This is a genomic window from Mycobacterium sp. 4D054 (assembly GCF_052245755.1).
Classification (GTDB): Bacteria; Actinomycetota; Actinomycetes; order Mycobacteriales; family Mycobacteriaceae; genus Mycobacterium.
In genome coordinates this window covers 1-48,740 of the sequence record NZ_JBQQCF010000040.1, presented here as the reverse complement: position 1 = coordinate 48,740, position 48,740 = coordinate 1, and the positions used below count along the sequence as shown (strand labels likewise).

Annotated in this window: 43 protein-coding genes and 3 pseudogenes; 28 read left to right on the top strand and 18 right to left on the bottom strand. The window is 68.0% G+C overall.

The genetic code is table 11. The features are described from left to right. The 5 genes and pseudogenes from ACTWP6_RS23335 to iolC form a co-directional block, all read right to left on the bottom strand. A pseudogene (locus ACTWP6_RS23335) lies at window positions 1–136 on the bottom strand (2-keto-myo-inositol dehydratase); the annotation flags it as partial. Between the two features lie 13 nt (window positions 137–149). After that, complete coding sequence (iolD, locus tag ACTWP6_RS23330; RefSeq protein WP_443188911.1) at window positions 150–2,099, bottom strand: 3D-(3,5/4)-trihydroxycyclohexane-1,2-dione acylhydrolase (decyclizing); 1,950 nt, start codon at window positions 2,097–2,099, stop codon at window positions 150–152. 29 nt (window positions 2,100–2,128) lie between these two features. Continuing rightward, the gene (gene iolB / locus ACTWP6_RS23325) at window positions 2,129–2,992 is read right to left on the bottom strand and encodes a 5-deoxy-glucuronate isomerase (RefSeq protein WP_443188910.1); all 864 of its coding nucleotides are present in this window, start codon (window positions 2,990–2,992) and stop codon (window positions 2,129–2,131) included. Next, entirely contained in the window at window positions 2,989–3,873 is an 885-nt protein-coding gene (locus tag ACTWP6_RS23320) for a Cgl0159 family (beta/alpha)8-fold protein (protein ID WP_443188909.1), read from the bottom strand. Before ACTWP6_RS23320 ends, iolB begins: the two co-directional genes overlap by 4 nt. Continuing rightward, window positions 3,866–4,834: a 5-dehydro-2-deoxygluconokinase gene (gene iolC, locus ACTWP6_RS23315; RefSeq protein ID WP_443188908.1), complete on the bottom strand. Its 969-nt coding sequence runs from the start codon at window positions 4,832–4,834 to the stop codon at window positions 3,866–3,868. The genes ACTWP6_RS23320 and iolC overlap by 8 nt, the downstream gene beginning before the upstream one ends. Before the next feature lie 158 nt (window positions 4,835–4,992). Between iolC and ACTWP6_RS23310 the strand changes: the two genes are divergently transcribed. After that, window positions 4,993–5,724 (top strand): GntR family transcriptional regulator, encoded by a 732-nt coding sequence (locus tag ACTWP6_RS23310; RefSeq protein ID WP_443188907.1) that lies wholly within the window; start codon window positions 4,993–4,995, stop codon window positions 5,722–5,724. A gap of 93 nt (window positions 5,725–5,817) precedes the next feature. Here ACTWP6_RS23310 and ACTWP6_RS23305 read toward each other — a convergent pair whose 3' ends face one another. Then, window positions 5,818–6,600 carry a TIM barrel protein gene (locus tag ACTWP6_RS23305; protein ID WP_443188906.1) on the bottom strand — a complete coding sequence of 261 codons (783 nt, stop codon included), beginning with the start codon at window positions 6,598–6,600 and terminating at the stop codon, window positions 5,818–5,820. A 188-nt stretch (window positions 6,601–6,788) separates the two neighbouring features. Here ACTWP6_RS23305 and ACTWP6_RS23300 point away from each other — a divergent pair, with 188 nt between their 5' ends. The 5 genes from ACTWP6_RS23300 (at window position 6,789) to ACTWP6_RS23280 (ending at window position 11,257) form a co-directional block, all read left to right on the top strand. After that, entirely contained in the window at window positions 6,789–7,781 is a 993-nt protein-coding gene (locus ACTWP6_RS23300) for a LacI family DNA-binding transcriptional regulator (RefSeq protein ID WP_443188905.1), read from the top strand. A gap of 167 nt (window positions 7,782–7,948) precedes the next feature. Next, window positions 7,949–8,965 carry a substrate-binding domain-containing protein gene (locus ACTWP6_RS23295; protein WP_396884585.1) on the top strand — a complete coding sequence of 339 codons (1,017 nt, stop codon included), beginning with the start codon at window positions 7,949–7,951 and terminating at the stop codon, window positions 8,963–8,965. Next, complete coding sequence (locus tag ACTWP6_RS23290; RefSeq protein WP_260754270.1) at window positions 8,965–10,023, top strand: ABC transporter permease; 1,059 nt, start codon at window positions 8,965–8,967, stop codon at window positions 10,021–10,023. Before ACTWP6_RS23295 ends, ACTWP6_RS23290 begins: the two co-directional genes overlap by 1 nt. Before the next feature lie 4 nt (window positions 10,024–10,027). Further along, complete coding sequence (locus ACTWP6_RS23285) at window positions 10,028–10,852, top strand: ATP-binding cassette domain-containing protein (RefSeq protein WP_260754268.1); 825 nt, start codon at window positions 10,028–10,030, stop codon at window positions 10,850–10,852. A 264-nt stretch (window positions 10,853–11,116) separates the two neighbouring features. Next, window positions 11,117–11,257: a hypothetical protein gene (locus ACTWP6_RS23280; protein WP_260754266.1), complete on the top strand. Its 141-nt coding sequence runs from the start codon at window positions 11,117–11,119 to the stop codon at window positions 11,255–11,257. 19 nt (window positions 11,258–11,276) lie between these two features. On the opposite strand, the gene ACTWP6_RS23275 is transcribed toward ACTWP6_RS23280, so the two are convergent. The 4 genes from ACTWP6_RS23275 to ACTWP6_RS23260 are packed head-to-tail and all read right to left on the bottom strand — an operon-like array spanning window position 11,277 to window position 15,314. Next, complete coding sequence (locus ACTWP6_RS23275) at window positions 11,277–12,239, bottom strand: Gfo/Idh/MocA family protein (RefSeq protein ID WP_260754265.1); 963 nt, start codon at window positions 12,237–12,239, stop codon at window positions 11,277–11,279. Next, window positions 12,236–13,108: a sugar phosphate isomerase/epimerase family protein gene (locus tag ACTWP6_RS23270; RefSeq protein WP_260754262.1), complete on the bottom strand. Its 873-nt coding sequence runs from the start codon at window positions 13,106–13,108 to the stop codon at window positions 12,236–12,238. Before ACTWP6_RS23270 ends, ACTWP6_RS23275 begins: the two co-directional genes overlap by 4 nt. Further along, window positions 13,105–14,109 carry a Gfo/Idh/MocA family protein gene (locus tag ACTWP6_RS23265; RefSeq protein WP_260754260.1) on the bottom strand — a complete coding sequence of 335 codons (1,005 nt, stop codon included), beginning with the start codon at window positions 14,107–14,109 and terminating at the stop codon, window positions 13,105–13,107. The genes ACTWP6_RS23270 and ACTWP6_RS23265 overlap by 4 nt, the downstream gene beginning before the upstream one ends. After that, on the bottom strand, window positions 14,106–15,314 hold the full coding sequence (locus ACTWP6_RS23260) for a phytanoyl-CoA dioxygenase family protein (RefSeq protein ID WP_260754259.1): 1,209 nt from the start codon (window positions 15,312–15,314) through the stop codon (window positions 14,106–14,108). The genes ACTWP6_RS23265 and ACTWP6_RS23260 overlap by 4 nt, the downstream gene beginning before the upstream one ends. A 67-nt stretch (window positions 15,315–15,381) precedes the next feature. Between ACTWP6_RS23260 and ACTWP6_RS23255 the strand changes: the two genes are divergently transcribed. The 6 genes and pseudogenes from ACTWP6_RS23255 (at window position 15,382) to ACTWP6_RS23230 (ending at window position 22,530) form a co-directional block, all read left to right on the top strand. Further along, window positions 15,382–16,392: a LacI family DNA-binding transcriptional regulator gene (locus ACTWP6_RS23255; protein WP_260754257.1), complete on the top strand. Its 1,011-nt coding sequence runs from the start codon at window positions 15,382–15,384 to the stop codon at window positions 16,390–16,392. A 323-nt stretch (window positions 16,393–16,715) separates the two neighbouring features. Next, window positions 16,716–18,683 carry a 2-oxoacid:acceptor oxidoreductase subunit alpha gene (locus ACTWP6_RS23250; protein WP_260754254.1) on the top strand — a complete coding sequence of 656 codons (1,968 nt, stop codon included), beginning with the start codon at window positions 16,716–16,718 and terminating at the stop codon, window positions 18,681–18,683. Window positions 18,684–18,711: 28 nt separating this feature from the next. Then, window positions 18,712–19,794 (top strand): 2-oxoacid:ferredoxin oxidoreductase subunit beta, encoded by a 1,083-nt coding sequence (locus ACTWP6_RS23245; protein ID WP_260754253.1) that lies wholly within the window; start codon window positions 18,712–18,714, stop codon window positions 19,792–19,794. A gap of 46 nt (window positions 19,795–19,840) precedes the next feature. Next, complete coding sequence (gene mobA / locus ACTWP6_RS23240) at window positions 19,841–20,482, top strand: molybdenum cofactor guanylyltransferase (protein ID WP_443188904.1); 642 nt, start codon at window positions 19,841–19,843, stop codon at window positions 20,480–20,482. A gap of 1,066 nt (window positions 20,483–21,548) precedes the next feature. Beyond that, window positions 21,549–21,782, top strand: a pseudogene (locus ACTWP6_RS23235) (transglycosylase family protein); the annotation flags it as partial. A gap of 241 nt (window positions 21,783–22,023) precedes the next feature. After that, a complete protein-coding gene (locus ACTWP6_RS23230) occupies window positions 22,024–22,530 on the top strand; it encodes a transglycosylase family protein (protein WP_260754249.1) in 507 nt (168 codons plus the stop codon). Window positions 22,531–22,561: 31 nt separating this feature from the next. On the opposite strand, the gene ACTWP6_RS23225 is transcribed toward ACTWP6_RS23230, so the two are convergent. Further along, window positions 22,562–23,728 (bottom strand): FAD-dependent oxidoreductase, encoded by a 1,167-nt coding sequence (locus tag ACTWP6_RS23225; RefSeq protein ID WP_260754248.1) that lies wholly within the window; start codon window positions 23,726–23,728, stop codon window positions 22,562–22,564. A gap of 116 nt (window positions 23,729–23,844) precedes the next feature. Here ACTWP6_RS23225 and ACTWP6_RS23220 point away from each other — a divergent pair, with 116 nt between their 5' ends. The 3 genes from ACTWP6_RS23220 to ACTWP6_RS23210 are packed head-to-tail and all read left to right on the top strand — an operon-like array spanning window position 23,845 to window position 26,311. Continuing rightward, window positions 23,845–24,390: a dimethylamine monooxygenase subunit DmmA family protein gene (locus ACTWP6_RS23220; protein WP_443188903.1), complete on the top strand. Its 546-nt coding sequence runs from the start codon at window positions 23,845–23,847 to the stop codon at window positions 24,388–24,390. A gap of 2 nt (window positions 24,391–24,392) precedes the next feature. Next, on the top strand, window positions 24,393–25,337 hold the full coding sequence (locus tag ACTWP6_RS23215; RefSeq protein ID WP_443188912.1) for a PDR/VanB family oxidoreductase: 945 nt from the start codon (window positions 24,393–24,395) through the stop codon (window positions 25,335–25,337). Then, on the top strand, window positions 25,334–26,311 hold the full coding sequence (locus ACTWP6_RS23210) for a heme-dependent oxidative N-demethylase family protein (protein ID WP_260754243.1): 978 nt from the start codon (window positions 25,334–25,336) through the stop codon (window positions 26,309–26,311). The genes ACTWP6_RS23215 and ACTWP6_RS23210 overlap by 4 nt, the downstream gene beginning before the upstream one ends. 122 nt (window positions 26,312–26,433) lie before the next feature. Here ACTWP6_RS23210 and ACTWP6_RS23205 read toward each other — a convergent pair whose 3' ends face one another. Together ACTWP6_RS23205 and ACTWP6_RS23200 are read right to left on the bottom strand one after the other, a co-directional pair. Further along, window positions 26,434–26,652 carry a hypothetical protein gene (locus ACTWP6_RS23205; protein WP_260754241.1) on the bottom strand — a complete coding sequence of 73 codons (219 nt, stop codon included), beginning with the start codon at window positions 26,650–26,652 and terminating at the stop codon, window positions 26,434–26,436. Continuing rightward, window positions 26,653–27,987, bottom strand: coding sequence for an ammonium transporter (locus ACTWP6_RS23200; protein WP_443188902.1), 1,335 nt, complete (start codon window positions 27,985–27,987; stop codon window positions 26,653–26,655). It abuts the gene before it with no gap. Window positions 27,988–28,160: 173 nt separating this feature from the next. On the opposite strand from ACTWP6_RS23200, the gene ACTWP6_RS23195 reads away from it, so the two are divergent. The 12 genes from ACTWP6_RS23195 (at window position 28,161) to proB (ending at window position 43,794) form a co-directional block, all read left to right on the top strand. Then, window positions 28,161–30,173, top strand: coding sequence for an alpha/beta hydrolase family protein (locus ACTWP6_RS23195; protein WP_260754236.1), 2,013 nt, complete (start codon window positions 28,161–28,163; stop codon window positions 30,171–30,173). Window positions 30,174–30,184: 11 nt separating this feature from the next. Then, on the top strand, window positions 30,185–31,450 hold the full coding sequence (locus ACTWP6_RS23190) for a saccharopine dehydrogenase family protein (RefSeq protein WP_260754235.1): 1,266 nt from the start codon (window positions 30,185–30,187) through the stop codon (window positions 31,448–31,450). A gap of 44 nt (window positions 31,451–31,494) precedes the next feature. Next, on the top strand, window positions 31,495–32,082 hold the full coding sequence (locus tag ACTWP6_RS23185) for a DUF937 domain-containing protein (protein WP_260754234.1): 588 nt from the start codon (window positions 31,495–31,497) through the stop codon (window positions 32,080–32,082). A 61-nt stretch (window positions 32,083–32,143) separates the two neighbouring features. Beyond that, the gene (locus ACTWP6_RS23180) at window positions 32,144–34,834 is read left to right on the top strand and encodes a valine--tRNA ligase (protein ID WP_443188901.1); all 2,691 of its coding nucleotides are present in this window, start codon (window positions 32,144–32,146) and stop codon (window positions 34,832–34,834) included. A 15-nt stretch (window positions 34,835–34,849) separates the two neighbouring features. After that, complete coding sequence (folC, locus tag ACTWP6_RS23175; protein WP_260754228.1) at window positions 34,850–36,265, top strand: bifunctional tetrahydrofolate synthase/dihydrofolate synthase; 1,416 nt, start codon at window positions 34,850–34,852, stop codon at window positions 36,263–36,265. After that, on the top strand, window positions 36,262–36,645 hold the full coding sequence (locus tag ACTWP6_RS23170) for a DUF4233 domain-containing protein (RefSeq protein ID WP_260754226.1): 384 nt from the start codon (window positions 36,262–36,264) through the stop codon (window positions 36,643–36,645). Before folC ends, ACTWP6_RS23170 begins: the two co-directional genes overlap by 4 nt. A gap of 10 nt (window positions 36,646–36,655) precedes the next feature. Next, the gene (gene ndk, locus ACTWP6_RS23165) at window positions 36,656–37,066 is read left to right on the top strand and encodes a nucleoside-diphosphate kinase (RefSeq protein ID WP_260754224.1); all 411 of its coding nucleotides are present in this window, start codon (window positions 36,656–36,658) and stop codon (window positions 37,064–37,066) included. A gap of 309 nt (window positions 37,067–37,375) precedes the next feature. Then, a complete protein-coding gene (locus ACTWP6_RS23160; protein ID WP_443188900.1) occupies window positions 37,376–40,360 on the top strand; it encodes an Rne/Rng family ribonuclease in 2,985 nt (994 codons plus the stop codon). 156 nt (window positions 40,361–40,516) lie between these two features. Next, window positions 40,517–40,840, top strand: a complete 324-nt coding sequence (gene rplU, locus ACTWP6_RS23155; RefSeq protein WP_260754220.1) for a 50S ribosomal protein L21 — start codon at window positions 40,517–40,519, stop codon at window positions 40,838–40,840. Between the two features lie 18 nt (window positions 40,841–40,858). After that, window positions 40,859–41,155: a 50S ribosomal protein L27 gene (gene rpmA, locus ACTWP6_RS23150; RefSeq protein WP_443188899.1), complete on the top strand. Its 297-nt coding sequence runs from the start codon at window positions 40,859–40,861 to the stop codon at window positions 41,153–41,155. A gap of 81 nt (window positions 41,156–41,236) precedes the next feature. After that, complete coding sequence (gene obgE / locus ACTWP6_RS23145) at window positions 41,237–42,685, top strand: GTPase ObgE (protein ID WP_260754218.1); 1,449 nt, start codon at window positions 41,237–41,239, stop codon at window positions 42,683–42,685. Next, window positions 42,682–43,794, top strand: coding sequence for a glutamate 5-kinase (proB, locus tag ACTWP6_RS23140; RefSeq protein ID WP_260754217.1), 1,113 nt, complete (start codon window positions 42,682–42,684; stop codon window positions 43,792–43,794). The genes obgE and proB overlap by 4 nt, the downstream gene beginning before the upstream one ends. Here proB and ACTWP6_RS23135 read toward each other — a convergent pair. Beyond that, a complete protein-coding gene (locus tag ACTWP6_RS23135; protein WP_443188898.1) occupies window positions 43,738–44,616 on the bottom strand; it encodes an NAD-dependent protein deacetylase in 879 nt (292 codons plus the stop codon). The two genes, proB and ACTWP6_RS23135, sit on opposite strands and share 57 nt — an antisense overlap. Before the next feature lie 138 nt (window positions 44,617–44,754). Between ACTWP6_RS23135 and ACTWP6_RS23130 the strand changes: the two genes are divergently transcribed. After that, window positions 44,755–46,809: an NAD(+) synthase gene (locus tag ACTWP6_RS23130; RefSeq protein ID WP_443188897.1), complete on the top strand. Its 2,055-nt coding sequence runs from the start codon at window positions 44,755–44,757 to the stop codon at window positions 46,807–46,809. Here ACTWP6_RS23130 and ACTWP6_RS23125 read toward each other — a convergent pair. The 4 genes and pseudogenes from ACTWP6_RS23125 to ACTWP6_RS23110 all read right to left on the bottom strand — a co-directional run. Beyond that, window positions 46,799–47,401: a methyltransferase family protein gene (locus tag ACTWP6_RS23125; protein WP_443188896.1), complete on the bottom strand. Its 603-nt coding sequence runs from the start codon at window positions 47,399–47,401 to the stop codon at window positions 46,799–46,801. The genes ACTWP6_RS23130 and ACTWP6_RS23125 overlap by 11 nt on opposite strands. Further along, a pseudogene (locus tag ACTWP6_RS23120) lies at window positions 47,401–47,493 on the bottom strand (cobalt transporter); the annotation flags it as partial. The gene ACTWP6_RS23125 and the pseudogene ACTWP6_RS23120, both read right to left, overlap by 1 nt. A gap of 41 nt (window positions 47,494–47,534) precedes the next feature. Then, entirely contained in the window at window positions 47,535–47,864 is a 330-nt protein-coding gene (locus ACTWP6_RS23115; RefSeq protein ID WP_260754210.1) for an ArsR/SmtB family transcription factor, read from the bottom strand. Window positions 47,865–47,911: 47 nt separating this feature from the next. Further along, a partial coding sequence (locus tag ACTWP6_RS23110) for an enoyl-CoA hydratase/isomerase family protein (RefSeq protein WP_443188895.1) occupies window positions 47,912–48,740 on the bottom strand: 829 nt, incomplete at its 5' end.

Genomic DNA, 48,740 nt, shown 5'->3' with positions numbered 1-48,740 from the left:
AGGGGCCCAGCTCGATCCACTCATAGCCCGACTCGGCGACCTCGTCGAGGAAACGGGTGTAGGGCGTCTGCTGCGGATCGTCGGGAAACCACACCCCCCACGAATCCGGCGCGGAGCCGACACGAATTGAAGTCACGGTGCTCCCTGGCCTAGCGGTCGGACGGATTGATCAGTGGCCGCTGGACTTTCTTCCAGTCTGCGTACCGCTGATGGGCCTGCTGGGTGGACGCCAGTGTCGAGACCTGGCTGACCGGCACGTCCCACCAGGAATGGCTGTCCGGTGCAAAGACCATCGGGTCGGTCTCGACGTGGATGACCGTGGTGCGGTCACTGGCCTTGGCGACCTTGACGGCATCGGTGAACTCGGCGGCGGTCGTGACACGGATGACGTCGGCGCCCAGGCTGGCCGCGTTCGCGGCCAGATCGACAGGCAGTTTGCCGCCGTTGAGCCGGCCGTCCTCGCCGCGGTACCGGTAGCTGGTGCCGAAGCGTTGCGAGCCAACGGAATCCGACAGGCCGCCGATGGAGGCGAAGCCGTGGTTCTGCACCAGCACCGGGATGACCTTCACACCCTCCTGCACGGCGGTGACGAGTTCGGTGGCCATCATCAGGTAGGAGCCGTCGCCGACCATGATGAACACGTCGCGGTCGGGGGCTGCCATCCGCACTCCGATACCGCCGGCGATCTCATAGCCCATGCAGGAGAACCCGTACTCGACGTGGTAACCCTTGCGGTCGCGCATCCGCCACAATTTGTGCAGATCACCGGGCATCGACCCGGCGGCGCACACTACGACGTCGCGGGCGTCGGACAACGTGTTCACCAAGCCGATCACCTGGTTCTGGTTCAGCACGGCACCGTCCTCGGTGCGGTACGCCTCGGTGACGGTGTCGTTCCACTCGGACATCAGTTCGCGGACGCGCGAGGTGTATTCGTCGCTGACCGAGTAGTCGTCGAGCAGTCCGGTCAGCGCTTCGAGCGCTTCCCGGGCGTCGGAGACCACGCTGATCCCGCCCTGCTTGACCGAGTCCAGGGATGCCACGTTGATGTTGACGAACCGGACGTCGGGGTTGTTGAACGCGGTGCGCGACGCCGAGGTGAAATCGCTGTAGCGGGTGCCGATCCCGATGATGACGTCGGCCTCGGCGGCCAGCGCGTTGGCCGCCGTGGTCCCGGTGGACCCGACGGCGCCGACCGAGCGCGGATCGTCATGCAGCAGCGAGCCTTTCCCGGCCTGGCTCTCGCAGACCGGGATCCCGGTCTGGGCCACGAACTGAGCCAGCGCGTCGTTCGCGCCGGAATAGATGACACCGCCACCGGCGACGATCAGCGGTTTGGTCGCCGAGCGGATGACCTCGGCGGCCTTGGCGATGACGGCCCGCTCGGGCATCGGCCGGGCGATGTGCCAGGTGCGCTCGGCGAACAACGAGACCGGCCAGTCGAAGGCCTCGGCCTGCACGTCCTGCGGCAGGGCGATCGTCGCTGCGCCCGTCTCGACGGGATCGGTCAACACCCGCATCGCCCCCAGCAGCGCCGCGGGCAGCTGCTCGGGACGCCACACCCGGTCGAAATAGCGCGACAACGGTTTGAACGCGTCGTTGACGGTGACATCCCCGGACGAGGGCAGCTCCAGCTCCTGCAGCACCGGTGAGCTCACCCGGGTGGCGAAAGTGTCTGCGGGCAGCAGCAATACCGGCAGTCGGTTGATGGTGGCCAGCGCGGCGCCGGTCAGCATGTTCGTCGAGCCCGGTCCGACGCTGGCGGTCACCGCCCACGCCTGGGTGCGGTCGCGCTGCCGGGCGTACGCGACGGCGGTGTGCACCATGGCCTGTTCATTGCGGCCCAGCACATACCGCAGGCCCGGTTGTTCGCCGGCCTCGTGGGCCTCCACCTCGTCCTGCAGCAGTGCCTGGCCGATGCCCGCGACGTTGCCGTGGCCGAAGATGCCCAAGCACCCGGCGAAGAACTTGTGCCGCTCACCGTCGTGTTCGACGTACTGGTTGGCCAGAAAGCGCACGGTCGCCTGGGCGACGGTGAGTCGTACGGTCGGTTCGTTGTCGACGAACTTCTCGGTCGACTTCGGCGCGGTGGAAACCACGGGTCACGCTCCTTCGGTGGCGGAGTACATCACGATTGCGCGGTGAACGGCAGACGCGGGTCGATCTGCTGGTGCTCCCAGCTGCCGCGCAGCCAGGTGTGATTGGGATCGTCACAGATCAGCCAGGCGCGGGTCGGTCCCGAACCGGCCATCACGTTCAGGTAGTACATGTGGTGGCCCGGAGCCGCGATGGACGGGCCGTGGTAGCCGTGGGGGACCAGCACCACATCGCCGGTGCGGACCTCTTCGAGCACCTCGATCGGGCGCTCGGGGGTGCCATAGACCCGGTGATAGCCGAATCCCGGTGTGCCCGCCGGGCTGTCGTCGATCTCGAAGTAGTAGATCTCCTCGAGCTGGGTCTCGACGTCAGTGTTCTCGTCGTGCTTGTGCGCGGGATAGCTCGACCAGTTGCCACCGGGGGTGATCACCTCGCAGGCAATCAGCGAGTCCGCCTCGAATGCGGTGGCGGTGCCGAAGTTGTGCACCTGGCGGCTGCAATTGCCCGCCCCGCGCAGTTCGACGGCCACGTCGGCCGCGGCGACGCGGCGGTTCGGGAAGGACGTCTTCGCGCGGGCACCGCAGATCGCGATGCGGCCCCGGCCCGACAGGAAGTAGTCCTGGCCGATGCCGAGGTACACCATGTCCGCGGGCCCGTCGAACACCGAAGCGCGGGGCGACAACTCGAACGTCTCGCCGCCGCATTCGACGCGCCCGGCGCCGGCCAACGGCAGGATCATCACCTCGTTGTCGCCGGTGTTCAACGACACCGAACCGTCGTCTCCGAGATCGACTACGTGCAAGGAGGATTCGGCCCAGCCGGCGTCCTCCGGGGTAATCGCGACGGTAAACGGAGCCGAAGCGCTGTCGGCCGGAATGTACAGCTTCGACCTCATCGGACCATCGCCACCGCGGTCGCGACGGCCGAGCTGACATCGTCGTCGGGCGGGTAGAGCAGGGTGCGGCCGACGATCAGGCCGCGCACCGACGGAAGTGACAACGCCTTCTCCCAACTGGCGAACGCCTCTTCGGGATCGGTGGGATCCCCACCGAGCAGCAGGGTGGGCAGGGTCGTGGACTCCATGACGCGCTCCATCTCGTCCACTACGGGCAGCTTCATCCAGGTGTACGCCGAGGTGGAGCCGAGGCCCTGGCCGATGTGCACCGATTTGATCACCGCGTCGGGGGTCAGGTCGTTGCGGACCTTGCCGTCGACGCGCGAGGACATGAACGGCTCCAGCATCGCGATCAGGCCGTGGGCGGCGAGCTCGTCCACGGCCTGTGCGCAGGCCGCAAGCGTGGACACCGTGCCTGGATCGTCGAGATCGATGCGGCACAACATCTTTCCGCCATTCATCCGCGCCGCGGCGGTCGATGCGGCGGTGGCGCCCGTCATCCGGTCGTCGAGCTCGAACGACGAGCCGGCCAAACCGCCGCGGTTGAACGACGAGAACACCACCTTGTCCTCGAGCGCGCCCAGCAGCACCAGGTCATCGAGGATGTCCGCGGTGGCCAGCACTCCGTCCACGCCGGGATCAGCGAGCGCGGCCTGCAACCGGTCCAGCAGATCGGTGCGGCTGTTCATCGCGGTCGGCCGCCCGCCGACGGCGAGAGCGCCGCGCGCGGGGTGATCGGCGGCGACGATCATCAGGCGTCCGTTGCCGCGCAAGGTCGGCCGGGTGGTGCGCTGCGCCCAGGCGCGTGCGACAGCGCCCGGGTCGGTGGCACGCAGCTCGGTGATCGAGGCGTAGGTGGGGCGCACGGCGGTATCAGACATTGACGGCCTCCACAGCGGTCTGCTCGGCCAGTTCGGCGACCTCGGCGGCGGTCGGCATCGCGGTCGAGCACTCCAGCCGACCGGCGACGATCGCGCCGGCGGCGTTGGCGTAGCGCAGGGTCTTCTCCAGTGACCAGTTGTGGAGCAGTCCGTGGCACAGGCTGCCGCCGAACGCGTCACCGGCTCCCAGGCCGTTGACGACGTCGACTTGGTTGGGGGGCACGGTGACCGATGTGTGCCGGGTCTTGCCGAGCACCCCGCGCGGGCCCTGCTTGACGATGGCGAGTTCCACCCCGAGGTCGAGCAGCGCGTCGGCGGCTCGGTGCGGGTTGGACTCGCCGACGGCGATCTCGCACTCCTCGCGGTTGCCGACGGCGACCGTCACGTGTGCCAGCGCCTTCTGCACCTGCTCGGTGGCGGCTGCGGGCGTCTCCCAGAACATCGGGCGGTAATCCAGGTCCAGGACCGTGAGCGGCCGACGCTCGCGGGCCTCCCATGCAGCGAAATGCGCACTGCGACTGGGTTCCTCAGACAGACCTGTCACCGTCGACCAGTAGAGTCGCGCCGAGCGGACCGCGTCCGCATCGATCTCGTCGGCACGGATCTGCAGATCGGGGGCGCTGGGCTTGCGGTAGAAGTACAGCGGGAAATCGTCGGGCGGGAAGATCTCGCAGAACGTCACCGGCGTCGGGAACTCACTGTGGGTGATGACGTATGAGTTGTCCACTCCGAGGCGAGCCAGTTCGGCGCGCACGTAGCGGCCGAACGGGTCGTCGCCGACGCCGGAGATCAGCGCCGACCGGTTCCCGAGTCGCGCCGCGGCGACCGCGACGTTGGCGGCGCTGCCGCCGAGGAACTTCCCGAACGTCTGAACCTCTTCGAGGCCGACACCGGTCTGGAGCGGGTAGACGTCGACGCCGCTGCGCCCGATGGCGAGCACGTCGTATGGCTGATTGGTCATCACAAGTCACTCCGACGGGATAGGTGTGGGTGGCTGCCTGAAACTGTGCCCCTGGTCACGGCACCATGTCAAGACTTTGTCCTGACATTCTATCTTTATCTCAATCGATGTTAGTATTCAGCTACTCTTGACCCGCCCTATACGAGATCGGAGCGGACTTGCCCCTGACTGTGGAGCTCGACAGGTCAAGCCCGGTTCCGCTGTACTACCAGCTGGCCCAGGCGATCGAGGCTGCGATCAGAAATGGCGAACTCGCGCCCGGGGACCGGTTCGAAAACGAACTCGCGTTGGCGAAGCGTCTGACGCTGTCCCGCCCGACCACCCGCCGGGCGATCCAAGAGCTCGTCGACAAGGGGCTGCTGGTCCGCAAGCGCGGAGTCGGCACCCAGGTGGTGCAGAACCCGGTGCACCGCCGGGTGGAACTGACCAGTCTGTTCGACGACCTTGCCCGCGCCGGCCAGGAGCCGACCACGCGATTGCTCAAGTACGAGGTCGGCCCGCCCGACGAGGAGACCGCCCGCGAGCTGAATCTGGCCGAAGGCCGGGAGGTCGCGTCGATCCACCGGTTGCGGTGCGCGAACGGCGAGCCGCTGGCCCTGATGGTGAACCATCTGCCCGCCGACATCGCGCCCGACGCCGACGAGTTGGAGAGCAACGGTCTGTACCAGTCGCTGCGGACCCGCGGTGTGCACATCCGGCTGGCCCGCCAGCGGATCGGCGCCCGCAGCGCGACCCGCGCGGAGGCTCACCTGCTCGATGAGAAGCCCAACGCGCCGCTACTGACCATGACGCGTACCGCCTTCGACGACTCCGGTGCCGCCGTGGAGTTCGGCAACCACTGCTACCGCGCGTCGCGTTACTACTTCGACACCACGCTCGTCGACCGCTGACCCATCCCGGCGGACCCCTTCTGCGCCGAAATCGCATTCCACGCGGCGAAAACGCGGAAAGTTCCGCGTGGAATGCGATTTCGGCGGGGGAGGTCAGGTGAAGGCGGCGCGGAAGGCTTCCAGTGCGGCCTCGCTGCCCGCGACTCCGGCGCCCGACGCCCAGGCCTCCATGCCGACGGTGCCGGTGTAGCCGAGCGTCCGCAGCGCCGCCGCGACAGCGGCGTAGTTGATCTCGCCGGTGCCGGGCTCGCAGCGGCCGGGCACATCGGCGATCTGGATCTCGCCGATCGCGCCACCGCAGCGACGGAGCAGCTCGATCAGATTCCCCTCGCCGATCTGCGCGTGATACAGATCGAGCATCATCTTCACGTTCGGGTGGTTCACGCCTTCGACCAGCGCGAGCGTGTCCTTGGCGCGGGCCAGCGGCACACCGGGGTGGTCGACGATCGTGTTCAGGTTCTCGACGCAGAACGTGACGCCGGCCGCGGCGCCGAGTTCGCCCAACCGCTCCAGGGTGCGGGCCGCCGTCAGCCACATCTGCCCGGTGCTGCGCTGCCGGGGACGCGCCGCCTGCCCGTCGACGAGCTCGGCGGTGTGCAGGTTCAGCCGCGAGACCCCCAGCGTTTCAGCGGCTTTGATACTCAACTCCGCTGTCCGCACCACCTCGTGACAGCTGTCCGGATCGATCAGGTCGCCGTGCAGGTAACCCGTCATCGATGTGAACACCGCGCCGGTCGCCGCCAGCGCGGCCAGATCCTTGTCGTGCCAACTCCAGATCTCGACCGCGAAGCCGAGCTCGTGGATGCGTTTGACCCGATCCAGGATCGGCAGATCGCGGAACACCATCTCGGCGCACACCGCCAACTGAAAGCTCACTGCAGCAGTTCCTTTCGATGTCGCCGCCGCGGCGGCCGATGTCCGATGGCGCGGTCGGCGACCGAGCGAGGCGCGAGCACCGCATGCGAGCCATTGGCTACGCGCGTGGACTAGAACGTTCTAGGCCACGCTAGGCGGTGGGTCCGGATTTCGTCAACGGGGAAGCTGGAACGTTCTAGGCTGAGCGCATGCAACGGAGACCGACGCTCGCCGACGTGGCCGAGCGGGCCGGGGTGTCACGGGCGCTGGTGTCGATCGTGATGCGCGACGCCGCCGGCGCCAGCGAACTCACGCGCAAGCGGGTGAAGCGCGCGGCCGACGAGATCGGCTACCGCCCGGATCCGCAGGCCCGGCGTCTGCGTCAGCACCGGACCCGGCTTGTCGGCGTGAGCTTCTCGGCTCATCAGGAGTTCCATGCCGATCTCGTCGACGGCGTGTATGTCGCCGCCGAAGCCCTCGGCTACGACGTCGTGCTCAGTGCTGTGACGCCGCATCGCGACGAACGGCGAGCGCTGCGCACCCTTGTCGACGACCGTTGTGAGGGCCTGCTGCTCGTCGGGCCACAGTTGCCGACCCGCGCGCTCGATGAGTTGGCGGCGCAACTGCCGGTGGTGGTGATGGCGCGACGGGTGCGAAGCGTCGACGCGGTGCGCAGCGATGATGTGGCAGGTGCGGAGGCCGGGACGGCGCACCTGCTTGGGCTGGGACATCGCCGAATCCTCTATCTGGACGGCGGGACCGCGCCCGGCGCCGCCGAACGGCGGCGCGGCTACCGGCGCGCAGCCAGGGCTGCCGGAGTGTCCGAGCTCATCGCCACCGGCGGGCTCACCGAACAAGACGGCGCGGCTGCGGCGTGGGCGATGCTGGCGTCGGGAAAGCTGCCCGAGGCGGTCTTCGCGTTCAACGACCGGTGCGCAGTCGGTGTGATGGATGTGCTGATCCGATCGGGTGTCGCTGTGCCGCAGGACATTTCCATTCTCGGCTTCGACGACAGCCCCCTCGCCCGGCTGGCGCACATCCAGCTCACCACGATCCGCCAAGACAGCGGAGGTCTGGCGACGGCGGCGATGCAGCGCTTGGTGGCCCGGCTCGACGGTCAGGTCGATGACGGCGCGGTGGCCGACCTCGTGCGGGAGCCGACGCTGGTGGTGCGAGCATCGACCGCTGCGCCAACCTCCTGACCTGCATTGATTGGGACGGCTAAATGACATGCAGTCCTAATGTCAGGACAAAGTCTTGACTTTCCGGAGTGAGCCGTATTACATCACCTGTGAGGCGTGTCGCCCGGCACAGGCCTGTACTGGTCCGGCGGGCGTCGCGGCAGTCCCGAGGACAAGGAGAAACTGTGATGGGCGCTCGCGCGAAGAGCAACAAACCTGTGACGTTCAAGCGGCTCGCGGCGCTGGCGGGCGCGGGGGTCCTGGCATTCGGAATCGTGTCGTGTTCCTCCACCGGCGGAGCGCCCGAGGGGTCCGGCGAGGGTGGCGGCGGCGGCACGGTCGACACGCCGCGCATGACCATCGCAATGATCACCCATGAGGTGCCGGGTGACTCTTTCTGGGATCTGGTGCGCAAGGGCGCTGAGACGGCGGCGAAGAAAGACAACATCGAGCTGCGCTACTCCAACGATCCCGAGGCGCCCAATCAGGCCAACCTCGTGCAGTCGGCGATCGACAGCAACGTCGACGGCATCGCGGTCACGCTGGCCAAGCCGGACGCCATGCAGGCGGCAGTCAGAGCCGCTGAGGCGAAAGGGATTCCGGTCGTGGCGTTCAACGCGGGGATGGACGCCTGGAAGGGCATGGGCGTCAAGGAGTACTTCGGCCAGGACGGCCGCATCGCCGGTCAGGGAGTCGGTGACCGGCTCCGCAGCGAGAACGCCACCAAGGCCATTTGCGTGATCCAGGAGCAGGGACACGTCGACCTCGAGGCGCGCTGCGCCGGTGTCAAGGAGACGTTCCCGGCCACCGAGACCCTCAACGTCAACGGCAAGGACATGCCGTCGGTGGAGTCGACCATCACCGCCAAGTTGCAGCAGGATCCGAGCATCGACTACATCGTCACCCTCGGCGCTCCGTTCGCCCTGACCGCGGTGCAGTCGGCCCAGAACGCGGGCAGCACCGCCAAGATCGGCACCTTCGACACGAACGCCGCCCTGGTCGAGGCGATCCAGGCCGGTGACGTGCAGTGGGCCGTCGACCAGCAGCCCTACCTGCAGGGCTACCTCGCCGTCGACTCGCTGTGGCTGTACCTGACCAACGGCAATGTCATCGGCGGCGGCCAGCCGACCCTGACCGGGCCCGCCTTCATCGACAAGTCGAACATCGATGCGGTGGCTGAGTATGCGAAGGGCGGCACCCGATAATGTCCACCCAGCAGACTCTCGACGTCGCCGGCCACAAGGTGGTGCGCGACGAACGCGTCAAGGAACGAAACCGGCTGCAACGCATCCTGATCCGGCCCGAGATGGGCGCGGGCATCGGTGCCATCGGGATCTTCGTCTTCTTCCTGATCGTCGCGGAACCGTTCCGGGAGGCGTCGTCGCTGGCCACGGTTCTGTACGCCAGCTCCACGATCGGCATCATGGCTTGCGGTGTCGCGGTGCTCATGATCGGCGGTGAGTTCGACCTGTCGGCCGGCGTGGCCGTCACCTTCAGCTCGCTGGCCGCGTCGATGCTCGCCTACAACCTGCACCTGAATCTGTGGGTGGGCGCGCTGCTTTCGCTGATCCTGGCGCTGGCCGTCGGCTTCTTCAACGGCTTCCTGGTGATGAAGACCAAGATTCCGAGCTTCCTGATCACCTTGAGCACCTTCTTCATGCTCGCCGGCATCAACCTCGCGGTCACCAAGCTGGTGGCCGGGCAGGTCGCCACTCAGAGCGTCAGCGACATGCAGGGTTGGGACTCGGCGCAGAAGGTGTTCGCGTCGTCGTTCACGCTGTTCGGGGTCAGCATCCGGATCACCGTGGTGTGGTGGCTGGTGTTCACCGCGATCGCGACATGGGTGCTGTTCAAGACCAAGATCGGCAACTGGATCTTCGCGGTCGGCGGTGACAAGGACAGTGCCCGCGCCGTGGGTGTTCCGGTCACCAAGGTCAAGATCGGGCTGTTCATGTTCGTCGGGTTCTGCGCCTGGTTCGTCGGCATGCACCTACTGTTCGCGTTCAACACGGTGCAGTCGGGCCAGGGCATCGGCAACGAGTTCTTCTACATCATCGCCGCGGTCATCGGCGGATGCCTGCTGACCGGTGGGTACGGCACCGCGATCGGTGCGGCCATCGGTGCGTTCATCTTCGGCATGACCAACCAGGGCATCGTGTACGCGGGCTGGGACCCCGACTGGTTCAAGTTTTTCCTGGGCGCGATGCTGCTGTTCGCGGTGATCGCCAACAACGCCTTCCGCAACTACGCAGCAAAGAAGTGATTCGATGACTATCTCTGTCGAAAAGCCAAGCAGCGACGCGCAATCCGGTGGCAAGGCGCCTCTGGTCGAGCTGAAGAACGTCGGCAAGTCCTACGGCAACATCACCGCGCTCAAGGACATCTGCCTGCGGGTGCACGCCGGTGAGGTCACCGGCATCCTCGGCGACAACGGGGCCGGGAAGTCCACGCTGATCAAGATCATCGCCGGACTGCATCAGCAGACTGAAGGCGAGCTTCTCGTCGACGGCGCACCCACCAAGTTCGCCTCACCGGCCGAGGCGTTGGGCAAGGGCATCGCGACCGTCTACCAGAACCTGGCCGTCGTGCCGCTGATGCCGGTGTGGCGCAACTTCTTCCTCGGCCAGGAGCTGCGCAAGAAGTCGTTCCCGTTTTCGTTGGACGCCAACGCGATGCGCGCCACGACGTTGTCCGAGCTGTCGAAGATGGGCATCGACCTACCGGATGTCGACGTCCCGATAGGCTCCCTGTCGGGTGGTCAGAAGCAGTGTGTGGCAATCGCGCGGGCGGTGTTCTTCGGGGCACGGGTGCTGATCCTCGACGAGCCCACCGCCGCGTTGGGCGTCAAGCAGTCCGGGGTGGTGTTGAAATACATCACCGCTGCCAAGGAGGCCGGGTTCGGCGTGGTGTTCATCACGCACAACCCGCACCACGCGCACATGGTGGGTGACCACTTCGTCCTGCTCAACCGCGGCAGGCAGAAACTCGACTGCACCTACGACGACATCACCCTGGAGCACCTCACCCAGGAGATGGCCGGCGGCGACGAGCTCGAAGCGCTGTCCCACGAGCTGCGCGCCTCCAAAAACTGAGTCAGCGCCGGATCGCAGGCCCCGTGGACGGATTCGTCTGCGGGGCCTCCGGTCGTGCGTCAGCGCACGTCCAGGACGGCCTGCCGGCGACCCTGCCAGGGAGCAGCGACTCGGCGCCGGCCGATCTGCGGAGCGAGCCGGCAGTCGGCGAGCAGGTCCAGCGGGTGGCGCAGCCTGCCAGGACACCGAGGGTTCATGGTTTCGACATGATGTCGGTACCGCTGTCGACGAGCCCGATACGGATCCGGACGGCACAATGGCGTCATGACCAATGGCGAACCCCGGGCGCATGCCCCGGTTTGGCGTGACCCGCTGTCAGCGGGTTGGCGGGCGCACCGCGGTCTGATGCTGTTGCGCCTGCGCTGGCACGAGCGGCGCGGTGCAGGGGCTTCCCAGCAGGAGTGATCCGCCGGCGGGCTGCAGGTCAGCGCGGGTTCATGCCCGCGACGCGGTACGCCTCGTCGATGAGCGCCATGTTGGCCACCGCGTCGGCCGTGTCGAGCGGTAGCGGGGCGCCGTGGCGGACGTGATCGGCGAACGCCTCAAGCTGATATGTGTACGACGTGCGGATGCCGTGCCGTTCGACGGTGGTGCCGTCCTCGGTGCACAGCGTCAGCCTGTCGTCGCCGTGCGGCTTGATGAAGTCGTGCACGAATGCCTCTGCGCGCGTGCCGATCAGCCGCAGCGTGAACGAATACTCTTCGTCGACCATCGAATTGGCCGTCAATCCGGTCACCCCGGACGGGAACACCAGTTCCGCGTCGAACCGCTCGTCGACGCCGGGGCTGCGTTGCACCGCCGTCGCCGAAACCACCGACGGCGTGCCGAATCTGCGCAGGATGTGCAGCCCGTAGCAACCCAGGTCCATGAGTGCGCCACCGGCGAGCTCCAGCGACCAGCGCGGGTCGCCGGACGCCGGGGTCGGCATGCCCATCCGCACCTCGATGCGGCTCAGTTCGCCGAGGGTGCCGTCCCCGGCCAAGGCCAAGGCCCGCTGCGTGACGGGGTGGAACAGGTAGTGGAAGCCCTCCATCACCGTGACCCCCGCGGCCTCGGCCGCGGCGGCGACCCGGGCCGCTTCCTCCCGGTTCCGGGCGAACGGTTTCTCCGTCAGCACCGGTTTGCCGGCCGTGACCGCGGCCAGGTTCCAGGGCGCGTGCAACGCGTTGGCCAGCGGGTTGTAGATGACGTCGACCTCCGGGTCGGTCACCACATCCTGGTAGGAGGGTACTACCCGCTCGACGCCGTACTTGTCTGCGAAAGACTTGGCCCGCAACGGATCCCGGGCGGCCACCGCAACCAGACGGTGCCCCAGCTCCTGGGCGGGTTCGACAATCGCCGATTCGGCGATCCGCGACGCGCCGAGGATACCGATCCGCAGCGTCACGACGAGATGCCGGCAGCCGCGCCCTGCAGGTACTCGACACTTGCCAGCACGTCGGCCAGTGGTCCGGCCTTGTCCGGCTCGCGGTCGAGGATGTTGTCCTGCTCCATCACGTACCAGCCGTCGAAGCCGTGGTCCTCCAACGTCTTCACAATGCCGGCGATGTCCACGTCGCCGGCGCCCAGCGGGACGTACATGCCCGCGGCCACGGCCTGGGTGTAGGTCATCTCACCGGACTGCACCTTGGCCGCCAGGCCGGCGTCGACGTCCTTGAGGTGGGCGTGCCTGATCCGTTCAGGCACCTCTTTGGTCAGCGCCAGCGGGTCGGTGCCCCCGATCAGCAGGTGACCGGTGTCCAGACACAGCGGAATCCGCGACCCGGCGAGCACGCGGTCGACCTCCGCGCGCGACTCCACCATGGTGCCGACGTGCGGATGCAGCACGGCGGTCAAACCGCGCGCGGCGACGACGTCGGCCAGCCGATCCAGGTTGGACAGCAGAGTCGCCCACTGTGTCTCGTCGAGGACGGGGCGTTCGTCGTAGCCGTCCAGGCCGGTGGCGGCGGCGAGTACGACAACTCCCGCGCCCGCGGCGACCAGCGACTCCAGCGGTCCGGCCAGGTCCTCGACCGGGTCGTGGTCGTCCTTGTACAACACCACCGGCACGAATCCGCCCACGCACGCGAGCCCGTAACCGTCGAGCAGTTGCACCAGTTCGGCGGTGTCAGTGGGCAGGAAGCCCTCCGGCCCCAGTTCCGTTGCCGTCAAACCTGCCTGGCGCATCTCGGTCAGCACCCGATCGGAGCTGAGCTGATAGCCCCAGCCGGGAACCTCGCACACACCCCACGAAATCGGTGCACCCGCGATCTTCATTCCTTGACCTCCTCGATGCGCACCGGAACACCTCGGCGCAGTGACTCTGTGGCAGCTTCGGCGATCCATGCGACCTCCACCGCGTCGCTGACTGTGGCGCCCTGAATGGGGCCGCCTTCGACGACTTTCACAAAAGCGCCGAGCTCGGCGCGGAACGCCTCGGTGAACCGGTCCATGAAGAAATGGTGCGGCTGACCGGTAGGGAAGTCAGAGGACGGGTCGGCGTTGTGCACCGGGACACCCTGGTCCCAGCCCGCGACGACGGTGTCGTCGAAGCCATGCACCTCAAGGCGGCAGTCGTAGCCGCGGCCGTTGTACCGGGCCGCGGACACCACACCCAACGCGCCGCCGTCGAACCGCACCACCACGGCGGCGGTGTCGACGTCGCCGTACTCGGCGAACAGCGGGTCGCCCTGCACGCTGCCGGTGGCGTACACCTCCACGACGTTCTGCCCGGTGACCCAGCGGATCACGTCGAAATCGTGCACGGCGCAGTCGCGGAAGATGCCGCCGGAACCCTTGATGTAGTCCATCGGCGGGGGAGCGGGATCCATCGTGGTGCTGCGAACAGTGTGCAGCGCGCCCAGCGTGCCGTTGTCGACGGCCTGCTTCACCGCCGCGAAGGCGGCATCGAATCGGCGCTGATAGCCCACCTGGACGGCCACTCCCGAACGGGTGATCGCCTCGGCGACGCGGGCGCTCTCGGCGGCGGTGGACGCGATCGGCTTCTCGCAGAACGTCGGCAGCCCGCGCTCGACGGCGGCCAGAGTCAACTCCGCGTGCGCGGGAGTGGCCGCCGCGACGACCACGCCATCGATGCCCGAGGACAACAGCTTCTCGACCGATTCCACCGGCGTGGCACCGTATTTGGCGGCCACCTCGCTGACGACGTCGGGCCGTTCGTCGGTGATGACGAGGCCGGACACCTCCGGCAGATTGATCAGCGTCTCGGCGTGGAACGCCCCGATCCGGCCGAGGCCGATGAGTCCGAGGGTGGTCATGGGTTTCTCCGTTCGTTGTGATCGCGAAGCGCGATGTCGAGTTCGTCCGCGGTGAGGTTTGCGGCCAGTGCGTCGAGCACGGTGTCGACCTGGCTCAGTGGGGCCAGGCTGCCGATGGGTTGGTCGCTGTCCAGGTTGGTCGGGAACGCATAGCCCTCGGCGGTGGCCACCACGGCGTTCTCCACGTCGCGGTGCGGCCGGCCGGCGGCTTGCATGGCCAACAGGGCGGGATAGACGGCGCGCACCATCGCGGTGCGGTCCAGCGCCTCCATGGCCCGGCCGAACGGTGAGCTGATCTGCATCAGGTTCGCGATGCGGCGGATGTCGGCCGAGACGTTGGTGCCCGCACCGTGATACAGCGCCGGATTGAAGAACACCGCGTCGCCGGTGCGCAGCGGCAGCTGGACGTGATGCGCGGCGAAGTAGTCGATGAACGCGGGCCGGTTGAACGCGAGGTAGCCGCCGGTGAAGCGCTGCGAATGGGGCAGCAGCATGGTCGGCCCGCTCTCGACGGGCATGTCGCAGTGCGCGACGGCGCCCTGCAGCGTCAGCGTCGGGGACGTGCGGTGGATGTGCGCCGGATAGGCGGACAGGTGCTGCTCGGGAACGAAGCCGAGGTGGTAATCCCGGTGCGGCACCTGGGCTTTGCCGCCCGGATTGACGACGTTGACCTGTGAGGTGACCTGGTAGCGCGGCCCCAGCCAGGCCTGGCAGACGACCGCGAGGGCGTCGTTGGCGTAGTAGTCGGCGAACACCTGCGGGTCGTGCAGCGCCAGCTTCTGCGCGGCGTTCCAGATGCGGTCGTTCGCGCCGGGCGCACCGAAGTGGTCCCCAGCGGCGAGGCCAGCCGCGCGCTGGGCCTCGATGAGCGCGAAGAACGCGTCGTTGGTGCGGTCCACGACGTCGGTGTCGAAGGCCTCGGTGAACACCACGACGCCGGGGCCGTCGGCCAGCGCCCGGATCAGCTCGGCCTGCAACGCGCGTCGGTCGGTCGTGCGGGCCATCGCCGGCGCGGAGTAGACGAGCACGTTGTCGCGTACCTCGCGGGCGTGCGGGTAAACGCTGAGGTCGGTGTCGCGCTCGACCTGGCGGCGAAATTCGTCGAGGTCGAGGTCAGAGTCATCCAGCCACGGGCTGGGCGCGGTGTTGAGCGGTGCTGCCACGCCGCCTAGTCTTGCTGTGATCAGCACCGCAATCAACGGCATGAATCCATCAAAAACACCTCAGCGGTCGCGGCCGGCCGGCGGCCACTGCGCGGGAGAGGAGAGCCACGTGCCGCACAGGTACAAGGTGCGCGAGATCGCGCAGCAGGCCGGGCTCAGCGAGGCGACCGTGGACCGCGTGCTGCACAACCGGCCGGGGGTCCGCGAGAACACCGTGGCCGAGGTGAGGCAGGCGATCGCCGACCTGGACAAGCAGCGGGCCCAGCTGCGGCTCAACGGCCGGCGTTATCTGGTCGATGTGGTCATGCAGACCCCGCAGCGGTTCTCCGACGCATTTCGTGCGGCCGTGGAGGCCGAACTGCCCGCGTTCGCACCGGCGATGATGCGGGCCCGGTTTCATCTGTGGGAGTCCGGTTCCCCTGCGCAGACGGTGGAGGCGCTGGACAGGATCCGGGGCAGCCACGGGGTGGTGCTCAAGGCGCCCGACGATTCCGCGGTGGCCGAGGCCGTCGACCGGCTCGTCGAGTCCGGGGTCCCGGTGGTGACCTACACGACCGATGTGCCGTCGAGTGCGCGGTGCGGATATGTGGGCATCGACAACCACGGCGCCGGCGTCACGGCGGCCTACCTGATGCAGCAGTGGCTCGGGGACGCACCGTCCGATGTGCTGATCACCCTGAGTCGCACGGTGTTCCGCGGGGAAGGCGAGCGGGAGGTCGGGTTCCGTTCGGCGCTGCGCCCGTCGGGACGCGCGATCGTCGAGGTCAGTGACAGCGACGGCATCGACGCCACCAATGAGCGTCTGGTGCTCGAGGCGCTCAAGGCCAACCCCGGCGTGCGGGCGGTCTACTCGGTCGGTGGCGGCAACGTGGCGACGGTCGCGGCGTTCGAGAAACTCGAGCGGGAGTGCAGGGTGTTCATCGCGCACGACCTGGACGCCGACAATCGGCGGCTGCTGCGTGATGGCCGGATCTCGGCGGTGCTGCACAACGATCTGCGTGCCGACGCCCGCCTCGCGCTACGCCTGATCCTGCAGGAGCAGGGCGCTTTGCCGGCGGAGCCCGTGCGGCCGGTGCCGATCCAGGTGGTGACGCCCTACAACGTGCCCGTCCATCACTGACCCCAAGGTCGCAGGTGCTAGCTGGCAGCTACTGATGGGTAACCGTTTCTAAGAAAACGGCGTCGCGCCGAGGTGTCTTTTAAACGTGACGAACAACACAATTTTGTCTCATCGTGACTGCGGGCGACGCGCTGAACTGTGCGTTCGGTGAGGCGGCCCCGAAACGTCGCCGCGTCGGCTGGTATAGGACGGCCTAAGAGAAGTGCAATAATCGGTACTGCTAGTGACACCAAATTGTGGTGGACACCCATTCGCGGCGCGTTGCGTCGACTGCGACTCGGTGGGTATTCGCCAGATGTGGCCCTGACAGCACCGGGCAGCTCATGGAAGGCAGGCGAGTGGGAGAGAACGGCAACGCGGCCGCAACGCCTCGGCAGAAGCTGGAAAAAGTCGTCATCCGGTTCGCCGGCGACTCCGGTGACGGAATGCAGCTCACCGGCGACCGGTTCACCTCCGAGGCCGCGCTCTTCGGCAACGACCTGGCCACCCAGCCGAACTACCCGGCCGAGATCCGCGCCCCTCAGGGCACCCTGCCCGGCGTGTCGTCGTTCCAGATCCAGATCGCCGATTACGACATCCTCACCGCCGGTGACCGTCCCGATGTGCTGGTCGCGATGAACCCCGCCGCGCTCAAGGCCAACGTGTCGGACCTGCCCCGGGGCGGCCTGATCATCGCGAACTCCGACGAGTTCACCAAGCGCAACCTCGCCAAGGTCGGCTACGACGCCAACCCGCTGGAGAGCGACGAACTCTCGGACTATGTCGTGCAGGCGGTCCCGATGACGACCCTGACGCTCGGCGCGGTCGAATCCATCGGGGCCACCAAGAAGGACGGCCAGCGCGCCAAGAACATGTTCGCGCTCGGGCTGCTGTCGTGGATGTACGGCCGCGAACTGGAGCACAGCGAGGCCTTCATCCGGGAGAAGTTCGCCCGTAAGCCCGATGTCGCCGAGGCCAACGTGCTGGCGCTCAAGGCAGGGTGGAACTACGGCGAGACCACCGAGGCGTTCGGCACCACCTACGAGGTTTCCCCGGCCAAGCTCAAGACCGGCGAATACCGGCAGATCTCCGGCAACACCGCGCTGGCCTACGGCTTGATCTCCGCTGGGCACCTCGCCGACCTGCAGATCGTGCTCGGCACATACCCGATCACCCCGGCCTCGGACATCCTCCACGAGCTGTCCAAGCACAAGAACTTCAACGTGCTGACGTTCCAGGCCGAGGATGAGATCGCCGGTATCGGCGCGGCCATCGGCGCGTCATACGGGGGCGCGCTCGGTGTCACGAGCACGTCGGGGCCCGGCGTCTCGTTGAAGTCCGAGGCGATCGGCCTGGCCGTGATGACCGAGCTGCCGCTGATCGTCATCGACGTCCAGCGCGGCGGGCCTTCGACGGGTCTGCCCACCAAGACCGAACAGGCCGACCTGCTGCAGGCGATGTTCGGCCGCAACGGCGAGTCGCCGGTGGCCGTGCTGGCCCCGCGTTCGCCGTCGGACTGCTTCGACATTGCCGTGGAGGCCGCGCGGATCGCGATCGACTACCACACCCCGGTGATGATCCTGTCCGACGGTGCGATCGCCAACGGCTCGGAGCCGTGGCGGATCCCGGACGTGTCCTCCTACGACAAGATCGAGCACACCTTCGCCAAGGAAGGTGAGCCCTTCCAGCCGTACGCCCGCGATCCCGAGACGCTGGCCCGCCAGTTCGCGGTCCCTGGCACTCCCGGGCTGGCGCACCGGATCGGTGGCCTGGAATCGGCCAACGGCTCGGGCAACATCTCGTACGAGCCCAAGAACCACGACCTGATGGTCCGCCTGCGCAACGAGAAGATCGCCGGGATCGCGGTGCCCGACCTCGAGGTCGACGATCCGACCGGCGATGCCGAGCTGTTGATGCTGGGCTGGGGCAGCAGCTACGGCCCGATCGGTGAGGCCTGCCGGCGCGCACGCCGCAACGGCATCAGGGTCGCGCACGCGCAGCTGCGGCACCTCAACCCGTTCCCCGCGAACCTGGGCGAGGTGCTCAACCGCTACGCCAGGGTGGTCGTCCCAGAGATGAACCTCGGCCAGCTCGCGTTGCTGCTGCGTGGGAAGTATCTGGTCGACGTACAGTCGGTGACCAAGGTGGAAGGGATGGCGTTCCTCGCCGACGAGGTGGAGGGCATCATCGACGCCGCGCTGGAGGGAACGCTCGGCGACAAGGAAATCGAGAAGGCTAAGTTCGCGCGGCTGGCCGCGGCCACCATCGAGGCCCCGGCGACCGACGCGACTGGTGTGGGAGCGAACGCATGACCGACGAGCACTTGCGCGAGGAGCCGAAATGACCGACCTGATCGGCAGTGACCTGGGGCTGACTCCGTCCGGCCTGACCAAGACCAGCCTGGTCCCGACGACCGACCAGCCGCAGAAGGCCAAGGACTTCACCAGCGACCAGGAGGTCCGCTGGTGCCCCGGTTGCGGCGACTACGTCATCCTCAACACGATCCGCAACTTCTTGCCCGAGCTGGGTCTGCGTCGCGAGAACATCGCGTTCGTCAGCGGCATCGGCTGCTCCAGCCGGTTCCCGTACTACCTGGAGACCTACGGCTTCCACTCGATCCACGGTCGCGCCCCCACCATCGCCACCGGCCTCGCGCTCGCGCGCGAGGACCTCTCGGTGTGGGTGGTCACCGGTGACGGTGACGCGCTGTCGATCGGCGGCAACCACCTCATCCACGCGCTGCGCCGCAACATCAACATCACGATCCTGCTGTTCAACAACCGGATCTACGGTCTGACCAAGGGGCAGTACTCGCCGACCTCGGAGACGGGCAAGGTCACCAAGTCGACGCCGATGGGCTCGCTGGACTACCCGTTCAACCCGGTCTCCCTGGCGCTCGGCGCCGAGGCGACCTTCGTGGGCCGCGCACTGGACTCGGACCGCAAGGGACTGTCCGAGGTGCTTCGCGGCGCCGCCCAGCACCGCGGTGCGGCGCTGGTGGAGATCATGCAGGACTGCCCGATCTTCAACGACGGCTCGTTCGACGCGCTGCGCAAGGAAGGCGCCGAGGAGCGGCTGATCAACATCACCCACGGACAGCCGATCACCTTCGGTCCTGACAGTGAGTACTGCGTGGTCAAGTCCGGATACGGGCTGGAGGTCGCCAAGACCGCCGACGTGTCGGCCGACGAGATCGTGGTCCACGACGCGACGGTCGAGGATCCGGCGTACGCGTTCGCGCTGTCGCGGCTGTCCGAGCAGAACCTCGACCACATGGTCATGGGGATCTTCCGTCAGGTCAGCAAGCCGACCTACGACGACGCGGCCCGTCAGCAGCTGGCCACCGCGCGCGAGACCAGGGCGCACGACACCGCTGCCCTGCAGTCGCTGCTGCGCGGTAAAGACACCTGGACAGTCGACTGATCCGACTGGCTGACCCAGCCTAGGTAGCTGCGCTAACGTCACCGGTGTGACGTCACCGCTGCCGTTGGCTGCTGTCGTACTCGCCGGGGGAGCCTCCCGGCGGATGGGTCGGGACAAGGCCACGTTGACCGTCGACGGACCCTCGGGGCCCGTCACCCTTATCGAGCGCGTGGTCGCCGTGGTGCGTGAACGCTGCGATCCGGTCTTCGTGGTCGCCGCACCCGGTCAGGCGCTGCCCGACCTGGATGCCGTCGTGCTGCGCGACGAGATCCGCGGTGTGGGGCCGCTGCTGGCGACCGGCCGGGGTCTGCGTGCCGCCGCCGAAGCAGGCCGCGCGCACGCGTTCCTGTGTGCGGTCGACATGCCGGCGCTGACCTCCGAGGTGATCGATGTCCTCGCCGCCCCCGCGGGCCGGTTGGATGCGGACGTGGTGCTCCCGTGGGACGGGCGCGACCACTACCTCGCGGGTATCTACCGCACGGCCCTGCACACCGTGGTCTCGGAGCTGCTCGCGGCTGGGGAGCGCAGCATGCGGTCGCTGGTGGATGCGGTCGACACGCAGCGGATCGTCCTGCCGCCCCAGCCGTCCCTGGCCAACGTCAACACAGCAGACGAGCTGGCAGCAGTCGTACCGCCGCGATTGTCCCAGCAAATTCCCATTGATTCTTTTGACAATGACTATCGCTAATTCCTTGCCCGAAATCGGCCAATTCCTCGTATTTACTGTCGTAATGTTTGACAGCTGTCAGGATGGTCGGGTGTGACGGCATGGCCGGCCGTCGGCCCCTTTGTCATGTTGCGCTCCAACAAGTTTCAGTATCTGCGGGGCTGAAAAGCGGTCAATTCGAGCGCTTTTCACCCTGACAAGCGCGATTGAACTGGTTCGCCGAAATTGGAGACGGTTCCCGTATTCGTTCCCGGCGCCCCGATTTGGCGACCGGGCGGTGCTCCGGCCGTCCGTCGACCGCTGTCGTTTCGCGGCGAAAACGGCTGATTTGGAAGAGGATTCGTCTGGGACGGGTTGCGCGCCGGGTTGCGGTGGTTCACTGACGACCATCGAAATCAGTTGCAGGAAAAGGGAATTCGATGATGGCAAGGAAGCGGTGATCGCCCCGGGCCAGCGAACCGACTCGCCCGCGACGGGCGCATCGACAAGCCGATCAAGGCTTCTTGCGTGCGATGCGGCGACTCTGAGCGGTCTGCGGTCCGCGACGCAAGTGGTCCAGCTCACAAAAAGCCGGTGATTTGACTCACTTTCGCCGGACTGGCGGTCTGTCCTGACCCCTGCGTCAAACATCCATCTGACCTGCACGGACGGCGAACGCTCCCCGTCGTGATCATTCCGTGATCTGCGTGCGACACGTTCTCCGGCGATATGACTTTGGCCGGATCGCTTTGTACGGTCCCAAACAGCTTCTTACGGAGCAAATAACTCAAAACCACGAACCAGCGTGTGAGTGGGGCCGGGGCGGCCGAGTCGGTCGTCCGGGCCGTCGGGTTTTCCGATCCGGCGAGGTCTCCAGGTGACCTCCCCTGTTGTGCCTGACCGAGACGGCGCAACCCAAATCACCGCCTGCTGTGCAGGCATCACACCCGTGTGACACCGCGTGTCCATGGGCGTCCTTGGCGCGCGCTCGGCGAAAGGACAAATCTTGAAGAACATCCGCAAGACGTTTGGGCTGGCCGCTTTTGCCGGGGCGCTCGCCATCGCGCCGATGGCTGCCGTCACTGGCTTGGCGGCCGGCACCGCGAATGCGGACGGCGTCAACTGGGACGCTGTGGCTGCCTGCGAGTCCGGCGGCAACTGGTCGATCAACACCGGAAACGGTTACTACGGCGGCCTGCAGTTCACCATGAGCACGTGGCAGTCCAACGGCGGCTCGGGTGCCCCGCACCAGGCCAGCCGCGAGGAGCAGATCCGCGTCGCCAACAACGTCCTGCAGAGCCAGGGCATCGGTGCGTGGCCGACCTGCGGCGGGCGCGGCTGACCGCCGACGAACGCGACCAAGAAGCGGTGCCGACCCCGTCGGCACCGCTTCTCGTTTCTTCTGCCCCTCTGGCGCCGTCCTTCTCAGACGCCTCTTACGTCAGATAAGTAACTGTTAAAACTTTCGTCTCTTCGCTAACAGGTGATGCGCATCACTCGACAGTGCAGGTAACCGCGTCGTGAAAGCTCCACCACTTCACTGCGGGCCTTGAGTCACAAACGGTCGGGGAAGGACCGCAGAGATGAACGTGCGTACCGCAGTCAACAAGGGCCTGATGGCCGCCGCGATCTCCGGAGCCCTGGCCGTCGTGCCGATGGCACTGGACGGCACCACCGCCACCGCCCACGCCGACTCCGTCAACTGGGATGCGATCGCGAAGTGCGAGTCGGGCGGAAACTGGGCCATCAACACCGGCAACGGACACTTCGGCGGACTGCAGTTCAAGCAGGCCACCTGGTTGGCCAACGGCGGCGTGGGCAACCCGGCCAGCGCTTCCCGGCACGAGCAGATCCGCGTCGCCGAGAACGTGCTGCGCACCCAGGGCCTGAAGGCCTGGCCGAAGTGCGGCGCCAAGGGCATGGCCGCCCAGGTCTGGGGCAACCCGGCTCCGGCGGCACCGGCCACGGTCCCTTCGACCACCACGGGCAGGGCCAACGGCTGCGCCACGATGCCCACCTCGGTCTTCGGCGGCGTGCTGGACCTCCGCAAGATGTGCACCGCGCTGTTCACGCCGCGCTCGGCGCGCTGACCGGAGAGCCGCGCCGAGCACGACCCGGCGGTCAGCCGGCCGCGTCGCGGACAGTGGGCAGGACAAAGGCGGCACCGGCTGCGATCGAGGCCAGGTGGCGCGTCACCGCCCACTCCGGGATCAGCGTGCTCGCCCGGCTGGCGAGGCCGCTGAGCGCCGCCGGCCGCAGATTGACGATGCGGCCGATCGCGGCGGATTCACGCACCAGCGGGCGCACCCGCTTCTTGCGAAACACCGCGAATTTCGCGAACGCGGTCGGCAGGTCGGGGCACAACTCGACGAACCTCGCCAGGATCGCCGCGTCCTCCAGGCCCTGACAGCCGCCCTGTCCCAGGTGCGGTCGCATCGGATGGGCGGCGTCGCCGATGATCACGGTCGGGCCGCGAGACCAGTGGTCGGGTTGGGCGCGGTCGTAGAGGTCGTTGCGCAGAAGGTCGGCCGGATCCGTCGCCGCCAGCAGCGCCGGGATCGGATCAGCCCATCCGGACAGCTTCGCGCTCAGGTAGGCATGTTCGCCGCCCGGGGCTCTGCTGCCCTCGGGGGCGCGTTCGGTGGCGAACCAGTAAGTGTGGTCGGGGCCGAGCGGGACATGTCCGACCTCGGTGCCCGCCGCCATGGTCTCGCCGGCCAGCGCCGGATCCAGCCGGTATGCCGCGACGCCTCGCCATGCGGTGTACCCGACGTATCGGCTGCGCAGCGGGCCGTTGAGCGTGCGCGCCAGCGTCGAGTTCACCCCGTCGGCGCCAACCACCGCGTCGGCGTCGCGGACGCCGCCGTCTGACAAGGTGAGCTGCACCGAGGACTCGGCGATCGACACCCCCGTCACCGCCGTCCCGGTCCGCACGGTCCCCGGGGGCAAGCTGTTCACAAGAATGTCGGTCAGCGCCGACCGTCGCACGACGACCAGGGGCTCACCGAGCGCGGTGACGATCCGCTGCGCCGAGGGGCGGCGCAGCCACGAGCCGTCGCGCCAGCGGATCGCGCCGGCGGTCACGCGTCCGCCGGCGCGCCTGACGTCCTCCCCGAGGCCGATGCGGTCCAGTGCGGCCAGCGCGTTCGGCCAGATGCTGATGCCCGCGCCCGAACTCACGTCGGTGCGTTGTTCCAGCACCGTCACGTCGTGCCCGCAGTGCCGCAGCGCGACGGCCGCCGCGAGACCGGCGATTCCGGCGCCGATCACGATGGTGTGCCCCGACATGCACCGACCCTAGCGATATGCGTCAAGTGGACGAGACAGCGCGGTCACACGGCCGAAACGCACCGCTGGTTTCCTGAACGGCAACCCCGTCAACCGTCGGTATACCGGAGGGTGTCATGAGACCTGCGCTCGAGCTGACCAGTGTGCCCGAATGGGCGGTGCGGCCGACCCAACCGGCCGCCGACCTCTCCGGTCGGTGCTGGACGATCATCGCGATCGGCGCCGCCGGGATGCAGGTCGCTCAGCGCTGGAGCGCTGAGATCGCCGCTGTGCCAGCCCAATCCGAGGTCCGTCTGCATCCGACGCCTGACGGTGACGACGGCGAGTCGGCGTGTACGGCGCTGCGCCGGGATCTCGCCGACGCCCGGGTGGGGTGGCGCCTGATGATCGCCGGTCCGGCGAGTGCCTGTCTCAAGGTGCGGGCCGAGGCCCTCGCGGCCGGTGTCGCCGACGACGAGATGACCGTCGGCTCGACCGAGGTAGCCCGGCGCGCGGTGCGTTGCGTGCACTGCCGGACGGTCACCACCGCCTCCGTGGCTCTGGAGGACGTCCTGGTGTGCGCCGGGTGTGCGCGCAATATAGTTGTGCACTACCATGTTTCGAGGCTGCAGGGTGCCCACCTGGGGTACATGGCCGACGCCGAGCAGCAGGTGGCGTCGTGAACATGCGCAGGCTCGCCGTCGCCGCGGTCGACGACACCTTCGACGGTATCCGGACCCTGACACTGGTCGACCCCGACGGGGGTGCGCTGCCGTCGTTCACTCCCGGCAGTCACCTCGTCGTGGAGTGCGCAGGACCGGGGTCGCCGGTCAACGCCTACTCGCTGACCGGCGAGGCCACCGCACCTGCGGCCTATGTGATCTCGGTGTTGCGGGCAGGTCGCGACGGTGCTCCGAGCGGTTCACGCTGGATCCATGACGAGCTCACCCCGGGTGACACGGTGCTAGCCCGTCCGCCACGCAGCGCGTTCCCCCCGATCCTGCGGGCCCGCCGACATCTGTTGGTAGCGGCGGGGATCGGCATCACGCCTATGGTCTCGCATCTGCGCAGCGCTCGATTGTGGGGTCGCGATGCGCGACTGCTCTACATCCACCGTCGCGGCCGGGGCGTCTACGCCGATCTCGTCCGCGAGCTCACCGAGCACGTGTCGATCCACACCCGCCGTGCCGATCTCGTCGCCGAGTTGACCGCGAGCCTGGCCGATCAGCCGCTCGGAACGCACCTTTACGTGTGTGGCCCGGCCGGTTTCATCGACGTCGTCACGGCCTCCGCGGTCGAACTAGGGTGGCGGGCCAGCCGTATCCACGTCGAGCACTTCGGAATCGACGCACTCGATCCGGGCGAACCGTTCGCGGTGCGGCTGTCCTCCGACGCGGAGGAGTTCACCGTCGATGCCGGTGTTTCGTTGCTCGACGCGCTCGAAGGACGCGGGATCGAAGTGCCCAACCTCTGCCGCCGGGGCGTGTGCGGAGAGTGTCGAATTCCGGTGTCGGGCGGGGTCATCGAGCACCGCGACCTGTACCTGACCGACGACGAGAAGAATGCGGGGGATTCGATGATGGCCTGTGTGTCCCGGGCCCGGGGCCAGAGCCTGGAGTTGGCGCTGTGATCTCGGCGCCCGACCTTATCGCGACGTTCCCGTTCCCGTTCGCCACCGACCAGTATCGGTACAGCACCAATGTGGAGCCGGCAGGTGCGGTGGTGCCGACCCCGGCCGGAGGGTGGGGGGAGCGGGTGGTCGACATCGACAGCGAATACGAGCGCGAACTGGCTGAGCGCGCAACGATTCTGGCTGCCGATCCGAGCAGGTACGCGGTGCTGGCGCACATGCGGCCGGCGTGCTGGGATGCGATGCTGACATTGATGCGTGAGATGGCGGCGGCGTACCCGGATGTCATGTCCGTGCAACGGCACGGCGCCGGGTGGCGCTGGCGCAACGACCGGCTGGGCCTGGTGCAGGATTTCGTCGTCGGTGACGACGCGACCCTGCCCGCCGAGCCGCTGGCCTACATCGCCGCGCAGGTCCAGGAGGACATCGTGCTGCTCGACCAGCGCGACGGGGATCTGTTCGGCGATGCCGGCGTGGTGACCTTCGCCGCCGACTGGTCGTTCGGGTTCGACGTGGGCATGACGTTCCTGGAGATCCACGGACCTGTACCGCGGTTGCGTGCAACGGGCGTGATCACCCGCGCCCGGGAGTTCCTGATGCGGTTGCAGCCCGGGGAGACCTATCGGCGCACCAACTGGACGTTGACCGTCGGTCGCCGCCTCGACGTTTCGACCGAGCGCTACCACGAGTGGGGCCCGGACCGGACCACGATCCAGACCGTCCCTGACGAGCAGTTCGGACGTCTGGTGCACCTGCGCGTCGAGGTGCAGCATCTGATCCGCCTGCCGGAGTCGGGATCGGTCTGTTTCCTGATCCGTACCTATCTGCTCCCGCTGGCCGACCTGGTCGCATTCGACCCGTGGCGGCAGGCCACCGCGGCGGTGCTGGCCGACCTGCCCGCGGACATGGCCGAATACAAGGGCATCATCGCCTACCGCGACCGTGCGGTGCAGTGGCTGCGCAACGCCGGCTGAAGGTCGGCCGACGGCGGCACCCCGTGCGCCCTGCGGACGCAGAATCGCCCGAATCCACAACGGATTCGGGCGATTCTGTCTGTGCTCGCGAGCGGCCGGTGACCGCACGCGCATTGCGGCGCTCAGTAGGGGGTCGGTTCTCCTTCGGCCGCCGGTCCCGGCTCCACCGGTTGATGTTCGATGATCGCGTTGTACGCCTTGTTCTCGTGCTGGATCATCCGAACGAAGAACCCGACGAACAACATCACCGCCAGCAGGAAGCACAGCCAGACTCCCACGGAGTAGCCGCCGAACGTGAACACCACCCCGGCGTCCTCATAGCTGTCGATCGGGCTGAACATCTACTTCACCTCCACTGCACCGATGAGGGCCTTGCCGCCGTTGACGGGCATGACCGTCACCGGGATGCCCTCCGGGTACGGCGTCGCGGGCACCTCGCTCAGGTCCAGACCCTGTTCCTCGACCTCCTTCGGAATCCGCAGCAGGCCAACCTTCTTCAGCCCCAGCGAGACGAGGTAGGCGGGGATGAAGCCGAGCGCCGCGAACACCACCGCACCGACCGCCTGGCCCCACAGCGAGATCGACGGGTTGCCGTCGGTGTTCGGGTAGCCCGCCAGGAACACACCGGCCATCAGTACCGAATACAGTCCGACCCCGCCGTGCACCGCCACGGCGCCGACCACGTCGTCGATCTTGAACTTCTCCAACAGCTTTCCGATGTAGGGGATCAACGCACCGGCGCCCAGCGCGAGCACGAACGCCAGCGCGGGGTGATAGAGGTCCATGCCGGACGCGACCCCGATGATGCCGGCCAGCCCACCCGAGATGGTCCAGAACGGTTCACCGCGCGAGGTCATGTAGGCCCCGATGATGCCGCCGGCCAGACCCATCAGTGTGTTGAAGGCGAACGCGCTCAACGTGGTCGGGCTGGCATAGATCGTGCTGAACCCGTCGCCGGCGTAGATGACACAGCCCATCAGGAAGCCGAAGAAGCCGGTGAAGATCAACATCAGGCCCAGCATGGTCAGCGGCAGGTTGTGCGGGCGAATCGTCATGGCCTTGCCGTCCGGCAGGAACCGTCCGATGCGCGGGCCGAGGTTGATCAGGATGCCCAGGGTCGCGAAGCCGGCGATCATGTGCACGCAACCGGCGGCGCCGACGTCGTGAAAGCCCAGTTTGGTCAGCATCCAACCGGCGCCGTGCCAGCCCCACGCCGCCCCGATGATCCAGGTCACCGACCCCACGAGCACGGTCAGAACCAGGAACCCACTGGTCCGGATGCGTTCCAGCACAGCGCCGGACATGATCGAACCGGTGGTGGCGGCGAACAGCGCGAACGCCCCCCAGAAGATGCCGCTGGCCGGGTCCGCGACGTTCGGGCCCATGTTGTCGCCCCACGGCAGCGCGGCCTTGGCCGCGTCGTTGAACTCGATGAAGCCGCTGGGCATCGCGTTGTAGAGGAACCAGCCGACGAAGAAGAACGACGCGACGATCGTCGCCAGCGCCAGAAGGTTCTTCATCGCCGTGGCGAGCACGTTCTTCGACCGCGAGGCGCCGACCTCGTAGGCGAGGAAGCCGGCGTGGATGAGCATCATCAACGCGATCGACATCCAATAGAAGAACTCGTTGTTGACTGCGGCCATGGACGCCAAGGCGTCCTCGACTTCGGGTGTCAATGGGACCTCCGCCGGGTCTGTTGGGGTGGTTTCCCGGAACACGGTTTATTCGTAGTGTTCTCGAGGTACTGATGGTGTACGACGCTTGACGCTAACCGTGGGAATGTGTCCCACCGGTCAAGGTGTGTTAATTCCACGTGAAGTCCTGTACGGCAGTGTGTTACGAAATCCGTATGCCTTCTGCTCCGAATGTCCCCGCTGCGACCCCGTCCACTCCCTTTCACGACCTCGACCGATTCCTGGCGCTGCCGCGGGTGGCCGCTCTGGCGGTCTCGCCGGACGGTTCCCGCGTCGTGACGACGGTGGCCGAACTCGACGACAAGCGCACCGAATTCGTCACTGCGCTATGGGAACTCGACCCGACCGGCGGGCGGCCGGCGCGGCGCCTGACCTACGGCGCCAAGGGGGAGTCCGCGCCGGAGTTCACCGCCGACGGTGACCTGCTGTTCCTGGCGACCCGGCCCGGCGAGGGCGACGACAAGCCTGCCGGCAAGTCACTGTGGCGGCTGCCCGCCGTCGGCGGCGAGGCACACGAAGTGGCGACACTGCCCGGCGGCATCGACAGTGTGCGGGCGGCGGACGCAGCGGCCACCATGGTGGTCACCTCCACCATGCTCGCCTCCGCCGCCGACACCGACACCGACCAGCGGCTGCGGAACCTGCGCAAGGACAACAAGATCTCGGCGGTGCTGCACACCGGCTATCCGGTGCGGTACTGGGACCACGACCTCGGCCCCGAACAGACCCACGTCTTCGACCTCACCGGCGGCGCGGCACGCGACCTGACGCCCGCGCCGGACCGCGCGCTGCGTGACGCGCACGTCGACCTCAGCCGCGACGGCACGTTCCTCGTGACGACGTGGCAGGACCCGGCGCCGGGAGCGGCGCTGCGCACCGTGCTGGTCCGGGTCGACATCGCGACAGCGCAACGGACCACGGTGGTCGACGACCGGCGCGCCGACCTCGGAAACCCGGCCATTTCGCCGGATGGCCGATCGGTGGCCTACACGCGGGAAACGATCTCCACACCTCGACAGGCTCCACGAATCACGTTGTGTGTGTTGCGGTTCGGCGAAGAACCGGTCGAGCTCACCGTCGACTGGGACCGCTGGCCGACGTCGGTCACCTGGTCGGCGGACGGCTCGGCGGTGATCGTCACCGCCGACGACAACGGTCGTGGCCCCGTCTTCGCCGTCGACCCTGCCACCGGAGCGGTGCGCAGCTTGGTGGCCGACGACTTCACCTACACCGACGTGCGGACCGCGCCCGGCGGTGTGCTGTTCGCGCTGCGCAGTTCCTATACGACGCCGCCGCACCCGGTCCGCATCGATGCCGACGGGTCGGTCACCGTTCTCGACTGCGTTCCGTTTCCGGAACTGCCCGGCGCGCTGATGGAGGTGGCCGCCACGGCCGAGGACGGGCAGACCGTGCGGTCCTGGCTGGTCCTTCCCGATGATGACGAGCCCGCCCCGCTGCTGCTGTGGATTCACGGCGGACCACTGGCAAGCTGGAACGCCTGGCACTGGCGCTGGAACCCGTGGCTGATGGCGGCCCAGGGCTATGCCGTGCTGCTCCCGGACCCGGCCCTGTCCACCGGGTATGGCCAGCACTTCATCCAACGGGGCTGGGGGGCATGGGGATTCGCGCCGTATACGGACCTGATGGCCGCGACCGACGCGGCGTGCGCGCACCCGAGGGTGGACGCCACCCGCTCCGCGGCTATGGGCGGCTCGTTCGGCGGGTACATGGCCAACTGGATCGCCGGGCACACCGACCGGTTCTCGGCGATCGTCACCCACGCCAGTCTGTGGGCCCTCGACCAGTTCGGTGCGACCACCGACGGCGCCTATTGGTGGGCCAGGGAGATGACGCCGGAGATGACCAGGGCCAACTCACCGCACCTCTTCGTCTCCGAGATCGCCACCCCCATGCTGGTCATCCACGGGGACAAGGATTACCGGGTGCCGATCGGGGAGGCGCTGCGGCTCTGGTATGAGCTGCTGAGCAAGTCGGCGAGGCCCGCCGCCGACGACGGCAGCACGGTGCACCGGTTCCTGTACTTCCCGTCGGAGAACCATTGGGTGCTGAGCCCGCCGCACGCGAAAATCTGGTACCAGGTGGTGCTGGCGTTCCTGGCCCGCCACGTGCTCGGACAGGACACCGAGCTGCCGGAAACGCTCGGGTAGCGTCAGCGGACATGAGCGCAGACGCCGCACACGACCGTCAGCACGACATCGTGGTCTACGGGGCCACCGGCTTCGTCGGGAAGCTGACCGCGCAGTACCTCGCCACCGCCGGTACCGGTGCCCGCATCGCGCTGGCCGGCCGTTCGGCAGATCGCCTGCTGGCGGTCCGGGACTCGCTGGGCGAAGCGGCGCAGGACTGGCCGCTGATCGTCGCCGACGCGTCTTCGCCGTCGACACTGAACGAACTCGCGGCCAGCACCCGGGTGGTGGTCACCACCGTGGGCCCGTACCTGCGGCACGGCCTGCCGCTGGTCGCGGCGTGCGCGGCGGCGGGCACCGACTACGCCGACCTCACCGGTGAGACCCTGTTCGTGCGCCGGTGCATCGACCTGCACCACAAACAGGCCGCCGACACCGGCGCGCGGATCGTGCACGCGTGCGGCTTCGACTCGATCCCGTCGGATCTGACCGTGTTCGCGCTGCACCGGCAGGCCGGACGCGACGGCGCCGGCGCGCTCGGGGACACCAACTACGTCGTACGCACCTTCGCCGGCGGGGTGTCCGGCGGCACGGTGGCGTCGATGGCCGAGCTCGCCCGCGAGGCGTCGCTGGACCCCGAAGCCCGCCGCCTGCTCAACGACCCCTACACATTGACCCCTGACCGGGGCGCCGAACCCGAACTCGGCGCTCAGCCGGACGCGCGGTGGCGCCGCGGCCGGGAGATCGCCCCTGAACTCGACGGCTACTGGGTCGGCGCGTTCGCCATGGCGCTGCCCAACACCCGCATCGTGCGGCGCAGCAACGCGCTGCTGGACTACTCGTACGGCAGGCGGTTCGAGTATGCCGAGCAGATGAGCACCGGGCACTCGGTGGCCGCGCCGCTGCTGGCCGCCATGGCCACGGCCGGAAATGTCGCGACGATGGAACTCGGCAGCCGCTTCCTCAACCGAGTGCCGCGCCGGGCGCTGGAGCGCGTCCTGCCCAAACCCGGCACCGGGCCGAGCGAGCAGACCCGGGAACGCGGGCATTACACCGTCGAGACCTACACCACGACCTCGACCGGCGCCCGCTACGTTGCCCGGATGTCGCAGCAGGGTGACCCCGGCTACAAGGCGACCTCGGTGCTGCTCGGCGAAAGCGGACTGGCGCTCGCGCTGGATCGCGACAAGCTGCCCGACCTGCACGGAATCCTGACCCCGGCCGCGGCCATCGGCGACGCGCTGCTGGCCCGGTTCCCGGCCGCCGGGGTCAGCCTGGACGTGTCGCGGTTGAACTGATCGATCCGGTCCCCGGCGTCGATCCCGGGTCTACTGTCGCTTGCATGGCCGACCTCGACGAGCTCTACGGGGAGATTCCGACCCGGCAGATCGCTGCCCGACTGGGCGCCGACGAGGCCGAGGTCAGCGGCGCCATCAAGACGCTGCTGCCCGTGCTGGTCGGCGGACTACAGCACAACGCGCAAGACCCCGGCACCGCGGCGAACATCGCCTCCGCGGCCGACAACCACGCCGGTCTGCTCGACGGCGGTGTCGACGTCGACCAGGTCGACGAGGCGGACGGCTCCAAGGCGGTCGCGAAGATCTTCGGCGGCAACGACACCGGCCAGGTCGCCTCGGCGCTGTCGCGCGGCGGGGCCGGGAACAGCGACCTGATCAACAGACTGCTCCCGATCCTCGCGCCGATCGTGCTCGCCTACATCGGCCGGAAACTCACCGGCGGCCAGGCGCAACCCCAGGGCCAGGGCGGTGGCGGCCTCGGCGACATCCTGGGCGGGATCCTGGGCGGTGGCGGTCAGCGCTCCGCAGGTGAGGACAACCCGCTGGGCAGCATCCTCGGCAGCGTGCTCGGCGGCGACAAAGGCGGTCCGCTCGGCGACATTCTGGGCGGCCTGCTCGGCGGGAAGAGGTGACGCGGCTCTGTCGCCGTCGGGCGGAAAGAAGTGATCGGCACGCGCTTCCTAGAATGGCTCGGTGACCTCCCAGCCGAATGCCCCCGGCGACGCCCCGCGCGCCCCCGAGCTCGACGCCCTGCCCAAGTCCTGGGATCCGGGAGCGGTCGAGGCCGACCTGTACGACGGCTGGGTCCGGGCTGGCTACTTCACCGCCGACCCCGACAGCGACAAGCCCCCGTACTCCATCGTGCTGCCGCCGCCCAATGTGACCGGAAGTCTGCACATGGGCCACGCGCTGGACCACACGTTGATGGACGCGCTCACCCGGCGCAAGCGCATGCAGGGCTATGAGGTGCTGTGGCTGCCCGGCATGGATCACGCCGGCATCGCCACCCAGACCCTCGTCGAGAAGCAGCTCGCCTCCGACGGGACGACCAAAGAAGACCTCGGCCGCGAGCAGTTCATCGACAAGGTCTGGGAATGGAAGCGCGAATCCGGCGGAACCATCGGCGCCCAGATGCGCCGGCTCGGCGACGGGGTGGACTGGAGCCGCGATCGGTTCACGATGGACGAGGGTCTGTCACGCGCGGTCCGCACCATCTTCAAGCGGCTCTACGACGCCGGCCTGATCTATCAGGCCGAACGGCTGGTCAATTGGTCGCCGGTGCTGGAGACCGCGATCTCCGACCTCGAGGTGAAGTACGAGGACGTCGAGGGCGAGCTGGTGTCCTTTCGCTACGGCTCGATGAACGACGACGAACCGCACATCGTGGTGGCCACCACCCGGCTGGAGACGATGCTCGGTGACACCGCGATCGCGGTGCACCCCGACGACGAGCGATACCGAAACCTGGTGGGCAAGACGTTGCCCCACCCGTTCCTCGAACGTGACATCGTGATCGTGGCCGACACCCACGTCGACCCCGAATTCGGCACGGGCGCAGTGAAAGTCACACCCGCCCACGACCCCAATGACTTCGAGATCGGGCTGCGGCACCAGCTGCCGATGCCGACCATCCTCGACACCAAGGGCCGGATCAGCGACACCGGCACCCGGTTCGACGGAATGGACCGCTTCGAGGCGCGGGTGGCGGTGCGCGAGGCGCTGGCCGAAGAGGGCCGCATCGTCGCCGAGAAGCGTCCCTACCTGCACAGCGTGGGCCACTCCGAGCGCAGCGGCGAACCGATCGAGCCGCGCCTGAGCCTGCAGTGGTGGGTGCGGGTCGAGTCACTGGCCAAGGCTGCCGGTGACGCGGTCCGCAACGGCGACACCGCGATCCACCCGGCCAGTCTGGAACCCCGGTGGTTCGCCTGGGTCGACAACATGCACGACTGGTGCATCTCACGTCAGCTCTGGTGGGGGCACCGCATCCCGATCTGGCACGGACCGAACGGGGAGACCGTCTGCGTCGGACCGGATGAGACGCCGCCCGAAGGCTGGGAGCAGGACCCCGACGTGCTGGACACGTGGTTCAGTTCGGCGCTGTGGCCGTTCTCGACGATGGGCTGGCCGGACCGCACCCCCGAACTGGCGAAGTTCTATCCGACCACCGTGCTGGTCACCGGTTACGACATCCTGTTCTTCTGGGTGGCCCGGATGATGATGTTCGGTACCTTCGTCGGTGACGACCCGGCCATCACCGGCACGGCCACGAAGGGCGCACACCCGCAGGTGCCGTTCGAGAACGTGTTCCTGCACGGCCTGATCCGCGACGAGCACGGCCGCAAGATGAGCAAGTCGCGCGGCAACGGCATCGATCCGCTGGACTGGGTGGAGAAATACGGCGCCGACGCGCTGCGCTTCACGCTGGCCCGCGGCGCCAGCCCGGGCGGCGACCTCGCCATCGGTGAGGACCACGCCCGCGCGTCCCGCAACTTCGCCACCAAGTTGTTCAACGCGACCCGCTTCGCTTTGCTCAACGGCGCCAGCCCGGCGCCACTGCCGCCGGCGGCCGAACTCACCGACGCCGACCGGTGGATCCTCGGCCGGCTCGAAGAGGTGCGAGCCGAGGTGGATTCGGCGCTGGACGGCTACGAGTTCAGTCGCGCATGTGAGTCGCTCTACCACTTCGCCTGGGACGAGTTCTGCGACTGGTATGTCGAGCTCGCGAAAGTGCAACTGGGCGAAGGTGTTTCCCACACGACTGCGGTGCTGGCGTTCGTGCTCGACGTGCTGCTCAAGCTGTTGCATCCGGTGATGCCTTTCGTCACCGAGGTCCTGTGGAAGACGCTGACCGGCGGAGAGTCCCTGGTCATCGCCGACTGGCCGGCCCCGAGCGGTCACGCCGTCGATCATGGCGCCACGCAACGGATCTCCGACACCCAGAAACTGATCACCGAGGTGCGGCGATTCCGCAGCGACCAGGGTCTCGCCGACCGGCAGCGGGTGCCGGCCAGACTGTCCGACATCGGCGCGGCGGGTCTGGATGACCATGTCCCCGCGGTGCGAACCCTGGCCTGGCTGACCGATGCGGAGGACGGGTTCACCACGTCGGCGGCGGTCGAGGTGCGGCTGTCGGGCGGCACCGTGGTGGTCGAGGTCGACACCTCGGGCACGGTGGATGTCGAGGCCGAACGCCGCAGGCTGGAGAAGGACCTCGCGGCCGCCGAGAAGGAGCGCAAGGGCACGACCGCCAAGCTCGGCAACGACGCGTTCCTGGCCAAAGCTCCCGCGGAGGTGGTCGACAAGATCCGGAACCGGCAGCAGGTGGCCAACGAGGAAGTGGAGCGCCTCACCGCGCGGCTGGCCGCGCTGTCGGCGAGCCAGTAGCGAAGCAGATCGCCCATGGCATCACACGAGCCCACCCCCGACGAGGTCGCCGCACTGCTGCAGGTGGAGCACCTGCTCGACCAACGCTGGCCCGAGACCAAGATCGAGCCGAGCACCGCGCGGATCGCGGCGCTGATGGAGATGCTCGGGTCACCTCAGCTCGGGTTCCCGTCGATCCACATCGCGGGCACCAACGGCAAGACCTCGGTCGCCCGGATGGTCGACGCGCTGCTGACCGCGCTGCACCGGCGCACCGGCCGCACCACCAGCCCGCACCTGCAGTCGGCGGTCGAACGCATCTCGATCGACGGCAAGCCGATCAGCCCGGCGACCTACGTCGACACCTACCGGGAGATCGAGCCGTTCGTCGAGCTGGTCGACCGGCAATCCGAAGCCGCAGGCGGACCGAGATTGAGCAAGTTCGAAGTCGTCACCGCGATGGCGTTCAGCGCGTTCGCCGACGCACCCATCGACGTCGCCGTCGTCGAGGTGGGCCTGGGCGGCCGCTGGGACGCCACCAACGTGGTCAACGCGCCGGTGGCCGTGGTCACCCCGATCGGCATCGACCACGCGGACTACCTCGGTGACACGATCGCCGAGATCGCCGGCGAGAAGGCCGGGATCATCACCCGCCAGGCCGACGACCTGGTGCCGACCGACACCGTGGCCGTGCTGGCACGCCAGCTGCCCGAGGCGATGGAGGTGTTGCTGGCGCAAGCGGTACGCTCCGATGCCGCTGTGGCAAGGGAGGATTCGGAGTTCGCCGTGCTCGGCCGGCAGGTCGCCATCGGCGGCCAGCTTCTTCAGCTGCAGGGCCTGGGCGGGGTGTACTCCGACATCTTCCTGCCGCTGCACGGGGAGCATCAGGCGCACAACGCCGTGCTCGCGCTGGCCGCGGTGGAGGCGTTCTTCGGTGCCGGCGCGCAGCGCCAACTCGACGTCGACGCGGTGCGGGCCGGATTCGCCGCCGTGACCTCGCCGGGGCGGCTGGAGCGGATGCGCAGTGCGCCAACCGTTTTCATCGATGCCGCACACAACCCGGCCGGCGCCTTCGCGCTGGCCGAGGCGCTGCGCGACGAGTTCGATTTCCGCTTCCTCGTCGGCGTCGTCTCGGTGATGGGGGACAAGGACGTCGACGGAATCCTGGCCGCTCTGGAACCCGTACTGGATCAGATCGTGGTGACTCACAACGGATCACCGCGGGCGCTGGAGGTGGCGGCGCTGGCGGTCAAGGCTGAGGAGGTCTTCGGTCCAGAGCGGGTGATCACCGCCTCGACGCTGCCCGACGCGATCGAGACCGCCACCGCGCTGGTCGAGGAGTCCGGCGGCGACGGCGACGCCGCGGGGATGAGCGGTGCGGGCATCGTGATCACCGGTTCTGTCGTCACCGCGGGCGCCGCTCGAACACTGTTCGGAAAGGACCCCGCATGACCGCGCAGCCTCCGGATCCGTGGAAGAGCTTCCGGGGGGTGATGGCCGGCACCCTGATCCTCGAGGCCATCGTCGTGCTGCTGGCGCTGCCGGTGGTCGGCGCCGTCGGGCCCGGGCTCACGCCGCTATCGACCGCCTACGTCGTCGGGTTCGCCGTGCTGCTGGTGCTCATGGCGGGCGTGCAGGGCCGGCCGTGGGCCATCTGGGCCAACCTCGGCGTGCAACTGATCCTGGTCGCCGGATGGTTCATCTACCCGGCGGTGGGTTTCGTCGGGCTGTTGTTCGGCGTGGTGTGGCTGCTGATCGCCTACCTGCGTGCGGAGGTGCTCCGTCGGCAGAAGCGAGGCCTGCTTCCGGGGCAGCGGCCGGCCGACGACTAGTCTGTGCGTCGTGACTGAGCGAACTCTCGTCCTGATCAAGCCCGACGGCGTGCAGCGCCGCCTCATCGGAGAGGTCATCAGCCGGGTCGAAGCCAAAGGCCTGAGCATCGCGGCGCTGGAACTGAAGAACGTCAGCGACGACCTCGCCCGCGCGCACTACGCCGAACACGAGGGCAAGCCGTTCTTCGGGTCGCTGCTGGAGTTCATCACATCCGGGCCCGTGGTCGCGGCCGTCCTGGAGGGTCCGCGGGCCATCGCGGCGTTCCGGCAATTGGCCGGCGGCACCGATCCCGTCGAGAAGGCCACCCCCGGCACCATCCGCGGTGACCTGGGCCTGGAGACGCAGTACAACCTTGTTCACGGATCGGATTCGCCGGAGTCGGCGGCCCGCGAGATCGAGCTCTGGTTCCCCGGCCGGTAGCGACCGCCTCGCCCGAGCTAACCCCGCCTACGCGGGCCACTCTCTGACATGTGGGATACTGGTCGCGGGTGATCGGCCTTACAACCCGGGTTGATCATCCGAATGAAGACTTAGACAGCGCGACCACCGTGAACCGCGGTGCGGCGCGGACCGTCCAGCCATCATTCAGACCGGCACCGGGATCGTTCCTTCGGGATCACTCGGAGCAAGACCAGAGGACGTCCGGGAGTAGGTAGCCCGGGTACAACATCAAAAGCCCTCGCGTGGCCGCGTCAGAGCATGACGCGCCCGGGGGCTTGAGGAGAATACGTGGCCGACAATGAGATTTTTCAGGCACCGACCCACGACCCCGCGGACGAGCCCCGGCTCGCCGCAGATGCGTCCGGGGACACCAAGGGCGCCCCGACGCCGGAACGCCTGAGGGTCCACTCGCTGGCCCGCGTGCTCGGTACCACCAGCAAGCGGATCATCGACGCGCTGATCGAACTCGACGGCCGGGCACGCAGCGCACATTCCACGGTCGGCCGTGAGGAGGCCGACCGCGTCCGCGAGGTGCTGGCCGCCCCCGAACCCGAGGTTGCGCAGGCCGAGCCGGCGGCAGAGGCCGCCCAGGCGGAAGCCGTCGAGCCCGAAGCCGCCCAGCCGGAAGCCGTCGAGCCCGAAGCCTCACAGCCGGAGGCCGCCGCGCCTGTCGCCGAGGTCGCTCGGCTCAGCGAGGTCGTCGAGGTGACGGAGGTCGCCCAGTTCACCGCGGTCACCGAGGAGGAGCCCGAGTCGAGGCTGATCCTGGAAACCCCGCCCGCCCCGGCCGCCGAACCCGCCGACTATCTGCCGCTGTTCGTCGCGCCCCAACCCGTGCGCTTTGACGACCACTTCGACGACAGCGACGACGACGAGTCCGACGACGACACCGACGAGTCCGAATCGGACACCGACGGTGACGACGACCAGACCGACCGCCCCGCCGCCAAACGCCGCAGGCGGGGTCGGCGCGGGCGCGGACGCGGTCGCGGCGAGCAGAACGGCGACGAGTCAGCCGGCGACACCGAATCCGACACCGACGCCGATGCCGAGAAGGCCGACAGCGGCGAAGACTCCGACGACGACAGCAGCGAGGACGACGGGCCCAGCGGGGACGGCTCCAGCCGTCGCCGTCGCCGCCGTCGCCGTCGCAAGTCCGGCTCCGACGACGACAGCGACACCAACGGCTCGCCCGACGACCCGCCCAACACCGTTGTCCACGAGCGTGAGCCGCGGAAGGCGTCGAACCGCAACGACAAGACGTCGTCGGATTCGGAGATCCAGGGCATCAGCGGCTCCACCCGACTGGAGGCCAAGCGTCAGCGCCGCCGGGACGGTCGCGACGCCGGCCGGCGCCGGCCGCCGATCCTGAGCGAAGCGGAGTTCCTGGCCCGCCGCGAGGCCGTCGAACGGATGATGGTGGTCCGCGACAAGGTCCGCACCGAACCGCCGCACGAGGGTGCTCGCTACACCCAGATCGCGGTGCTCGAAGACGGCGTCGTGGTCGAGCACTTCGTGACATCAGCCGCGTCGGCATCTCTCGTCGGCAACATCTACCTGGGCATCGTGCAGAACGTGCTGCCGTCGATGGAGGCGGCGTTCGTCGACATCGGCCGCGGCCGCAACGGTGTGCTCTACGCCGGTGAGGTCAACTGGGAAGCCGCCGGTCTGGGCGGTGCGCAGCGCAAGATCGAACAGGCTCTCAAACCCGGCGACTACGTCGTCGTCCAGGTCAGCAAGGATCCGGTCGGACACAAGGGTGCGCGACTGACCACCCAGGTGTCGCTGGCCGGCCGCTACCTGGTCTACGTCCCGGGTGCGTCCTCGACCGGGATCAGCCGCAAGTTGCCCGACACCGAGCGGCAGCGCCTCAAGGAGATCCTGCGCGAGGTGGTCCCGTCCGACGCGGGTGTGATCATCCGGACCGCATCGGAGGGCGTGAAGGAAGAGGACATCCGCTCCGACGTGGAGCGGCTGCAGAAGCGCTGGACCGAGATCGAGGCCAAGGCCGCCGAGATCACCGGGAAGAAGGCCGGTGCGGCGGTCGCGCTCTACGAAGAGCCCGACGTGCTGGTCAAGGTGATCCGTGACCTGTTCAACGAAGACTTCACCGGGCTGACCGTCGCCGGCGACGAGGCGTGGAAGACCATCACCGACTACGTCAACGCGGTCGCTCCGGAGTTGCTCCCGCGGATGACGAAGTACGAGCCGGCGTCTCCCGACGCCCCCGATGTGTTCGCCGTGCACCGCATCGACGAACAACTGGCCAAGGCGATGGACCGGAAGGTGTGGCTGCCGTCGGGCGGCACCCTGGTCATCGACCGCACCGAGGCCATGACCGTGGTGGACGTCAATACCGGCAAGTTCACCGGATCGGGCGGCAATCTCGAGCAGACCGTGACCCGCAACAACCTCGAAGCCGCCGAGGAGATCGTGCGCCAGCTGCGGCTGCGCGACATCGGCGGCATCGTGGTCATCGACTTCATCGACATGGTGCTGGAGTCCAACCGCGATCTGGTGCTGCGCCGGCTCACCGAGGCCCTGGCCCGTGACCGCACCCGCCACCAGGTGTCGGAGGTGACATCTCTGGGTCTGGTCCAGCTCACCCGCAAGAAGCTCGGTACCGGCCTGATCGAGGCGTTCTCGACCACCTGCAGTCACTGCGCCGGCCGTGGCATCGTGCTGCACGGCGATCCCGTGGACTCGGCCGCCACCAACGGCAGCCGCAAGGCCGAGTCCGGCGGCGGACGCCGAAGCAAGCGCGGCAAGCGCGGCGGTCGTGCCGAGCAGGAGGTCCAGGTCGCCAAGGTGCCGGCGCACTCCCCGGGTGAACACCCGATGTTCAAGGCGATGGCCGCCGCCAACGGCAAGCACGAGGACGACGAGGACGACGACACCGCCGTGGCGCCCGAAGAGGTCGCCGAGATCGACACCGAGGCCACGGTGGCGGTGACGCGCGACGGCAACGACGACGAACTCGATGACGACTTCGACGAGGATGACACCGACGAAGACGACGACACCAACGAGGACGACACCGACGAGGACGACACCGACGAGATCGACCTCGACGACGACGATGACGAAGAGGACGACGACATCGACGACCTCGACGACGACTCGGACGAGGACGACTCCGACGAAGACGACTCCGACGAGGACGACTCCGACTCGGGTGAGGACGAGCCTGCAGCGGTCGTCGTCGCCCGCCCGGCAGGTCGACACCGTCGCCGCGCGGCGGCCCGACCCGCTGGTCCGCCCAGTCGCGACTGAGCGGTTTGATTCTCTACCCGCTGGTCACGTACCCTTGACCAGTTGTCTCCAGGGCTTGCCGACGGCCGGCCGGAGACGGGACGAGATCCCACCCCAGACCCGCACGCACACCCCGGGTGATGCGCGCCCGCACGCGAAGCAGGAGAAGACCCAGCGATGGCAGCCAAAACAGCCACGTACGCGATCGTCAAGACCGGTGGCAAGCAGTACAAAGTCGCGGCCGGTGACGTGGTCAAGGTGGAGAAGCTCGACGTCGAGCCGGGCGCCACGGTGTCGCTGCCCGTCGCCCTGGTCGTCGACGGTGCGAACGTGACCACCGACGCCGCGGCCCTGGAGAAGGTCGCGGTCACCGGTGAAGTCCTCGAGCACACCAAGGGTCCGAAGATCCGCATCCACAAGTTCAAGAACAAGACCGGCTATCACAAGCGCCAGGGTCACCGTCAGCAGCTGACGGTGCTCAAGGTCACCGGCATCAAGTAACGACGGGAGCGAGAAGACATGGCACACAAGAAGGGCGCTTCCAGCTCACGCAACGGTCGCGACTCAGCCGCCCAGCGGCTCGGCGTGAAGCGGTTCGGCGGGCAGGTCGTCAAGGCCGGGGAAATCCTGGTGCGGCAGCGGGGCACTCATTTCCACCCCGGCGTGAACGTCGGCCGTGGCGGCGACGACACGCTGTTCGCGACCGCTCCCGGCGCTGTCGAGTTCGGCAGCAAGCGCGGCCGCAAGACCGTCAACGTCATTCGCGTCACCCGCACGTCGTCCGATGTCGCCGCCGGAGCGGCTCCCGAGGCCTGACTTTCACGCGAGATCGACGTTTCGCCGCAGGCTTCGCGTCGGGCCGGCAGAACGTAGATTTCGTCACCGAAAGGATGTCCGATGCCCCGGTTCATCGACCGCGTCGTCATTCACGCGCGGGCGGGTAACGGCGGCAACGGCTGCGCCTCGGTCCATCGCGAGAAGTTCAAACCTCTCGGCGGTCCGGACGGCGGCAACGGCGGTCGCGGCGGCAGCATCGTGTTCGTCGTCGACCCGCAGGTGCACACCCTGCTCGACTTCCATTTCCATCCCCACGTGGCCGCACCCAACGGCAAACAGGGCGCGGGCAGTAACCGCGACGGTGCCGCGGGCGCCGACCTCGAGGTGAAGGTCCCCGACGGGACCGTCGTGCTCGACGAGCACGGCCAGATCCTGGCTGACCTGGTCGGCGCCGGCACCCGCTTCGAGGCCGCCGCCGGTGGTCGCGGGGGCCTCGGCAATGCCGCACTCGCCTCGCGTGCCCGCAAGGCGCCCGGTTTCGCGTTGCTCGGCGAGAAGGGCGAGGCCCGTGACCTCACCCTGGAGCTCAAGACCGTCGCCGATGTGGGCCTGGTCGGCTTTCCGTCGGCGGGCAAGTCCTCGCTGGTGTCGGCGATCTCAGCTGCCAAACCCAAGATCGCCGACTACCCGTTCACCACGCTGGCGCCCAATCTCGGGGTGGTGTCGGCGGGTGAGCACACCTACACCGTCGCCGACGTGCCGGGGCTGATCCCGGGCGCCTCGGAGGGGCGCGGCCTCGGGCTGGATTTCCTGCGCCACATCGAACGCTGCGCTGTGCTGGTGCATGTCGTCGACTGCGCGACCCTGGAGCCGGGCCGTGATCCGGTGTCCGACATCGAGGCGCTGGAGGCCGAGATCGCGGCGTATACGCCTACGCTGCAGGGCGATTCGACGCTCGGTGACCTCGCCCAACGCCCACGGGCGGTGGTGCTGAACAAGATCGATGTTCCCGACGCCCGGGAGCTGGCCGACTTCGTCCGCCAGGACATCACCGAGAAGTTCGGCTGGCCGGTGTTCGAAATCTCGACAGTCAGCCGGGAAGGGTTGCGACCCTTGACCTTCGCGTTGTGGGACATGGTGTCCTCGTATCGGGCCAGCCAGCCGGCCGTGGTGCCGCGCCGCCCGGTGATCCGACCGATCCCGGTCGACGAGACGGCGTTCTCGGTCGAACCCGACGGTCAGGGCGGCTTCGTGGTCAAGGGCACCCGGCCGCAACGCTGGGTCGCGCAGACCAATTTCGACAACGACGAGGCCGTCGGCTATCTCGGCGACCGGTTGGCGCGGCTCGGCGTCGAGGACGAGCTGCTCAAGCTCGGCGCCCGGCCCGGCTGCGCGGTGACCATCGGCGACATGACCTTCGACTGGGAGCCGCAGACCCCGGCCGGTGTCGACGTGCCGCTGACCGGCCGCGGCACCGATGTACGACTGGAACAGAGCGACCGGGTCTCGGCCGACGAACGCAAGGCGGCACGGAAGGCGCGCCGCCAGAGTGGCGATGTAGACGAATGAGCGCGCACCGGGAAGCGATCCGGACGGCACGCTCAGTGGTGGTCAAGATCGGCACCACCGCGTTGACGACGTCTTCGGGGGTGTTCGACACCAACCGGCTGCAGAACCTGGCCGACGCCATCGAAGCGCGGATGAAGGCCGGCTCGGACGTGGTGATCGTGTCTTCGGGCGCCATCGCAGCCGGCATCGAGCCGCTCGGACTCACCAAGCGGCCCACCGATCTGGCGACGAAGCAAGCCGCAGCCAGCGTGGGTCAGGTGGCGCTGATCAACTGCTGGAGCGCGGCGTTCGGGCATTACGGCCGCACCGTGGGCCAGGTACTGCTGACCGCCCACGACATCTCGATGCGGGTGCAGCACACCAACGCCCAGCGCACCCTGGACCGGTTGCGGGCGTTGCACGCGGTGGCGATCGTCAACGAGAACGACACCGTGGCCACCAACGAGATCCGGTTCGGCGACAACGACCGGCTGTCGGCCCTGGTCGCCCACCTGGTGGGCGCTGATGCGTTGATCCTGCTGTCCGACATCGACGGCCTTTATGACGGCGATCCCCGCAAGGCGCCCGCAGACAATCCGGCACGGTTCATCCCGGAAGTGGCCGGACCCGACGACCTGGAAGGGGTGACCGCCGGCCGCGGCAGCCACCTCGGCACCGGCGGTATGGTCTCGAAGCTGTCCTCGGCGCTGCTGGCGGCCGACGCCGGCGTCCCGGTGCTGCTGGCCGCCGCCTCGGATGCCGACGCCGCGCTGCAGGACGCGTCGGTGGGCACAGTGTTCGCCCCGCGCTCAGAACGCATGTCCGCGCGTAGGTTCTGGGTGCGCTACGCCGCCGAAGCCTCTGGGACACTGACCCTGGACGAGGGCGCCGTCAATGCCGTGGTGCGGCAGCGGCGCTCACTTCTTCCCGCCGGGATCACCGCGGTGTCGGGCCGGTTCTACGGCGGTGACGTCGTCGAGCTGCGCGACAAGGACGCCGCGATGGTCGCTCGCGGTGTGGTCGCCTATGACGCCGCGGAACTGGCGACGATGCTCGGCCGGTCCACGTCGGACCTACCCGCCGAGATGCGCAGACCCGCCGTGCACGCCGATGACCTGGTGGCCGTCTGAGCGTCCGGTCAGCTCGTCGACGAGCAGCGCCAGCATCGGCGAACACCCGTTGTCGATCTTGACGTCGGCGAGGTCGTCGCCGCGGGTTGGTCCCCGGTTGACGATCGCGATCGGCGTCCCGGAGGCAGCGGCATGCCGGACGAACCGGTAGCCGGAGTACACCGTCAGCGACGACCCGGCGACCAGCAGCGCCTCGGCTCCGTCGACAATCGAGAATGCTTGCACAACACGCTCTTTCGGAACGCTTTCACCGAAGTAGACAATGTCCGGCTTGAGCATGCCGGTGCAGCGCGGGCAGTCCACCACCTGGAAGGAGGCGGTGTCGGCGACCACGGCGTCGGCGTCGGGGGCCACCGCGATTCCGCCGAGAGCCGCGGCCCTCTCGGCGAAACCCGGGTTGGCGTCGTCGAGAAGGTCGGCCAGCGCCGCGCGCGTCATGGTGTGCCTGCAGTCCAGACAGATCACCCGAGCGTAGAAACCGTGCAGATCGATGACGTTCTCGCTGCCCGCCTTGGAGTGCAGCAGGTCGACATTCTGGGTGATCACGCCGGTCACCACCCCGGCACGTTCCAGCGCGGCCAGCGCACGGTGCCCGGCGTTGGGCAGCGTCTGGTCCATATGCCGCCATCCGAGGTGGTTGCGCGCCCAGTACCGCTGCCGGAACTCAGGATCGGAGGTGAACTGCCGGATGGTCATCGGATTGCTCGGCGGCGAGTCCGGGCCGCGGTAGTCGGGGATCCCCGAATCGGTCGACATGCCCGCACCGGTGAGCACCGCGACACGCCGGTCCTGCAGTAACGCGACGAGTTCGGGGGCCTCCACGTCACCGAATGTAGGCGATCACCGCCGGTGATCGCGTATGTACTGGTCAGCCGGTCAGCTTTGGGGTGACGTCACCTCGCTCGGCCGACGGCGTGGGGTGTTGGCATATCCCGTTCGCTTTTCGGGCAACAATGAGGCATGGATTTCTACTCCGCGTACCGGCACGGCTTCGTCCGGGTCGCCGCCTGCACGCATCACACGGCGCTCGCCGACCCTCGGGGCAATGCCGAATCCGTGCTGCGACTGGCCCAGGCCTGCCACGACGACAGTGTTGCGCTCGCGGTCTTCCCGGAGCTGACGCTGTCGGGATACTCGATCGAGGACATCGTGATGCAGGATGCCCTGCTCGAGGCCGTCGAGGACGCGCTGTTCGAGATCGTCACCGCGTCGGCCGACCTGTTGCCCGTGTTGGTGATCGGTGCACCGCTGCGCTTTCGGCACCGGATCTACAACACCGCGGTGGTGATCCACCGCGGCCGGGTCCTCGGTGTGGTCCCGAAGTCCTACCTGCCCAACTACCGCGAGTTCTACGAGCGACGGCAGATGGCTCCGGGTGACGACGTGCGCGGGCCGATCAGGCTGGGCAGGGGGGATGACGCTGTCGACGTGCCCTTCGGCCCCGACCTGCTGTTCGCCGCATCCGATCTGCCCGGGTTCGTGCTGCACGTCGAGGTCTGCGAGGACATGTTCGTGCCGATCCCGCCGAGTGCGTCGGCCGCGCTGGCAGGGGCGACGGTGTTGGCCAACCTGTCCGGTAGCCCTATCACCATCGGCCGGTCTGAGGACCGCTGCCTGCTGGCCCGATCCGCCTCGGCCCGGTGCCTGGCCGCCTATGTGTACGCCGCGGCCGGCGAAGGTGAGTCCACAACCGATCTCGCGTGGGACGGGCAGACGATGATCTGGGAGAACGGCGAATGCCTGGCCCAGTCGGAACGCTTCCCGAAAGGTGAGCGACGGTCGGTGGCTGACGTCGATCTCGAACTTCTTCGCTCCGAACGCCTTCGGATGGGCACTTTCGACGACAACCGCAGGCACCACAGCGCGAGCACCGATTCGTTCCGGCGTGTGGAGTTCGTCCTGGACCCGCCCAGCGGCGACGTCGGGCTTCTGCGGCACATCGAGCGGTTCCCGTTCGTGCCGTCGGATCCGCAACGGCTGGAACAGGACTGCTACGAGGCCTACAGCATCCAGGTGTCCGGTCTGGAGCAGCGCTTGCGGGCGCTGAACTATCCCAAGATCGTGCTCGGTCTGTCCGGCGGTCTGGACTCGACCCATGCGCTCATCGTCGCGGCGCGGGCGATGGACCGGGAACAGCGGCCGCGCAGCGACATTCTGGCTTACACGATGCCCGGGTTCGCCACCGGAGATCGGACCAAGGGCAACGCGCTGCGGTTGGCCGAGGCGCTGGGCGTGACGTTCGCCGAACTGGACATCAAGGCGACCGCGGAGTTGATGCTCAAGAACATGGACCATCCGTTCGGCCGCGGTGAGAAGGTCTACGACGTCACGTTCGAGAACGTGCAGGCCGGCCTGCGCACCGACTACCTGTTCCGGTTGGCCAACCAGCAGGGCGGTATCGTGCTGGGCACCGGGGATCTGTCCGAACTGGCACTGGGCTGGTCGACGTACGGTGTCGGCGATCAGATGTCGCATTACAACGTCAACGGCGGGGTCCCGAAAACATTGATCCAGCATCTGATTCGGTGGGTGATCTCGTCGAAGCAGTTCGATGACACCGTCAACGAGGTGCTGCAGTCGGTGCTTGACACCGAGATCTCCCCGGAGCTGGTGCCCGCGGGTGAGGACGAGGAAATCCAGAGCAGCGAGTCCAAGGTCGGACCCTATGTGCTGCAAGACTTCTCGTTGTTCCAGGTGCTGCGGTTCGGGTTCCGGCCGTCAAAGGTCGCGTTCCTGGCCTGGCATGCGTGGAGCGATGCCACCCGCGGTGACTGGCCGCCGGGATATCCCGAGGAAAAGCGTCCGACATACTCGCTGAAGGAGATCCGGCACTGGCTGCAGGTATTCGCCCAGCGGTACTACTCGTTCGCGCAGTTCAAGCGCTCCGCGCTGCCCAACGGGCCCAAGGTCTCCCACGGCGGGTCGCTGTCGCCGCGCGGGGACTGGCGTGCCCCGTCGGACATGTCGGCCCGCACCTGGCTCGACGAGATCGACCGCGAAGTCCCTACCGACTGACGGTGCCCACCCCGGGCACGAAACGTCCGACGGCGGCGAGATAGTCGCGGTAGGGCGCACCGTGTGCGGCGCGCAGATAGGGCTCTTCGACGGTGCGCACCTGGAGCTCGATCGTCACCACCAGGATCACGAAGCCGGCGATCGCCACCACGTTGGGTGTGACCAGCGTGACGCCGAACGCGAAGACGATCATCGCGGCGAAGATCGGGTTGCGCACCCGCGCGAACACGCCGGTGCGGACCAGTGTCGTCGTCTCCGACGCGTCGACGCCGATGCGCCAGGCGTCACCCATGTCGCGCTGGGCGTACACCGTCGCGGCGATGCCCGCGGCCGCGACACCGGCACCGGTCAGGTGAATCCAGGGCGCGGCCAGCAGCGGGTCGACCAGCCCGGCCCATTGCAGTGCCGGCGCGGTGACGGCGACCGCGATGGCGACCACGAAACCCACCCCGGCGAACCATTCCGGTGACCCGAGTCTTCCGGTGACACCCTTGAAGCCGGTGGAACCGGTGTGACGGCGCTGAACCCAACTGCGCCAACCGAATCCGAGCGCGGCGAACACGGCGAACAGACACAGCGCGACTGCAGGCATCAGATGCAGCATGGGTCACCCTTCCAGGCTTGGATTTCTTCACGCACAGCCAGCGCCGCGATCCCCAGCGCCGCAACGGGATCGGCCCAGGTCAGGACCCGGCGGCGGTGCGCGTTGAGCCCCGCCTTTGCCATCAACAGCAGGCCTGCTCGTCGGCCGCCGGGCAGCACGCCGGGTCGACCTCCACAACCAGGCCGACCAGGTCGGTGAGCGCGTGGGCGATCCGCGGATCGGCCAGCTCGTACCGGCTGCGCCTGCCTTCGCGGCTGACGGTGACCAGACCACAGCCCCGCAGGCAGGCGAGGTGGTTGGACAGAATCTGCCGCGACACCGCGATCCGCTCGGCGAGCTCGGACGGGTACCCAGGGCCGTCGCGCAGGATCAGCAGGATCTGGGCGCGGGTCGGATCCGAGATGGCGCAACCGAAACGGGACAGCGCGTCACTACCGAGGGCGGTCTGCACAGCGCAGACATTACATCCAATCCTGAATTCAGGGAAGTCTGAACTGTCTAGAGTCTGCCGTCGATGCGCAGTGCGGGGTGCACCCATTCCGGGGATCGGCGTTCCTTGAACGCCATGAAGCCCTCGATGGACTCGGGTGCGCCGAGGCTGGCCGCCATCCCGATGCGGTCGTAGAGGCCCAGATAGTTGTCCAGGCTGGATTTGACGACGGTTCGGGCTCCCGGGGCGGTCCGGCAGCATTGGGCGAGGACCTCGCGGGCCGCATGCGCCAGGTCGTCGTGGGGGACCACCCGGGCCACCATGCCCCAGTCGTGTGCCTCTTCGGCGGTCAGCGTGCGGCCGGTGAACATCAGGTCGCGGGTGCGGACCGGCCCGATCAGCCGGGCCAGCATGTGGCTGTAGTACGTGTCGGCGATCCCGCGGTACAGCTCGGGCACCCGGAACGTGGCCCGGTCGCTGACTACGGCCATGTCGGCGCACAGTGCGATCTGCAGGCCGCCGCCCTGGCAGAGGCCGTTCACCGCCGCCACGACCGGTTTGGCCGACTGGCGCAGAGTGTCGAACGGCAAGGCGTCCATCCCGAGTGCGGGCCCGAACGTCATCCAGTTGTCGGCGCCGCCGCCACCCATGTCGCCCCCCGGAGCGAAGACGTCGCCGGTGCCGGTGATCAGCAGTCCGGCCAGGTCGGGATCGCTTTCGACGTGCTTGACCGCGTACTTGATGCCGAAGTACATCGCCGGCGTCATCGCGTTGCGTGCCTCCGGACGGTCGAGCCGGCAGACGCCGAATGCGCCTTCCCGGGTGAAGCGCAGGTAGGGCGTACCGAGCCAGTCACCTTCTGGGGGGCGGGCGGGAGCTGGCTCGGGGGGGCGGGCG

What these genes read in the sequence shown, in the direction of transcription:
- ACTWP6_RS23205 (WP_260754241.1), bottom strand. Translation starts at nt 26,652, where the DNA reads ATGTTCAGCCCGATCGACAGCTATGAGGACGCCGGGGTGGTGTTCACG.
- ACTWP6_RS23290 (WP_260754270.1), top strand. Translation starts at nt 8,965, where the DNA reads ATGTCCACCCAGCAGACTCTCGACGTCGCCGGCCACAAGGTGGTGCGC.
- iolC (WP_443188908.1), bottom strand. Translation starts at nt 4,834, where the DNA reads ATGACCAATCAGCCATACGACGTGCTCGCCATCGGGCGCAGCGGCGTC.
- ACTWP6_RS23195 (WP_260754236.1), top strand. Translation starts at nt 28,161, where the DNA reads ATGCCTTCTGCTCCGAATGTCCCCGCTGCGACCCCGTCCACTCCCTTT.
- ACTWP6_RS23215 (WP_443188912.1), top strand. Translation starts at nt 24,393, where the DNA reads ATGCGCAGGCTCGCCGTCGCCGCGGTCGACGACACCTTCGACGGTATC.
- ACTWP6_RS23170 (WP_260754226.1), top strand. Translation starts at nt 36,262, where the DNA reads ATGACCGCGCAGCCTCCGGATCCGTGGAAGAGCTTCCGGGGGGTGATG.
- ACTWP6_RS23225 (WP_260754248.1), bottom strand. Translation starts at nt 23,728, where the DNA reads ATGTCGGGGCACACCATCGTGATCGGCGCCGGAATCGCCGGTCTCGCG.
- rpmA (WP_443188899.1), top strand. Translation starts at nt 40,859, where the DNA reads ATGGCACACAAGAAGGGCGCTTCCAGCTCACGCAACGGTCGCGACTCA.
- ACTWP6_RS23230 (WP_260754249.1), top strand. Translation starts at nt 22,024, where the DNA reads ATGAACGTGCGTACCGCAGTCAACAAGGGCCTGATGGCCGCCGCGATC.
- ACTWP6_RS23245 (WP_260754253.1), top strand. Translation starts at nt 18,712, where the DNA reads ATGACCGACCTGATCGGCAGTGACCTGGGGCTGACTCCGTCCGGCCTG.
- iolB (WP_443188910.1), bottom strand. Translation starts at nt 2,992, where the DNA reads ATGAGGTCGAAGCTGTACATTCCGGCCGACAGCGCTTCGGCTCCGTTT.
- ACTWP6_RS23220 (WP_443188903.1), top strand. Translation starts at nt 23,845, where the DNA reads ATGAGACCTGCGCTCGAGCTGACCAGTGTGCCCGAATGGGCGGTGCGG.
- ACTWP6_RS23285 (WP_260754268.1), top strand. Translation starts at nt 10,028, where the DNA reads ATGACTATCTCTGTCGAAAAGCCAAGCAGCGACGCGCAATCCGGTGGC.
- obgE (WP_260754218.1), top strand. Translation starts at nt 41,237, where the DNA reads ATGCCCCGGTTCATCGACCGCGTCGTCATTCACGCGCGGGCGGGTAAC.
- proB (WP_260754217.1), top strand. Translation starts at nt 42,682, where the DNA reads ATGAGCGCGCACCGGGAAGCGATCCGGACGGCACGCTCAGTGGTGGTC.
- ACTWP6_RS23130 (WP_443188897.1), top strand. Translation starts at nt 44,755, where the DNA reads ATGGATTTCTACTCCGCGTACCGGCACGGCTTCGTCCGGGTCGCCGCC.
- ACTWP6_RS23185 (WP_260754234.1), top strand. Translation starts at nt 31,495, where the DNA reads ATGGCCGACCTCGACGAGCTCTACGGGGAGATTCCGACCCGGCAGATC.
- ACTWP6_RS23250 (WP_260754254.1), top strand. Translation starts at nt 16,716, where the DNA reads ATGGAAGGCAGGCGAGTGGGAGAGAACGGCAACGCGGCCGCAACGCCT.
- ACTWP6_RS23260 (WP_260754259.1), bottom strand. Translation starts at nt 15,314, where the DNA reads ATGCCGTTGATTGCGGTGCTGATCACAGCAAGACTAGGCGGCGTGGCA.
- ACTWP6_RS23320 (WP_443188909.1), bottom strand. Translation starts at nt 3,873, where the DNA reads ATGTCTGATACCGCCGTGCGCCCCACCTACGCCTCGATCACCGAGCTG.
- ACTWP6_RS23300 (WP_443188905.1), top strand. Translation starts at nt 6,789, where the DNA reads ATGCAACGGAGACCGACGCTCGCCGACGTGGCCGAGCGGGCCGGGGTG.
- ACTWP6_RS23280 (WP_260754266.1), top strand. Translation starts at nt 11,117, where the DNA reads ATGACCAATGGCGAACCCCGGGCGCATGCCCCGGTTTGGCGTGACCCG.
- folC (WP_260754228.1), top strand. Translation starts at nt 34,850, where the DNA reads ATGGCATCACACGAGCCCACCCCCGACGAGGTCGCCGCACTGCTGCAG.
- ACTWP6_RS23190 (WP_260754235.1), top strand. Translation starts at nt 30,185, where the DNA reads ATGAGCGCAGACGCCGCACACGACCGTCAGCACGACATCGTGGTCTAC.
- ACTWP6_RS23125 (WP_443188896.1), bottom strand. Translation starts at nt 47,401, where the DNA reads ATGCCTGCAGTCGCGCTGTGTCTGTTCGCCGTGTTCGCCGCGCTCGGA.
- ACTWP6_RS23295 (WP_396884585.1), top strand. Translation starts at nt 7,949, where the DNA reads ATGGGCGCTCGCGCGAAGAGCAACAAACCTGTGACGTTCAAGCGGCTC.
- rplU (WP_260754220.1), top strand. Translation starts at nt 40,517, where the DNA reads ATGGCAGCCAAAACAGCCACGTACGCGATCGTCAAGACCGGTGGCAAG.
- ACTWP6_RS23270 (WP_260754262.1), bottom strand. Translation starts at nt 13,108, where the DNA reads ATGAAGATCGCGGGTGCACCGATTTCGTGGGGTGTGTGCGAGGTTCCC.
- ACTWP6_RS23265 (WP_260754260.1), bottom strand. Translation starts at nt 14,109, where the DNA reads ATGACCACCCTCGGACTCATCGGCCTCGGCCGGATCGGGGCGTTCCAC.